At 52.1% G+C, this 54,217-nt stretch carries 68 protein-coding genes, 2 tRNA genes and 4 rRNA genes (2 of these 74 running past the window's edge); 27 read left to right on the forward strand and 47 right to left on the reverse strand.

Annotated elements, in window-relative coordinates; genetic code table 11:
• The 13 genes from msrP to ACMGGX_RS07660 form a co-directional block, all read left to right on the forward strand.
• Positions 1-462, forward strand: the 3' portion of a protein-coding gene (gene msrP / locus ACMGGX_RS07600; protein WP_029741739.1) for a protein-methionine-sulfoxide reductase catalytic subunit MsrP. 540 nt of this gene lie to the left of the window's left edge; 462 of the gene's 1,002 nt are visible here — the last part of the coding sequence; its start codon lies off the left edge, out of view; it ends in the stop codon at positions 460-462.
• Entirely contained in the window at positions 463-1,062 is a 600-nt protein-coding gene (msrQ, locus tag ACMGGX_RS07605) for a protein-methionine-sulfoxide reductase heme-binding subunit MsrQ (RefSeq protein ID WP_032659655.1), read from the forward strand.
• Positions 1,063-1,296: 234 nt separating this feature from the next.
• A complete protein-coding gene (aroQ, locus tag ACMGGX_RS07610) occupies positions 1,297-1,749 on the forward strand; it encodes a type II 3-dehydroquinate dehydratase (RefSeq protein ID WP_024906320.1) in 453 nt (150 codons plus the stop codon).
• 21 nt (positions 1,750-1,770) lie between these two features.
• Positions 1,771-2,232 (forward strand): acetyl-CoA carboxylase biotin carboxyl carrier protein, encoded by a 462-nt coding sequence (gene accB, locus ACMGGX_RS07615; RefSeq protein ID WP_010436174.1) that lies wholly within the window; start codon positions 1,771-1,773, stop codon positions 2,230-2,232.
• A gap of 10 nt (positions 2,233-2,242) precedes the next feature.
• Positions 2,243-3,592 (forward strand): acetyl-CoA carboxylase biotin carboxylase subunit, encoded by a 1,350-nt coding sequence (gene accC / locus ACMGGX_RS07620; protein WP_023333644.1) that lies wholly within the window; start codon positions 2,243-2,245, stop codon positions 3,590-3,592.
• Positions 3,593-3,700: 108 nt separating this feature from the next.
• Complete coding sequence (locus tag ACMGGX_RS07625; protein WP_006178860.1) at positions 3,701-3,943, forward strand: YhdT family protein; 243 nt, start codon at positions 3,701-3,703, stop codon at positions 3,941-3,943.
• Complete coding sequence (gene panF, locus ACMGGX_RS07630; RefSeq protein ID WP_193807202.1) at positions 3,933-5,384, forward strand: sodium/pantothenate symporter; 1,452 nt, start codon at positions 3,933-3,935, stop codon at positions 5,382-5,384. The genes ACMGGX_RS07625 and panF overlap by 11 nt, the downstream gene beginning before the upstream one ends.
• 11 nt (positions 5,385-5,395) lie before the next feature.
• Positions 5,396-6,277, forward strand: coding sequence for a 50S ribosomal protein L11 methyltransferase (gene prmA / locus ACMGGX_RS07635; protein ID WP_029741742.1), 882 nt, complete (start codon positions 5,396-5,398; stop codon positions 6,275-6,277).
• Positions 6,278-6,405: 128 nt separating this feature from the next.
• Complete coding sequence (locus ACMGGX_RS07640) at positions 6,406-7,146, forward strand: carbonic anhydrase family protein (protein WP_348561890.1); 741 nt, start codon at positions 6,406-6,408, stop codon at positions 7,144-7,146.
• 330 nt (positions 7,147-7,476) lie between these two features.
• Complete coding sequence (gene dusB, locus ACMGGX_RS07645; protein ID WP_023309409.1) at positions 7,477-8,442, forward strand: tRNA dihydrouridine synthase DusB; 966 nt, start codon at positions 7,477-7,479, stop codon at positions 8,440-8,442.
• 23 nt (positions 8,443-8,465) lie between these two features.
• The gene (gene fis, locus ACMGGX_RS07650) at positions 8,466-8,762 is read left to right on the forward strand and encodes a DNA-binding transcriptional regulator Fis (protein ID WP_000462905.1); all 297 of its coding nucleotides are present in this window, start codon (positions 8,466-8,468) and stop codon (positions 8,760-8,762) included.
• A 177-nt stretch (positions 8,763-8,939) separates the two neighbouring features.
• Positions 8,940-9,104: a DUF2556 family protein gene (locus ACMGGX_RS07655; protein WP_023309432.1), complete on the forward strand. Its 165-nt coding sequence runs from the start codon at positions 8,940-8,942 to the stop codon at positions 9,102-9,104.
• A gap of 139 nt (positions 9,105-9,243) precedes the next feature.
• On the forward strand, positions 9,244-11,325 hold the full coding sequence (locus ACMGGX_RS07660; RefSeq protein ID WP_420298242.1) for a putative bifunctional diguanylate cyclase/phosphodiesterase: 2,082 nt from the start codon (positions 9,244-9,246) through the stop codon (positions 11,323-11,325).
• Here the strand turns inward: ACMGGX_RS07660 and envR are convergent.
• Positions 11,241-11,960 carry an acrEF/envCD operon transcriptional regulator gene (gene envR / locus ACMGGX_RS07665; protein WP_420298243.1) on the reverse strand — a complete coding sequence of 240 codons (720 nt, stop codon included), beginning with the start codon at positions 11,958-11,960 and terminating at the stop codon, positions 11,241-11,243. The genes ACMGGX_RS07660 and envR overlap by 85 nt on opposite strands.
• 385 nt (positions 11,961-12,345) lie before the next feature.
• Between envR and ACMGGX_RS07670 the strand changes: the two genes are divergently transcribed.
• The 7 genes from ACMGGX_RS07670 (at position 12,346) to ACMGGX_RS07700 (ending at position 21,762) form a co-directional block, all read left to right on the forward strand.
• Positions 12,346-13,485, forward strand: coding sequence for an efflux RND transporter periplasmic adaptor subunit (locus ACMGGX_RS07670; protein ID WP_420298244.1), 1,140 nt, complete (start codon positions 12,346-12,348; stop codon positions 13,483-13,485).
• 11 nt (positions 13,486-13,496) lie between these two features.
• Positions 13,497-16,610: an efflux RND transporter permease subunit gene (locus tag ACMGGX_RS07675; protein WP_420298245.1), complete on the forward strand. Its 3,114-nt coding sequence runs from the start codon at positions 13,497-13,499 to the stop codon at positions 16,608-16,610.
• Positions 16,611-16,913: 303 nt separating this feature from the next.
• Positions 16,914-17,135 carry a lipoprotein gene (locus ACMGGX_RS07680; RefSeq protein WP_008502867.1) on the forward strand — a complete coding sequence of 74 codons (222 nt, stop codon included), beginning with the start codon at positions 16,914-16,916 and terminating at the stop codon, positions 17,133-17,135.
• 473 nt (positions 17,136-17,608) lie between these two features.
• Positions 17,609-18,634: an amino acid ABC transporter substrate-binding protein gene (locus tag ACMGGX_RS07685; RefSeq protein WP_023333654.1), complete on the forward strand. Its 1,026-nt coding sequence runs from the start codon at positions 17,609-17,611 to the stop codon at positions 18,632-18,634.
• 67 nt (positions 18,635-18,701) lie between these two features.
• Positions 18,702-19,883: an amino acid ABC transporter permease gene (locus ACMGGX_RS07690; RefSeq protein ID WP_023309438.1), complete on the forward strand. Its 1,182-nt coding sequence runs from the start codon at positions 18,702-18,704 to the stop codon at positions 19,881-19,883.
• 9 nt (positions 19,884-19,892) lie between these two features.
• Positions 19,893-20,996 (forward strand): amino acid ABC transporter permease, encoded by a 1,104-nt coding sequence (locus ACMGGX_RS07695; RefSeq protein ID WP_420298246.1) that lies wholly within the window; start codon positions 19,893-19,895, stop codon positions 20,994-20,996.
• A 7-nt stretch (positions 20,997-21,003) separates the two neighbouring features.
• The gene (locus ACMGGX_RS07700; protein WP_014171880.1) at positions 21,004-21,762 is read left to right on the forward strand and encodes an amino acid ABC transporter ATP-binding protein; all 759 of its coding nucleotides are present in this window, start codon (positions 21,004-21,006) and stop codon (positions 21,760-21,762) included.
• 106 nt (positions 21,763-21,868) lie between these two features.
• Here the strand turns inward: ACMGGX_RS07700 and rrf (ACMGGX_RS07705) are convergent.
• From rrf (ACMGGX_RS07705) to ACMGGX_RS07730, 6 genes are all read right to left on the reverse strand, one after another.
• A 5S ribosomal RNA gene (rrf, locus tag ACMGGX_RS07705) occupies positions 21,869-21,984 on the reverse strand.
• Between the two features lie 43 nt (positions 21,985-22,027).
• Positions 22,028-22,103 (reverse strand) — tRNA-Thr (locus ACMGGX_RS07710).
• Between the two features lie 14 nt (positions 22,104-22,117).
• Positions 22,118-22,233, reverse strand: a 5S ribosomal RNA gene (gene rrf, locus ACMGGX_RS07715).
• Positions 22,234-22,305: 72 nt separating this feature from the next.
• Positions 22,306-25,211, reverse strand: a 23S ribosomal RNA gene (locus ACMGGX_RS07720).
• A 193-nt stretch (positions 25,212-25,404) separates the two neighbouring features.
• A tRNA-Glu gene (locus ACMGGX_RS07725) sits at positions 25,405-25,480 on the reverse strand.
• An 84-nt stretch (positions 25,481-25,564) separates the two neighbouring features.
• Positions 25,565-27,106 (reverse strand): 16S ribosomal RNA (locus tag ACMGGX_RS07730).
• Together the 16S, 23S and 5S rRNA genes with 2 tRNA genes alongside form the textbook arrangement of a ribosomal RNA operon.
• 470 nt (positions 27,107-27,576) lie before the next feature.
• On the opposite strand from ACMGGX_RS07730, the gene ACMGGX_RS07735 reads away from it, so the two are divergent.
• A complete protein-coding gene (locus tag ACMGGX_RS07735) occupies positions 27,577-28,131 on the forward strand; it encodes a gamma carbonic anhydrase family protein (protein WP_181593956.1) in 555 nt (184 codons plus the stop codon).
• Here ACMGGX_RS07735 and ACMGGX_RS07740 read toward each other — a convergent pair.
• Genes ACMGGX_RS07740 through dprA form a run of 6 tightly spaced genes read right to left on the reverse strand, consistent with a single transcriptional unit; the run spans position 28,107 to position 31,890 of the window.
• Positions 28,107-28,355: a DUF1488 domain-containing protein gene (locus ACMGGX_RS07740; RefSeq protein ID WP_023345007.1), complete on the reverse strand. Its 249-nt coding sequence runs from the start codon at positions 28,353-28,355 to the stop codon at positions 28,107-28,109. The genes ACMGGX_RS07735 and ACMGGX_RS07740 overlap by 25 nt on opposite strands.
• Positions 28,352-29,170, reverse strand: a complete 819-nt coding sequence (gene aroE, locus ACMGGX_RS07745) for a shikimate dehydrogenase (protein ID WP_045909527.1) — start codon at positions 29,168-29,170, stop codon at positions 28,352-28,354. The genes ACMGGX_RS07740 and aroE overlap by 4 nt, the downstream gene beginning before the upstream one ends.
• 4 nt (positions 29,171-29,174) lie before the next feature.
• Complete coding sequence (gene tsaC / locus ACMGGX_RS07750; protein WP_033146781.1) at positions 29,175-29,747, reverse strand: L-threonylcarbamoyladenylate synthase type 1 TsaC; 573 nt, start codon at positions 29,745-29,747, stop codon at positions 29,175-29,177.
• On the reverse strand, positions 29,740-30,294 hold the full coding sequence (locus ACMGGX_RS07755) for a type I DNA topoisomerase (RefSeq protein ID WP_181593959.1): 555 nt from the start codon (positions 30,292-30,294) through the stop codon (positions 29,740-29,742). Before ACMGGX_RS07755 ends, tsaC begins: the two co-directional genes overlap by 8 nt.
• A gap of 26 nt (positions 30,295-30,320) precedes the next feature.
• Positions 30,321-30,794, reverse strand: a complete 474-nt coding sequence (smg, locus tag ACMGGX_RS07760; protein WP_420298247.1) for a DUF494 family protein Smg — start codon at positions 30,792-30,794, stop codon at positions 30,321-30,323.
• The gene (gene dprA / locus ACMGGX_RS07765; RefSeq protein ID WP_420298248.1) at positions 30,766-31,890 is read right to left on the reverse strand and encodes a DNA-protecting protein DprA; all 1,125 of its coding nucleotides are present in this window, start codon (positions 31,888-31,890) and stop codon (positions 30,766-30,768) included. The genes smg and dprA overlap by 29 nt, the downstream gene beginning before the upstream one ends.
• A 127-nt stretch (positions 31,891-32,017) precedes the next feature.
• Between dprA and def the strand changes: the two genes are divergently transcribed.
• The 5 genes from def to mscL all read left to right on the forward strand — a co-directional run bounded on the left by def (position 32,018) and on the right by mscL (position 36,795).
• A complete protein-coding gene (def, locus tag ACMGGX_RS07770) occupies positions 32,018-32,527 on the forward strand; it encodes a peptide deformylase (protein WP_006812188.1) in 510 nt (169 codons plus the stop codon).
• A gap of 25 nt (positions 32,528-32,552) precedes the next feature.
• Positions 32,553-33,500, forward strand: a complete 948-nt coding sequence (gene fmt, locus ACMGGX_RS07775) for a methionyl-tRNA formyltransferase (RefSeq protein ID WP_420298249.1) — start codon at positions 32,553-32,555, stop codon at positions 33,498-33,500.
• A gap of 52 nt (positions 33,501-33,552) precedes the next feature.
• The gene (rsmB, locus tag ACMGGX_RS07780) at positions 33,553-34,839 is read left to right on the forward strand and encodes a 16S rRNA (cytosine(967)-C(5))-methyltransferase RsmB (RefSeq protein ID WP_420298250.1); all 1,287 of its coding nucleotides are present in this window, start codon (positions 33,553-33,555) and stop codon (positions 34,837-34,839) included.
• Positions 34,840-34,861: 22 nt separating this feature from the next.
• Positions 34,862-36,238 carry a Trk system potassium transporter TrkA gene (gene trkA, locus ACMGGX_RS07785; protein WP_008503482.1) on the forward strand — a complete coding sequence of 459 codons (1,377 nt, stop codon included), beginning with the start codon at positions 34,862-34,864 and terminating at the stop codon, positions 36,236-36,238.
• Between the two features lie 146 nt (positions 36,239-36,384).
• Complete coding sequence (gene mscL / locus ACMGGX_RS07790) at positions 36,385-36,795, forward strand: large-conductance mechanosensitive channel protein MscL (RefSeq protein WP_023309449.1); 411 nt, start codon at positions 36,385-36,387, stop codon at positions 36,793-36,795.
• On the opposite strand, the gene ACMGGX_RS07795 is transcribed toward mscL, so the two are convergent.
• The 31 genes from ACMGGX_RS07795 to rpsJ all read right to left on the reverse strand — a co-directional run bounded on the left by ACMGGX_RS07795 (position 36,796) and on the right by rpsJ (position 51,626).
• Positions 36,796-37,011: an alternative ribosome-rescue factor A gene (locus ACMGGX_RS07795; RefSeq protein WP_023309450.1), complete on the reverse strand. Its 216-nt coding sequence runs from the start codon at positions 37,009-37,011 to the stop codon at positions 36,796-36,798.
• A gap of 57 nt (positions 37,012-37,068) precedes the next feature.
• Entirely contained in the window at positions 37,069-37,494 is a 426-nt protein-coding gene (gene zntR, locus ACMGGX_RS07800; protein WP_063441538.1) for a Zn(2+)-responsive transcriptional regulator, read from the reverse strand.
• Positions 37,495-37,496: 2 nt separating this feature from the next.
• Positions 37,497-37,865, reverse strand: coding sequence for a DUF1992 domain-containing protein (locus ACMGGX_RS07805; protein WP_348562374.1), 369 nt, complete (start codon positions 37,863-37,865; stop codon positions 37,497-37,499).
• 107 nt (positions 37,866-37,972) lie between these two features.
• Positions 37,973-38,356 (reverse strand): 50S ribosomal protein L17, encoded by a 384-nt coding sequence (gene rplQ / locus ACMGGX_RS07810; RefSeq protein ID WP_001216368.1) that lies wholly within the window; start codon positions 38,354-38,356, stop codon positions 37,973-37,975.
• 40 nt (positions 38,357-38,396) lie between these two features.
• Positions 38,397-39,386: a DNA-directed RNA polymerase subunit alpha gene (locus ACMGGX_RS07815; RefSeq protein ID WP_002919219.1), complete on the reverse strand. Its 990-nt coding sequence runs from the start codon at positions 39,384-39,386 to the stop codon at positions 38,397-38,399.
• A gap of 25 nt (positions 39,387-39,411) precedes the next feature.
• Positions 39,412-40,032, reverse strand: a complete 621-nt coding sequence (gene rpsD, locus ACMGGX_RS07820) for a 30S ribosomal protein S4 (RefSeq protein WP_004868345.1) — start codon at positions 40,030-40,032, stop codon at positions 39,412-39,414.
• Between the two features lie 33 nt (positions 40,033-40,065).
• Positions 40,066-40,455, reverse strand: a complete 390-nt coding sequence (gene rpsK, locus ACMGGX_RS07825; RefSeq protein ID WP_003863312.1) for a 30S ribosomal protein S11 — start codon at positions 40,453-40,455, stop codon at positions 40,066-40,068.
• Between the two features lie 16 nt (positions 40,456-40,471).
• Positions 40,472-40,828 carry a 30S ribosomal protein S13 gene (gene rpsM, locus ACMGGX_RS07830; protein WP_003863308.1) on the reverse strand — a complete coding sequence of 119 codons (357 nt, stop codon included), beginning with the start codon at positions 40,826-40,828 and terminating at the stop codon, positions 40,472-40,474.
• Between the two features lie 146 nt (positions 40,829-40,974).
• Positions 40,975-41,091, reverse strand: a complete 117-nt coding sequence (gene rpmJ, locus ACMGGX_RS07835) for a 50S ribosomal protein L36 (RefSeq protein ID WP_000868187.1) — start codon at positions 41,089-41,091, stop codon at positions 40,975-40,977.
• A gap of 31 nt (positions 41,092-41,122) precedes the next feature.
• Positions 41,123-42,454, reverse strand: coding sequence for a preprotein translocase subunit SecY (secY, locus tag ACMGGX_RS07840; protein ID WP_003863305.1), 1,332 nt, complete (start codon positions 42,452-42,454; stop codon positions 41,123-41,125).
• A 7-nt stretch (positions 42,455-42,461) separates the two neighbouring features.
• Positions 42,462-42,896 carry a 50S ribosomal protein L15 gene (rplO, locus tag ACMGGX_RS07845; RefSeq protein ID WP_003863304.1) on the reverse strand — a complete coding sequence of 145 codons (435 nt, stop codon included), beginning with the start codon at positions 42,894-42,896 and terminating at the stop codon, positions 42,462-42,464.
• 3 nt (positions 42,897-42,899) lie between these two features.
• Positions 42,900-43,079 carry a 50S ribosomal protein L30 gene (gene rpmD, locus ACMGGX_RS07850; RefSeq protein ID WP_003863301.1) on the reverse strand — a complete coding sequence of 60 codons (180 nt, stop codon included), beginning with the start codon at positions 43,077-43,079 and terminating at the stop codon, positions 42,900-42,902.
• Positions 43,080-43,085: 6 nt separating this feature from the next.
• A complete protein-coding gene (gene rpsE / locus ACMGGX_RS07855; RefSeq protein WP_003863299.1) occupies positions 43,086-43,586 on the reverse strand; it encodes a 30S ribosomal protein S5 in 501 nt (166 codons plus the stop codon).
• A 14-nt stretch (positions 43,587-43,600) separates the two neighbouring features.
• Positions 43,601-43,954 (reverse strand): 50S ribosomal protein L18, encoded by a 354-nt coding sequence (gene rplR / locus ACMGGX_RS07860; RefSeq protein WP_003863297.1) that lies wholly within the window; start codon positions 43,952-43,954, stop codon positions 43,601-43,603.
• A 9-nt stretch (positions 43,955-43,963) separates the two neighbouring features.
• Positions 43,964-44,497, reverse strand: coding sequence for a 50S ribosomal protein L6 (rplF, locus tag ACMGGX_RS07865; RefSeq protein ID WP_003863296.1), 534 nt, complete (start codon positions 44,495-44,497; stop codon positions 43,964-43,966).
• 12 nt (positions 44,498-44,509) lie between these two features.
• Positions 44,510-44,902 (reverse strand): 30S ribosomal protein S8, encoded by a 393-nt coding sequence (gene rpsH, locus ACMGGX_RS07870; RefSeq protein WP_006178918.1) that lies wholly within the window; start codon positions 44,900-44,902, stop codon positions 44,510-44,512.
• Between the two features lie 30 nt (positions 44,903-44,932).
• On the reverse strand, positions 44,933-45,238 hold the full coding sequence (gene rpsN, locus ACMGGX_RS07875) for a 30S ribosomal protein S14 (RefSeq protein WP_003863291.1): 306 nt from the start codon (positions 45,236-45,238) through the stop codon (positions 44,933-44,935).
• Positions 45,239-45,252: 14 nt separating this feature from the next.
• Complete coding sequence (gene rplE, locus ACMGGX_RS07880) at positions 45,253-45,792, reverse strand: 50S ribosomal protein L5 (protein WP_001096206.1); 540 nt, start codon at positions 45,790-45,792, stop codon at positions 45,253-45,255.
• Positions 45,793-45,806: 14 nt separating this feature from the next.
• Positions 45,807-46,121 (reverse strand): 50S ribosomal protein L24, encoded by a 315-nt coding sequence (rplX, locus tag ACMGGX_RS07885; RefSeq protein WP_003863287.1) that lies wholly within the window; start codon positions 46,119-46,121, stop codon positions 45,807-45,809.
• A 10-nt stretch (positions 46,122-46,131) separates the two neighbouring features.
• Complete coding sequence (gene rplN / locus ACMGGX_RS07890) at positions 46,132-46,503, reverse strand: 50S ribosomal protein L14 (protein WP_002919748.1); 372 nt, start codon at positions 46,501-46,503, stop codon at positions 46,132-46,134.
• Positions 46,504-46,669: 166 nt separating this feature from the next.
• Entirely contained in the window at positions 46,670-46,924 is a 255-nt protein-coding gene (rpsQ, locus tag ACMGGX_RS07895; RefSeq protein WP_008503489.1) for a 30S ribosomal protein S17, read from the reverse strand.
• A complete protein-coding gene (gene rpmC, locus ACMGGX_RS07900; protein WP_003863282.1) occupies positions 46,924-47,115 on the reverse strand; it encodes a 50S ribosomal protein L29 in 192 nt (63 codons plus the stop codon). Before rpmC ends, rpsQ begins: the two co-directional genes overlap by 1 nt.
• Positions 47,115-47,525: a 50S ribosomal protein L16 gene (rplP, locus tag ACMGGX_RS07905; protein WP_002919759.1), complete on the reverse strand. Its 411-nt coding sequence runs from the start codon at positions 47,523-47,525 to the stop codon at positions 47,115-47,117. Before rplP ends, rpmC begins: the two co-directional genes overlap by 1 nt.
• Positions 47,526-47,537: 12 nt before the next feature.
• Positions 47,538-48,239 (reverse strand): 30S ribosomal protein S3, encoded by a 702-nt coding sequence (gene rpsC, locus ACMGGX_RS07910; protein WP_000529945.1) that lies wholly within the window; start codon positions 48,237-48,239, stop codon positions 47,538-47,540.
• A 17-nt stretch (positions 48,240-48,256) separates the two neighbouring features.
• Positions 48,257-48,589 carry a 50S ribosomal protein L22 gene (gene rplV, locus ACMGGX_RS07915; RefSeq protein ID WP_002919773.1) on the reverse strand — a complete coding sequence of 111 codons (333 nt, stop codon included), beginning with the start codon at positions 48,587-48,589 and terminating at the stop codon, positions 48,257-48,259.
• A gap of 14 nt (positions 48,590-48,603) precedes the next feature.
• A complete protein-coding gene (rpsS, locus tag ACMGGX_RS07920; protein ID WP_001138117.1) occupies positions 48,604-48,882 on the reverse strand; it encodes a 30S ribosomal protein S19 in 279 nt (92 codons plus the stop codon).
• A gap of 16 nt (positions 48,883-48,898) precedes the next feature.
• On the reverse strand, positions 48,899-49,720 hold the full coding sequence (rplB, locus tag ACMGGX_RS07925; protein ID WP_000301859.1) for a 50S ribosomal protein L2: 822 nt from the start codon (positions 49,718-49,720) through the stop codon (positions 48,899-48,901).
• A 17-nt stretch (positions 49,721-49,737) separates the two neighbouring features.
• Positions 49,738-50,040 (reverse strand): 50S ribosomal protein L23, encoded by a 303-nt coding sequence (gene rplW / locus ACMGGX_RS07930; protein WP_000617546.1) that lies wholly within the window; start codon positions 50,038-50,040, stop codon positions 49,738-49,740.
• Positions 50,037-50,642 (reverse strand): 50S ribosomal protein L4, encoded by a 606-nt coding sequence (gene rplD / locus ACMGGX_RS07935; RefSeq protein ID WP_000424395.1) that lies wholly within the window; start codon positions 50,640-50,642, stop codon positions 50,037-50,039. Before rplD ends, rplW begins: the two co-directional genes overlap by 4 nt.
• A 10-nt stretch (positions 50,643-50,652) precedes the next feature.
• Positions 50,653-51,282, reverse strand: coding sequence for a 50S ribosomal protein L3 (gene rplC / locus ACMGGX_RS07940; protein ID WP_006178923.1), 630 nt, complete (start codon positions 51,280-51,282; stop codon positions 50,653-50,655).
• Between the two features lie 32 nt (positions 51,283-51,314).
• On the reverse strand, positions 51,315-51,626 hold the full coding sequence (gene rpsJ / locus ACMGGX_RS07945) for a 30S ribosomal protein S10 (RefSeq protein ID WP_001181005.1): 312 nt from the start codon (positions 51,624-51,626) through the stop codon (positions 51,315-51,317).
• A gap of 380 nt (positions 51,627-52,006) precedes the next feature.
• Between rpsJ and ACMGGX_RS07950 the strand changes: the two genes are divergently transcribed.
• Positions 52,007-52,480 (forward strand): prepilin peptidase, encoded by a 474-nt coding sequence (locus ACMGGX_RS07950; protein WP_064673113.1) that lies wholly within the window; start codon positions 52,007-52,009, stop codon positions 52,478-52,480.
• Here ACMGGX_RS07950 and bfr read toward each other — a convergent pair.
• From bfr to tuf, 3 genes are all read right to left on the reverse strand, one after another.
• Complete coding sequence (bfr, locus tag ACMGGX_RS07955) at positions 52,464-52,940, reverse strand: bacterioferritin (protein WP_008503492.1); 477 nt, start codon at positions 52,938-52,940, stop codon at positions 52,464-52,466. The genes ACMGGX_RS07950 and bfr overlap by 17 nt on opposite strands.
• A 72-nt stretch (positions 52,941-53,012) precedes the next feature.
• Positions 53,013-53,207, reverse strand: coding sequence for a bacterioferritin-associated ferredoxin (gene bfd, locus ACMGGX_RS07960; protein WP_008503493.1), 195 nt, complete (start codon positions 53,205-53,207; stop codon positions 53,013-53,015).
• 178 nt (positions 53,208-53,385) lie between these two features.
• Positions 53,386-54,217, reverse strand: partial view of an elongation factor Tu gene (gene tuf / locus ACMGGX_RS07965; RefSeq protein ID WP_014068448.1) — the 3' portion only. Its footprint extends 353 nt past the window's final position; only the last 832 of its 1,185 coding nucleotides appear in the window; its start codon lies beyond the right edge, outside the window; its stop codon occupies positions 53,386-53,388.

Consider the following 54,217-nt stretch of genomic DNA (forward strand, 5'->3'; position numbering starts at 1 on the left):
CGCTATGCGCCTGACGAGATGCCCGGGCAGAAAGATCGGTTTATCGGCGGCGGGCTTGAGTATCCGTATGTGGAAGGGTTACGTCTCGACGAAGCTATGCACCCCCTCACCCTGCTGACCGTTGGCGTTTATGGCAAAGCGCTTCCGCCGCAGAACGGCGCCCCCATCCGTTTAACCGTACCGTGGAAATATGGCTTCAAAGGGATTAAATCTATCGTCAGCATTAAGCTTACCCGCGAACGTCCGCCAACCACCTGGAATCTGGCGGCCCCGGACGAATACGGTTTCTTCGCCAACGTGAACCCGCACGTGGATCATCCGCGCTGGTCGCAGGCAACCGAGCGGTTTATCGGTTCGGGCGGTGCGCTGGACGTGAAGCGCCAGCCGACGCTGCTGTTTAACGGCTATGCGGATGAAGTGGCCTCGCTTTACCGTGGTCTCAACTTACGGGAGAATTTCTGAGTGCGTTTAACGGCAAAACAGATTACCTGGCTGAAAGTGCTGCTGCACCTGGCCGGGCTGCTTCCTTTTATATGGCTGTTCTGGGCCGCCAGCCAGGGGCTCTTTAGCGCAGACCCGGCAAAGGATATCCAGCATTTTACCGGTCGGATGGCTCTGAAATTTTTGCTGGCCACCTTGCTCGTCTCGCCGCTGGCGCGCTACGCTAAACAGCCCTTATTGATACGCACCCGTCGGCTGTTAGGGCTATGGTGTTTTGCCTGGGCGACGCTGCACCTCACCAGCTACGCCCTGCTGGAACTGGGAATTAACAATCTGGCGCTGCTTGGCCGCGAACTGGTGACACGTCCTTATCTGACGCTGGGTATTGTGAGCTGGGTGGTTTTACTGGCGTTAGCGCTGACATCCACGCAATATGCGCAGCGAAAACTGGGCAGGCGCTGGCAGCTTCTGCATAACTTCGTCTATCTTGTCGCGATCCTCGCTCCCATTCATTACCTGTGGTCGGTGAAGATCCTCTCGCCGCAGCCGATCCTTTATGCACTGGCGGCCGTGGCGCTTTTGGCATGGCGTTACAAGAAGTTCCGCCAGTGGTTGCGATAGTTCGCGAAACTGTGCGTTTTCCCGCAGATTACCCGTCAACCGCAAATCTTTTTCGGATAGCGGTTGATAATCTTCCCTGATAAGACCAGTATTTAGCTGCTAAATGCTACGAAATCGTTATAATGTGCGACCTTGGTTCGCCTGACAGCGGTTTTAAGCCTCTGAAAAGGTGACATTTGCGTTTCGAAGGTATATTTTGTTTTTTACCCGAAAATCGCAGGAGATAGCGGCATAATGACTGATAAATTCCATATCTTAGTTTTGAACGGACCGAACCTGAACATGCTCGGCACCCGTGAGCCAGAGAAGTACGGCACGCTAACATTGAGTGAAATTGTTAACCGTCTGGGAACGGAAGCAGCGTCACTGAATGTGGATTTGGATCATTTTCAGTCGAATGCGGAGTACGCAATCATCGACCGTATTCATCAGGCTAAAGACAATGTGGACTATATCCTGATCAATCCGGCCGCGTTTACGCACACCAGTGTTGCTATCCGCGACGCACTGCTCGCGGTGAGTATCCCGTTTATCGAGATCCACCTGAGTAATGTGCACGCCCGAGAGCCGTTCCGTCACCATTCGTATCTGTCGGATATCGCTGCTGGCGTTATCTGTGGACTGGGCGCAGACGGCTATTCATACGCTTTACAGACAGCGGTAAAACGCTTGTCACAATCACACTAAACAAGAGTACGGAACCCACTCATGGATATTCGTAAGATTAAAAAACTGATCGAGCTGGTTGAAGAATCAGGCATCTCCGAACTGGAAATTTCTGAAGGCGAAGAGTCTGTACGCATCAGCCGTGCAGCCCCAGCCGCTAGCTTCCCGGTAATGCAGCAGGCTTATGCTGCGCCAGTGCAGCAGCCTGCGCTCTCCGCAGCCGTTGCGCCAGCAGCTGAAGCCGCACCTGCCGCTGCAGCAGAAATCAGTGGTCACATCGTACGTTCCCCAATGGTTGGTACTTTCTACCGCACCCCGAGCCCGGACGCGAAGGCGTTCATCGAAGTGGGTCAGAAAGTCAACGTAGGCGATACCCTGTGCATCGTTGAAGCGATGAAAATGATGAACCAGATCGAAGCAGACAAATCAGGTACTGTGAAAGCGATTCTGGTCGAAAGTGGTCAGCCGGTTGAATTTGACGAGCCGCTGGTCGTCATCGAGTAACGAGGCGTACATGCTGGATAAAATTGTTATCGCCAACCGCGGCGAGATCGCACTGCGTATTCTTCGTGCCTGTAAAGAACTGGGCATCAAGACCGTCGCTGTGCACTCAAGCGCGGATCGCGATTTAAAACACGTATTGCTGGCGGATGAGACGGTCTGTATTGGCCCGGCTCCGTCCGTAAAAAGCTATCTGAACATCCCGGCTATCATCAGCGCCGCTGAAATCACCGGCGCGGTGGCAATTCATCCGGGTTACGGCTTCCTCTCTGAGAACGCCAACTTTGCTGAGCAGGTTGAACGCTCTGGCTTCATCTTCATCGGCCCGAAAGCCGACACCATCCGCCTGATGGGCGACAAAGTGTCTGCAATCACCGCGATGAAAAAAGCCGGTGTTCCAACCGTACCAGGCTCTGACGGCCCTCTGACCGACGACATGGATGCTAACCGTGCTCATGCTAAACGCATTGGCTATCCGGTTATCATCAAGGCGTCCGGCGGCGGCGGCGGTCGCGGTATGCGCGTTGTGCGCAGCGATGCTGAACTGGCGCAGTCCATCTCCATGACCAAAGCAGAAGCGAAAGCCGCTTTCAGCAATGACATGGTGTACATGGAAAAATACCTGGAAAACCCACGCCACATCGAAATTCAGGTGCTGGCTGACGGTCAGGGTAACGCGATCTATCTGGCAGAACGTGACTGCTCCATGCAGCGTCGTCACCAGAAAGTGGTCGAAGAAGCACCAGCACCGGGCATTACCCCAGAGCTGCGTCGCTACATCGGCGAGCGTTGCTCCAAAGCGTGTGTCGATATCGGCTATCGCGGTGCAGGTACCTTTGAGTTCCTGTTCGAGAACGGCGAGTTCTATTTCATCGAAATGAACACCCGTATTCAGGTTGAACACCCGGTTACCGAAATGATCACCGGCGTTGACCTGATCAAAGAACAGCTGCGTATCGCTGCAGGCCAGCCGCTGTCCATCAAGCAGGAAGAAGTTGTGGTGAAAGGCCATGCGGTAGAGTGCCGTATTAACGCCGAAGACCCGAACACCTTCCTGCCAAGCCCGGGTAAAATCACGCGTTTCCACGCGCCGGGTGGCTTTGGTGTGCGCTGGGAGTCTCATATCTACGCCGGTTACACCGTACCGCCGTACTATGACTCAATGATCGGCAAGCTTATCTGCTACGGCGAAAACCGTGACGTGGCGATTGCCCGCATGAAAAACGCCCTGCAGGAACTGATCATCGACGGTATCAAAACCAACGTTGATCTGCAGATGCGTATCATGAGCGACGAGCACTTCCAGAATGGTGGAACTAACATCCACTATCTGGAGAAAAAACTCGGTCTGAACGAGAAGTAATAGACCTGTGTTGCTAAAAGGCCGGATTATCCGGCCTTTTTTATTTCTGGGGCCTGGAAAGCCTCATCATGTACAATCCCCGCTTTCTTCATCCACAAGGGACAAAAAATGGACAAACGTTTTGTTCAGGCCCATAAAGAAGCGCGCTGGGCGCTGTGGCTGACCCTTCTCTATCTCGCAGCATGGTTAGTAACTGCTTACTTACCTGACTCCGCTATTGGCATCACCGGCCTGCCGCACTGGTTCGAAATGGCGTGTCTGCTGGTACCGCTGGTCTTCATCCTGCTGTGCTGGGCAATGGTGAAATTCATCTATCGCGATATTCCGCTGGAGGACGATGATGCAGCTTGAAGTCATTCTGCCGCTTATCGCTTACTTGTTAGTGGTGTTTGGTTTATCCGTTTACGCCATGCGTAAAAGAACGACGGGCACCTTCCTGAACGAGTATTTTCTGGGTAGCCGCTCGATGGGCGGCGTCGTGCTGGCCATGACGCTGACCGCGACCTACATCAGCGCCAGTTCGTTTATCGGCGGGCCCGGTGCAGCCTATAAATACGGGTTAGGCTGGGTGCTGCTGGCGATGATCCAGCTTCCTGCCGTCTGGCTCTCGCTGGGCATACTGGGTAAAAAATTTGCCATTCTGGCGCGCCGTTATAATGCCGTGACGCTCAACGATATGCTGTTTGCCCGCTATCAGAGCCGTTTACTGGTGTGGCTGGCCAGCTTAAGCCTGCTGGTGGCCTTTATTGGCGCAATGACGGTGCAGTTTATCGGCGGGGCGCGCCTGCTGGAAACGGCAGCGGGTATTCCCTACGAGACAGGCTTGATCATCTTCGGAGTCAGCATTGCGCTGTATACCGCGTTTGGCGGATTCCGCGCCAGCGTGCTGAACGATACGATGCAGGGATTGGTGATGCTTGTTGGCACCCTTGTTCTGCTGGTCGGCATTGTGCATGCCGCGGGCGGCCTGAGCCATGCGGTTGAAACGCTCGAGGCGATCGATCCAAAGCTGGTTTCGCCGCAGGGCGCGGATGATATCCTTTCGCCAACCTTTATGACCTCGTTCTGGGTGTTGGTGTGCTTTGGGGTGATTGGCCTGCCGCATACCGCCGTACGCTGTATCTCTTACAAAGACAGCAAAGCCGTGCACAGAGGTATCATTATCGGCACTATCGTTGTCGCAATCCTGATGTTTGGTATGCACCTGGCGGGCGCGTTAGGTCGGGCAGTTATTCCTGACCTTACCGTACCCGATCTGGTTATCCCAACCCTGATGGTTAAAGTACTGCCGCCATTTGCCGCCGGGATCTTCCTCGCCGCACCGATGGCCGCCATTATGTCGACCATCAACGCTCAGCTGCTGCAAAGTTCCGCTACGATCATTAAAGATCTCTACCTGAACCTGCGTCCTGAGCAGGCAGAGAATGAACGGCGCCTGAAGCGCATGTCGGCCGTTATTACTCTGGCGTTAGGGGCATTGCTGCTGTTAGCCGCGTGGCGCCCGCCGGAGATGATCATCTGGCTGAACCTGCTGGCATTTGGTGGGCTTGAAGCGGTATTCCTGTGGCCGCTGGTGTTAGGGCTCTACTGGGAGCGCGCGAATGCCGCCGGTGCGCTGAGCGCGATGATTGTCGGCGGCGTGCTTTACGCCGTCCTCGCAACGTTTAAGATTCAGTACCTGGGCTTCCATCCGATTGTGCCTTCGTTACTGCTAAGTTTACTGGCGTTTGTGGTGGGGAACCGTTTCGGTCAGCCCGTCCCACAACCCGCTATGATTTCTACTGATAAATAAAGAGTTTTGCCATGCCGTGGATCCAACTAAAACTGAATACAACCGGCGCGAATGCCGAGGAACTGAGCGATGCGCTGATGGAGGCCGGTTCGGTCTCTATCACCTTCCAGGACACGCATGACACGCCGGTCTTTGAGCCGCTGCCGGGCGAAACCCGCCTGTGGGGTGATACCGACGTTATTGGCCTGTTTGATGCCGAAACCGATATGAAAGAGGTTGTCGCGATTCTGGAGAATCATCCTCTGCTGGGCGCGGGTTTCGTGCATAAAATCGAACAGCTGGAAGACAAAGACTGGGAACGCGAGTGGATGGATAACTTCCACCCGATGCAGTTCGGCAAACGTCTGTGGATCTGCCCAAGCTGGCGCGACGTCCCGGACGAGAATGCGGTCAACGTGATGCTCGACCCGGGTCTGGCGTTTGGTACCGGCACTCACCCCACAACGTCTCTGTGCCTGCAGTGGCTGGATGGTCTGGATCTGGACGGTAAGACAGTGATCGACTTCGGCTGTGGATCCGGGATCCTCGCGATTGCAGCCCTGAAGCTGGGCGCGGCAAAAGCCATCGGAATCGATATCGATCCGCAGGCGATTCAGGCCAGCCGCGATAATGCCGAGCGTAACGGCGTCTCCGATCGCCTGGAGCTATATCTGCCGGATGCACAGCCAGAAGCCATGAAAGCCGATGTGGTGGTCGCAAACATTCTGGCGGGCCCGCTGCGTGAACTGGCTCCGTTAATCAGCGTGCTGCCCGTTGAGGGCGGTCTGCTGGGGCTTTCCGGTATCCTGGCGAGCCAGGCCGACAGCGTGTGTGAAGCCTACGCCGATCTCTTTGCCCTCGACCCGGTGGTGGAAAAAGAAGAGTGGTGCCGCATCACCGGCCGTAAAAAATAAGAATCTGGCGTGGTCATCTGACCACGCCTCTCCCCCTCTGATAATCCTCTCTACCCCGTTCATTCTTCGGTAAAATAACCACACAAATCATGCTGATTTGTATTACAAAAATTCACCGGAAGAATATGATGACACACGTTATAGGCAAGGCAGCGCTGCTGGCGCTGAGCATGATCTCGGCTTCAGCATTCGCATCACACTGGAGCTATGAAGGGGAAGGTTCACCGCAACACTGGGGCGAGATGGACGAGGCATACAAGACCTGTCAAAGCGGAATGAACCAGTCCCCTATTAATATTGATTCGACCGCTATCGCCCACCTCTCCCCGCTACAAACCCACTACGTTGATGGCCCTGTTACACTGACGAACAATGGCCATACCATTCAGGCAGGTGAACAGGCGAACACCCGCGATACTCTTACTCTCGATAAGCAAACCTGGACGTTACAGCAGTTCCATTTCCACGCGCCGAGCGAAAACACCGTACATGGCAAGAGATACGCGATGGAAATGCATCTGGTTCATAAAAATGCCAATGGGGAACTGACGGTGGTGGCGGTCATGTTTGATAAAGGAGCCGCAAACCCGGAACTAGAAAAACTGTGGCGCGTTATGCCTCAGCAGGCCGAGCAGAACGTCTCCATCAAACAGGATCTCAACCTGAACAAACTGCTGCCAAAAAATAAAACGTACTGGCGCTTTAGCGGTTCACTGACCACTCCACCGTGTTCAGAAGGCGTTACCTGGATTGTACTTAAACAGCCCCTGACGGTTTCTGCAGAACAACTTGCCAGATTCACCCAGACAATGCATCACGATAATAACCGTCCGGTACAGTCGCTGCATGGGCGCGTCGTGGTTGAATAACACGCATTTTTCGCATGACGATCATGTTCTAAAATGCGACGCAGATCGCAAAGAAGAAGGGAAATCTGTTGCTAAAAACAGCAGATTATCCCGCTTCAGCGACGCATTTATTCAGAAATGATGAGAAGTTACGGGAAATTGTAAGCGCCCATAAAATAACCATTATCATATAACTTAATGATTTAAATAATGAATAATTTTTAACGGGAAGATTGGGTGGCGATTCCTTGATCTACAACAGTGGATTGTTCAAAGTTTGGCCTTTCATCTCGTGCAAAAAATGCGTAATATACGCCGCCTTGCAGTCACAGTATGGTCATTTCTTAACTCATGCGCATCGGACACCACCAGCTTAGAAATCGCCTGATCGCAGCCCCAATGGCAGGTATTACAGACCGGCCGTTCAGGACGCTGTGCTATGAGATGGGAGCCGGTTTAACCGTATCCGAGATGATGTCGTCTAACCCGCAGGTTTGGGAAAGCGATAAATCCCGCCTTCGGATGGTGCACGTTGATGAACCAGGTATTCGCACCGTGCAAATTGCCGGAAGCGTGCCTGAAGAGATGGCAGATGCCGCGCGGATTAACGTGGAAAGTGGTGCCCAGATTATTGATATCAATATGGGGTGCCCGGCCAAAAAGGTGAATCGCAAGCTTGCAGGTTCAGCCCTTCTGCAATACCCCGACCAGGTGAAAGCTATCCTGACGGCGGTTGTCAGCGCGGTGGACGTTCCTGTTACGTTGAAGATTCGCACGGGTTGGTCGCCGGAACACCGTAACTGTGTAGAGATTGCCCAACTGGCCGAAGACTGTGGCATTCAGGCCCTGACCATCCATGGACGCACTCGCGCCTGTTTGTTCAACGGTGAAGCTGAATACGACAGCATTCGGGCAGTTAAGCAGAAAGTTTCCATTCCGATTATCGCGAATGGCGACATAACTGACCCGCTTAAAGCCAGGGCTGTACTCGACTATACGGGAGCTGATGCTCTGATGATAGGACGTGCAGCTCAGGGAAGACCCTGGATCTTCCGGGAAATCCAGCATTATCTGGACACTGGGGAGCTGCTTGCTCCGCTGCCTCTGGCAGAGGTTAAGCGCTTGCTTTGTTCGCATGTTCGGGAACTGCATGACCACTACGGTCAGGCAAAAGGGTACCGAATTGCGCGTAAACACGTCTCCTGGTATCTCCAGGAGCACGCTCCAGATGACCAGTTTCGGCGCACATTCAACGCCATAGAGGATGCCAGCGTACAGCTGGAGGCGTTGGAGGCATACTTCGAAAATCTTGCGTAATGAAATAAAGAGCTGACAGAACTATGTTCGAACAACGCGTAAATTCTGACGTACTGACCGTTTCTACCGTTAACTCTCAGGACCAGGTAACTCAAAAGCCCCTGCGTGACTCGGTTAAACAGGCACTGAAGAACTATTTTGCTCAACTGAATGGTCAGGATGTTAATGATCTGTATGAGCTGGTACTGGCTGAAGTTGAACAGCCACTGTTGGACATGGTGATGCAATACACCCGCGGTAACCAAACCCGCGCTGCGCTGATGATGGGTATCAACCGTGGTACTCTGCGTAAGAAACTGAAAAAATACGGCATGAACTGATACTAATCAGTTAAATGCTTGTTTAAAAAGGCGCTCTTCGGCATGGGGAAGCGCCTTTTTTATTACCTGCGCTTCTCCGTCAACGCATTGTAAACCTTCGCCTCTCCCGCTTTTCAACCACGGTTTTTCGTGTATATTTCCCCCACCTTACTGGCGATCTTCTCGCGGAATGACACAATGATTCGTAAATACTGGTGGCTGGTTGTCTTTGCAATCTCCGTTCTCATTTTCGATACACTCCTGATGCAGTGGATTGAACTGATGAGCACCGAAACCGATAAGTGTCGTAATATGAACTCCGTTAATCCGCTGAAACTCGTGAACTGCTCAGAGCTCGACTAACCGCCCGATTGCGCAAACCACCCCGTTATTACCCACTAAAAACGGGGATTTAAATCCCTTTGAGCCATTACCTGACGGTGATAATGTCTCGCCCTTCTCAACCGCTCTAGCGTAACCCCACACTCGAGTAGAACCGTCCATGCTGGTCAGCCAATACAACCCTATCCTTGTCGTCCTCTCCTTTGTTGTTGCCATTCTTGCTGCGTATACCGCGCTGAACATGGCTGCACGCGTCGCCGGGAGTGAAGGTGTCGTTGCCCGCGTCTGGCTGGCTGGCGGCGGTATTGCTATGGGGATTGGCGTGTGGGCCATGCATTTTATCGGCATGCTGGCGATGGACCTCTCCATGAGCATGAGCTACAACGCCACCCTGACGGTGTTATCCATGGTCATCGCCGTAGGTTCGTCGCTGTTTGCGCTATGGCTCGTGAGCTGCGAGCAACTACGCCTGCGCCGACTGCTGCCCGGCGCGCTGGTGATGGGAAGCGGTATTGTTGCTATGCATTACACCGGCATGGCGGCGCTGGAGGTGATGCCCGGGATTATCTGGGACAAGGTCTGGGTGGCCATTTCGGTCGTGATTGCGCTTGCCGCTTCGCTCGCGGCATTATGGCTGACCTTCCGCCTGCGTCGCGAAGCCGCTCAGGTTGTGCTGATGCGCATGGGTGCCGCCATCACGATGGGAATTGCCATTGCCGGCATGCACTATGCCGGGATGAAAGCGGCGCAGTTTCCGATGTCCACAATGGTTCACCATGAGGGTATCAACGGGAGCTGGCTGGCGGTGCTGGTCAGCGTCGTCGCGCTCTCAATTCTTGGGATCACCCTGCTGGTGTCGATGCTGGATGCCCGCCTTCAGGCACGCACCGCCCTTCTGGCCTCGTCGCTGGCAGAAGCTAACCGGGAGCTCGCTCAACTGGCGCTACACGATACCCTGACGCGTCTGCCCAACCGTATCCTGCTGGAAGACAGACTCGATCAGGCCATCAGCAAAGCCGATCGTGAAGGGAACCACTTTGCCCTAATGTTCATGGATCTTGACGGCTTTAAAGCCATCAATGATGCCTACGGCCATGATGTCGGTGACAGGCTGCTGGTCGCCGTTACGCAGCGTCTGCTGCTTCTCCTGAAAGGCCAGTTCACCCTTGCACGTATCGGCGGTGATGAATTTGTTCTGCTGGCAGAGGGAGAAGGTCCGGACGACGCGGCATCGCTGGCAAATTCGCTGGTGCGCGCGATCGATAGCCCGTTCAATCTCAGCCCCTATGAACTGGTAGTGACCCTCAGCATTGGTATCGCGCTCTACCCTCACGACGGCAAAACCGAGCGTGAGCTGATGTTTAACGCCGACGCGGCGATGTATCACACGAAGCATATGGGCCGTAACGGTTACCACTTTTTCCAGCCCTCCATGAACACCCTGGCGCAAACCCATCTCCAGTTAATGAACGATCTGTGGATGGCAATCGATCGCAATGAGCTGCGCCTGCTGTATCAGCCAAAATTTCACGCCCCGGCGGGCCCGGTCCTCGGATTCGAGGCGTTATTGCGCTGGCAGCATCCTAAGCAGGGGCTACTGACGCCGGACCTTTTTCTGCCGCTGGCGGAAAAAACGGGGCTAATCGTCCCCATTGGCAACTGGGTGATTCATGAAGCCTGTCGTCAGCTGCGGGAATGGCATCTCCAGGGGCATCAAAGCTGGTCAATGGCGGTAAACCTGTCGACACTGCAGTTTGAACAACCTTCGCTGGTTAAAACGGTTCTCGACTGCCTGGCACTTCACCAGGTGCCACCGGAAATGTTGATCCTCGAAGTGACGGAAACCACGGCGATGAGCAACCCGGATGAGAGCGTACGCGTGCTGACAGAGCTGACGGATGCGGGCGTGAAGGCCTCCATTGATGATTTTGGCACCGGATATTCGAGCCTGCTGTACCTCAAGCGATTACCGGCCTGCGAATTGAAAATCGACAGGGCGTTTGTGAAAGAGCTCAGCGGCGAAAGCGAGGATGCCACTATTGTCTCAGCAATTGTGGCTCTCGCTAAAACACTTAACCTGAAAGTCGTGGCTGAAGGTGTGGAAACCGAAGCGCAGCAAGCCTTTTTAACCGAGCTGGGCTGTAACACCCTTCAGGGTTATCTGTTAGGTAAACCCGTCAGCGCGCAGACCATAGAGGCACTTTGTGCCCGAGGGGAAATGTTACCTGGCGCTGAACAGTAAGCACCCTCATCTGGCGACACGCGAATAACCGGGAGTGTCGCCAGTATGCTATCGACCAGAGCGGGAGCCTGCTGATAAAGATTAAAACTGTCGTTATTCATTAACCAGTTTTTAATTATTCCGCTAAAAAAACCGTGGAATACAATCAAGGTGAGTTCAACATTCACCTGTGGCGAAATGATGTTTCGCGAAATACAGGTCTCCAGCGCGGCACGTAGCGTGTCATCGTTGAATCCGATACGCTTTCTGATTTCACGTTCAGAAATCATATCACTGCTAAATTCACACTTATGATACAGAATTTGTAAAAGCGCACATTGCCGGGGTTCATGGGCAATATACTGCAGCGCGGTAATAAATTGCTCACGAAGTTTTAACAATGGATCGTCACTATCGGAAAGGGAAAGCCTGTCGTTAATAATGTCGCGAAGCGGTAATTGGTGTTCCCAGATGGCATTAAATATTTCAGATTTACTGGTGAAGTGCCAGTAGATCGCGCCGCGCGTCACCTTAGCGGCATCGGCGATATCCGTCAGCGTCGTGCTGGCAACGCCACGCGTGGCAAACTGTCCGATAGCCGCCTCAATCAGCTGCTGCCGGGTTTGTTGAGCCTCTTCTTTCTTTTTACGCGCCATAGGCAACTACTCGTTACTCGCAAGGTTTAAAGGTCATATTGCGTTCATCAAATGTAAGTATTCACTAAAATCCGTTTTAATTTTGCACAAAAAAAGTCACCCCTCTTGATTTATAATTAATACAAATACATCCAATCAATTAAATTGGCGGAATGAATAATTATAAAATATTAAACTCATTTACCTGATTAACATGCCAGACTATATCCCAGAATGGAGCCGGTCTGATTCTGATTTTCTTCTACAAGCATTGTCATTCGCACTTATAAATTAAAAAACATTAAATACCCTCATTATTATACGCAGCTACATTTTATTTTTATCCCTCTGCCCCTGCTACCGATTCGCGGCATATATCGGTTAATGGGTATTTAAAGGAACAGTAATGACGAATCATTTCAGACGCTTGCCCTTATCCGGTTTCATTGTCTGCACGGTACTGCTCACTGGATGCGATGGTCAGGAAAATCAACAACAGCATCTGCAGGCGCCTCAGGTCAGCGTGCATATTGTGAAAAGCGCGCCTCTGGCCGTCACCACTGAACTCCCGGGCAGAACAGATGCATTTCGCGTTGCGGAGGTTCGTCCTCAGGTTAGCGGCATTATCCTTCGCCGTAACTTCGCGGAGGGTAGCGATGTAAAAGCGGGCGAGTCACTCTACCAGATCGATCCTGCGACCTATCAGGCAGCCTATGACAGCGCGAAAGGCGAACTGGCGAAGGCTCAGGCGGCGGCCAATATTGCACACCTGACGGTGAAACGTTATCTCCCGCTGGTAGGCACCCAGTATGTCAGTAAGCAGGAGTATGACCAGGCCGTGGCGACGGCTCAGCAGGCAGATGCCAGCGTGGTTGCCGCAAAAGCGGGCGTTGAAAGCGCACGTATCAACCTTGCCTACACCAAAGTGACCTCTCCGGTTGATGGTCGTATCGGGAAATCCAGCGTGACCGAAGGGGCGCTGGTGACGAACGGACAAGCCGCAGCGCTGGCAACGGTCCAGCAGCTCGATCCGATTTATGTCGATGTCACCCAGTCCAGCAATGATTTTATGCGCCTGAAACAGACGAGCCTGCAAAAAGGCGATACCGCCAGCAGCGTTGAACTGCTGATGGAGAACGGGCATCCCTATCCGCTGAAAGGCACATTGCAGTTCTCTGACGTCACGGTCGATGAAAGTACCGGCTCGATTACCCTGCGCGCCATTTTCCGGAACCCTCAGCATCTGTTGTTACCCGGCATGTTCGTTCGCGCCCGCATTGATGAAGGCACCCAGCCGGATGCGATTCTGGTGCCACAGCAGGGCGTAACCCGTACACCACGAGGCGATGCAACCGTCCTGGTGGTGAACGATAAAAACCAGGTTGAACCGCGAACCGTCGTGGCCCCTCAGGCAATTGGCGATCGCTGGCTGGTGACGGAAGGGCTGAAAAACGGTGATCGCGTGATTGTCAGCGGGCTACAGAAAGTCAGACCGGGGGTAACCGTCGTCGCCACGCCGGATACCACCACGACGCCAGCCGGTTAAGGGACGACGACATGGCTAATTTCTTTATTCAGAGACCGGTTTTCGCCTGGGTACTTGCCATCATTTTGATGATTGCAGGCGGGCTGGCCATTCTCAAACTTCCCGTCGCACAGTATCCGACCATTGCCCCTCCCGCCGTGGCGATATCCGCGACCTACCCGGGAGCTGACGCTCAAACGGTGCAGGATACCGTGACCCAGGTTATCGAACAGAACATGAACGGTATCGATAAGCTGATGTATATGTCCTCCACCAGCGATTCAGCGGGTAACGTCACCATCACCCTGACCTTCGAGTCAGGAACCGATCCGGACATCGCCCAGGTGCAGGTGCAGAACAAGCTGCAGCTCGCCATGCCGCTGCTGCCGCAAGAGGTACAGCAGCAAGGGATTGGCGTGGAGAAATCCAGCAGTAGCTTCCTGCTGGTCGCCGGCTTTGTTTCAGACAACAAAAATCTCACGCAGAATGACATCTCTGACTATGTCGCGTCGAACGTCAAAGATGCCATCAGCCGAACGTCTGGCGTCGGTGACGTTCAGCTGTTTGGCGCTCAGTATGCGATGCGCATCTGGCTCGACAGCAACGCGATGAACAAATATCAGCTAACGCCGCAGGATATTATCAACCAGCTGAAAACGCAGAACGACCAGATAGCGGCAGGCCAGCTGGGCGGAACGCCGTCCATTCCCGGGCAGCAGCTGAATGCCTCGATCATCGCGCAAACCCGCCTGAAATCACCGGATGAGTTTGGCCGCGTGACGCTCAGGGTGAATCAGGACGGCTCGATGGTTCATCTGAAGGACGTGGCTCGTATTGAGCTGGGTGGTGAAAACTACAACATGGTCACTAAAATCAACGGGCAGGCGGCAACCGGCCTGGGGATTAAGCTGGCAACCGGGGCAAATGCGCTGGACACTGCGGCAGCCATTAAGAGCAAGCTGGCGCAACTGCAGCAGTTCTTCCCGCAGGGGCTGAAAGTGGTCTATCCCTATGACACCACGCCTTTTGTGAAGATCTCCATTCACGAAGTGGTGAAGACCCTGTTTGAAGCAATCATCCTCGTCTTCCTGGTCATGTACCTGTTCCTGCAAAACCTGCGGGCGACGCTCATCCCGACTATCGCGGTGCCGGTCGTTCTGCTGGGTACCTTCGCGGTTCTGGCGGCATTCGGTTTCTCCATCAATACCCTGACGATGTTCGGCATGGTGCTGGCGATAGGTCTGCTGGTCGATGACGCTATCGTGGTCGTTGAGAACGTTGAACGCGTCATGGTCGAGGACAAACTGCCGCCGAAAGAGGCCACGCAGAAGTCGATGGAGCAGATCCAGGGTGCACTGGTCGGGATCGCCATGGTGCTCTCGGCGGTCTTTATTCCGATGGCCTTTTTTGGCGGCTCGACGGGGGCGATCTATCGCCAGTTCTCGCTGACTATCGTTTCCGCAATGGCGTTGTCCGTACTGGTTGCGCTAATCCTTACGCCCGCACTCTGCGCAACGTTGCTTAAGCCCGTATCCGGCGACCATCATGAGAAGAAAGGTGGCTTCTTCGGCTGGTTTAATGCGCTCTTCGATAAAAGCGTGGAGCACTACAGCAACAGCGTGAGCGGTATTTTGCGTAAGGCAGGGCGCTATCTGGTGGTGTACGTCATTATCGTCGGGGGGATGGCGGTGCTCTTCCTGCGCTTGCCTACCTCTTTCCTGCCCGAAGAGGATCAGGGGGTATTTATGACGATGGTTCAACTCCCGGCGGGTGCAACCCAGACGCGTACTCAGCAGGTCCTCGACCAGGTTCAGGACTACTATCTGAACAAAGAGAAAGCGAACGTTGAATCCGTCTTTACTGTAAACGGCTTTAGCTTTAGCGGCCAGGGTCAGAACGCCGGTATTGCCTTCGTCAGCCTGAAGCCCTGGGAGGAGCGCCCGGGGGCGGAAAACGGCGTTGAAGCCATTGTGGGTCGCGCGACGAAAGCATTCAGTCAAATTAAAGACGGCCTCGTGTTCCCGTTTAACCTGCCTGCAATTATCGAACTGGGTACCGCCACGGGCTTCGACTTTGAATTGATCGATCAGGCCAACCTGGGGCATACCCAACTGACGCAGGCGCGTAACCAACTGCTCAGCATGGTGAATGAGCACCCTGACCTGCTGGTTCGCGTCCGCCCTAACGGTCTTGAAGATACGCCTCAGTTCAAGCTGGATGTCGATCAGGAGAAAGCGCAGGCGCTGGGCGTCAGCCTTTCTGACGTGAACCAGACGATTTCGACGGCCTTAGGTGGCAGCTATGTGAACGACTTTATCGATCATGGGCGCGTGAAAAAGGTCTACGTCCAGGCCGAGGCAAAATTCCGTATGTTGCCAGGAGATATTAATAACCTTTACGTGCGCAGCGCGAATGGGGAAATGGTCCCGTTCTCCGCCTTCAGCAACGCTCACTGGGTCTATGGTTCACCTCGCCTGGAGCGCTATAACGGGATGCCTTCTATGGAGATCCTGGGTGAATCAGCCCCGGGTAAAAGCACCGGTGAGGCCATGGCTATGATGGAAAGCCTCGCGGCAAAACTGCCTTCCGGTATCGGCTATGACTGGACAGGGATGTCTTATCAGGAGCGCCTCTCGGGTAACCAGGCGCCAGCACTGTACGCCATTTCACTGATCGTGGTGTTCCTGTGCCTGGCTGCGCTGTATGAAAGCTGGTCCATTCCGTTCTCCGTCATGCTGGTTGTGCCGCTGGGGGTCATTGGGGCGCTTCTCGCAGCGTCGCTGCGCGGGTTAAACAACGACGTCTATTTCCAGGTCGGCCTGCTGACGACGATTGGTTTATCGGCGAAAAACGCCATTCTGATCGTCGAATTTGCTAAAGACCTGATGGATAAAGAAGGCAAAGGCATTATTGAAGCCACGCTGGAAGCTTCCAGGATGCGCCTTCGACCGATCCTGATGACGTCCCTGGCCTTTATTCTTGGCGTCATGCCGCTGGTGATCAGCACCGGGGCCGGGAGCGGCGCGCAAAACGCCGTTGGTACGGGCGTTATGGGGGGAATGCTTTCCGCAACCCTTCTGGCGATTTTCTTCGTTCCTGTTTTCTTTGTGGTTGTTCGGCGACGGTTTACGCACCATAAAGGTTAATTTTTCCCTGAAAAGGCACCTCTGGTGCCTTTTTATTTTTAACATAAACAACGAATTAGGTTTTACATAAAGGCAGTATTAAGAATATGATGATTTGCATTAAGTAAAAACAGTCTCTTGCAACTTCATAATTCCTCCATTAATTCCTCCTTAAACCGACTTTTCTCCACGATTTTTACAAACTACATAATTTGAGATTATTCCTCGTGTAACGGGGACTTACCCCGGTGGTAAAATAACCTCCAGTTCGTTAATAGCCCTCCTGGCTTTATAGCGGATGAGAAATAATACTGAGGTAACATCATGAAAAGATTCATTTCCGTTGCACTTCTCGCTGCGCTGCTTGCTGGTTGCGCGCACGACTCTCCATGTGTACCGGTTTACGACGACCAGGGCCGACTGGTTCATACCAATACCTGTATGAAAGGCACCACCCAGGATAACTGGGAGACTGCGGGTGCTATCGCCGGCGGTGCTGCCGCAGTAGCGGGTCTGACGCTGGGTATTGTTGCCCTGACCAAGTAAAATCTGTTGAGAAAGCGCGGCTCTGGCCGCGCTTTTGCTTTTAATGAGTGCAGTATTTTCAAATAAGTAAAAAAATAGCCCCGTATCTATTCGCGTAATTATTCCAAGCCTGAAGTCAGTCACAACTTTTTCGCATACTCATTCAAATTACTTATTCTATCGTGATGATTTTCACACATTAATATTATTGAATACCCTGCCAATATTCACGCTGAAAACTATCTCTTCTTTTTCCTGACCCGACTCGCAACTTTTGCTCCGATTTGTGGCACAGGTTGTAATTTCGCACCGTTTCGGGGCGCTCGTTTTATTTAAGCCTGTCTACACTCAGCATTAAGCGTTCACTCGTCTCTTATTTTGTCGAACGCAAAACTGGCATTACGTTTGCTTTATAAACGTTGGCCAAAGCCACAGACAGGTAAAGCGTTTAAAAACGCCTCTATAACGATAAATTTCGCCACACAGGATGCATTATGAAAAAGACGATGATAGCCAGCCTGGCCGCTGCAGGCATGTTGTTTGCCGTAGCCGGTCAAGCCCATGCGGGAACGACACTGGATGCCGTTAAAAAGAAAGGTTTTGTTCAATGTGGTATCAGTGACGGTTTGCCTGGCTTCTCTTATGCCGATGCGAACGGCAAATTTACCGGTATTGATGTGGATGTCTGCCGTGGCGTTGCAGCCGCCGTTTTTGGCGATGACAGCAAAGTGAAATACACCCCGCTGACGGCGAAAGAACGCTTTACGGCGCTGCAGTCCGGCGAGGTCGACATGCTCTCCCGTAACACCACCTGGACTTCCTCCCGCGATGCAGGCATGGGGATGTCATTTACGGGCGTGACCTATTATGACGGCATCGGCTTCCTGACCCACAATAAAGCCGGCCTGAAAAGCGCTAAGGAACTGGATGGCGCCACCGTTTGTATTCAGGCAGGCACCGATACCGAGCTGAACGTCGCGGATTATTTCAAAGCAAACAACATGAAATATACCCCGGTGACATTCGACCGCTCGGATGAATCGGCCAAAGCGCTGGAATCCGGCCGTTGCGACACGCTGGCCTCTGACCAGTCACAGCTGTATGCCTTACGCATTAAGCTGAGCAATCCGGCAGAGTGGATTGTCCTGCCTGAAGTGATCTCCAAAGAGCCTCTCGGCCCCGTCGTTCGTCGCGGCGATGAAGACTGGTTCTCCATCGTTCGCTGGACGCTGTTTGCCATGCTGAACGCAGAAGAGATGGGCATCAATTCCAAAAACGTTGATGAAAAAGCCGCTAAGCCATCCAACCCGGATATGGCACACCTGCTCGGTAAAGAAGGTGATTTCGGCAAGGATCTGAAGCTGGATAACAAGTGGGCTTACAACATCATCAAACAGGTGGGCAACTACTCTGAGATCTTTGAACGCAACGTGGGATCGGAAAGCCCGCTGAAGATCAAACGCGGCCAGAACAATCTCTGGAACAACGGCGGTATTCAGTACGCACCACCAGTACGTTAAGTCATAGCTGTAACGGGCACTGCTCCGGCAGTGCCCACTCCAGAGTCATGGTTACTGAGGTTTCTTTATGTCCCATCGCCGCTCAGCCGTAAAAGGATCGCTATCCTTTTCTCATCCCGCGGTCCGCGCCTGGCTATTCCAGATTATTGCTATTGTTGCGGTTGTTCTCATCGCCGTGTATCTGATCCATAACACCATCACCAACCTGAATAACCGCGGCATTACCTCCGGTTTCGCGTTTTTAGACCGCAGCGCGGGGTTTGGCATTGTTCAGCACCTTATTGATTACCAGGAAGGTGACACGTACGGACGCGTATTCGTGGTCGGTTTACTGAATACGCTGTTGGTATCGGCGCTTTGTATCGTCTTCGCGTCGATACTGGGCTTCTTTATTGGCCTGGCGCGTCTTTCTGAAAACTGGCTCCTGCGGAAACTGTCGACTGTTTATATTGAGACGTTCCGCAATATCCCCCCGCTGCTGCAGATCTTCTTCTGGTATTTCGCCGTACTGCGTAACCTTCCCGGTCCCCGCCAGGCCGTCGACGCGTTTGAGCTGTTTTTCCTGAGTAACCGTGGTTTGTCCATCCCTTCTCCTCAGCCGGGTGAAGGGCTGTACGCTTTTATCGGCGCGATTGTGATAGCGCTTGCGCTCTCTGCGGGGGTATTCCGTTTTAACCGCAAACATCAGATCAAAACCGGTCAGCTTCGTAGAACCTGGCCCACTGCAGCTGTCCTGATCGTTAGCCTGCCGCTAATTGCACACTGGCTGTTTGGGGCCGCTTTGCACTGGGATATTCCACATCTGCGTGGCTTTAACTTTCAGGGCGGGATGGTATTAATTCCCGAGCTGGCGGCCCTGACGCTGGCGCTGTCGATTTATACGTCCGCGTTTATCGCAGAGATTATCCGTGCAGGGATCCAGGCCGTTCCTTATGGGCAGCACGAGGCGGCGCGCTCGCTGGGATTACCCCATACCGTGACGCTTCGCCAGGTCATCATTCCGCAGGCTTTACGGGTCATCATTCCCCCCCTGACCAGCCAGTATCTCAATATTGTCAAAAACTCGTCGCTGGCCGCTGCGATTGGTTATCCGGATATGGTGTCACTCTTCGCCGGAACCGTGCTTAACCAGACCGGACAAGCCATTGAAACCATCGCCATCACGATGTCTGTCTATCTGATCATCAGCCTGGTGATTTCACTGCTGATGAACCTTTATAACCGCCGTATAGCACTGGTCGAGCGCTAAGGATCTATGATGACAAAAGCGATACTGTCGCACTCCTCGCGCCCTGCCAACTCGACAGGTGGACGTTTCATTCTCTGGGCGCGTAAGAATCTGTTCTCCAGCTGGAGCAACAGCATGCTGACGATTGTCTGCCTGTGGCTCATGTGGGAATTGATTCCTCCCCTGCTGAACTGGGCGTTTTTACAGGCCAACTGGGTCGGTTCAACCCGAGCAGACTGCACAAAAGCCGGCGCCTGCTGGGTGTTTATTCATGAGCGCTTCGGCCAGTTCATGTATGGATTGTATCCGCACGAACAGCGCTGGCGGATTAATCTGGCGCTGGTTATTGGCCTGTTTTCTGTCGCAGCCATGTTCTGGAAAAAGCTGCCTCATCGTGGACGCTATATTGCCGGCTGGGCAGTGGTTTATCCGATTATTGTCTGGGTACTGTTGTATGGCGGTTTCCTGGGACTGGAACGCGTTGAAACACGCCAGTGGGGCGGGCTGACGCTGACGCTGATTATCGCTTCAGTGGGGATAGCCGGTGCTTTACCGTGGGGGATTTTACTGGCCCTGGGACGGCGTTCAAAAATGCCGATCGTCCGCGTGCTCTCCGTTATCTTCATTGAGTTCTGGCGCGGCGTACCGCTTATCACCGTGTTGTTTATGTCGTCGGTCATGCTGCCGCTGTTTATGGCAGAGGGAACAACCATCGACAAGCTGATCCGTGCCCTGGTGGGGGTGATTCTCTTCCAGTCCGCCTATGTCGCTGAAGTTGTGCGAGGTGGTTTGCAGGCGTTGCCTAAAGGCCAGTACGAAGCGGCGGAATCACTGGCTCTCGGTTACTGGAAAACGCAGGGACTGGTCATTCTTCCACAAGCACTCAAGCTGGTCATCCCGGGTCTGGTCAATACGATCATTGCCCTCTTCAAGGATACCAGCCTGGTGATCATCATCGGATTGTTCGATCTCTTTAGCAGCGTGCAACAGGCAACCGTTGACCCTGTCTGGCTGGGTATGTCCACCGAAGGATATGTCTTTGCTGCCCTGATCTACTGGATCTTTTGTTTTAGCATGTCGCGCTACAGCCAGCATCTGGAAAAGCGCTTTAACACCGGGCGTACACCGCACTGAGGAAATTATGAGCCAAATAACTATGACACCCGCCGACGCGATGATTACGCTGGAAAATGTGAATAAATGGTACGGACAATTTCATGTTCTGAAGGACATTAATCTTAAGGTCAAGCAGGGAGAGCGCATCGTCCTTTGCGGCCCTTCGGGCTCCGGAAAATCCACAACCATTCGCTGTATTAACCATCTTGAAGAACATCAGCAAGGACGCATTGTGGTTGATGGTATCGAGCTGAATGAAGATATCCGCAATATCGAACGCGTACGTCAGGAAGTGGGAATGGTATTTCAGCACTTTAATCTGTTTCCGCACCTGACCGTTCTGCAGAACTGTACGCTTGCGCCGATTTGGGTACGAAAGATGCCGAAAAAGGAAGCGGAGGCGTTGGCAATGCACTACCTGGAGCGTGTACGTATCGCAGAGCATGCCAATAAATTCCCTGGCCAGATATCGGGTGGCCAACAGCAGCGTGTCGCTATCGCTCGTTCGCTGTGTATGAAACCGAAAATTATGCTGTTTGATGAACCTACATCTGCCCTCGATCCGGAAATGGTGAAAGAGGTTCTGGACACCATGATTGGGCTGGCTCAATCCGGCATGACCATGTTGTGTGTGACGCATGAGATGGGGTTTGCGCGAACCGTGGCCGACCGTGTGATCTTTATGGACCGCGGGGAGATTGTTGAGCAGGCACCGCCGGATGAGTTCTTTGCGCATCCGAAGTCAGAACGCACGCGAGCATTCCTGTCGCAGGTGATTCATTAGTCGTTTGCTCTGCCGGGTGGCGGCTTCGCCTTACCCGGCCTACCGTTTTTTTGGCGCATAAACGCAAAAAGGCCATCCTTTCGGATGGCCTTTTCACTTATTTGATGTCTGGCAGTTCCCTACTCTCACATGGGGAGACCCCACACTACCATCGGCGCTACGGCGTTTCACTTCTGAGTTCGGCATGGGGTCAGGTGGGACCACCGCGCTAAAGCCGCCAGACAAATTCTTTTACTTCTTGCCGAACTTTAACCTAAGTATAAAGTGGTGCTGATACCCAGAGTCGAACTGGGGACCTCACCCTTACCAAGGGTGCGCTCTACCAACTGAGCCATATCAGCACGCTAAATTTGATGCCTGGCAGTTCCCTACTCTCACATGGGGAGACCCCACACTACCATCGGCGCTACGGCGTTTCACTTCTGAGTTCGGCATGGGGTCAGGTGGGACCACCGCGCTAAAGCCGCCAGGCAAATTCTGTTAATCTGTATCAGGCTGAAATTTGATTGTGTCGTCTCTTCGCCGAAACAGCTTCGGCGTTGTAAGGTTAAGCCTCACGGTTCATTAGTATCGGTTAGCTCAACGCATCGCTGCGCTTACACACCCGACCTATCAACGTCGTAGTCTTCAACGTTCCTTCAGGACTCTCAGGGAGTCAGGGAGAACTCATCTCGGGGCAAGTTTCGTGCTTAGATGCTTTCAGCACTTATCTTTTCCGCATTTAGCTACCGGGCAGTGCCATTGGCATGACAACCCGAACACCAGTGATGCGTCCACTCCGGTCCTCTCGTACTAGGAGCAGCCCCCCTCAATTCTCCAGCGCCCACGGCAGATAGGGACCGAACTGTCTCACGACGTTCTAAACCCAGCTCGCGTACCACTTTAAATGGCGAACAGCCATACCCTTGGGACCTACTTCAGCCCCAGGATGTGATGAGCCGACATCGAGGTGCCAAACACCGCCGTCGATATGAACTCTTGGGCGGTATCAGCCTGTTATCCCCGGAGTACCTTTTATCCGTTGAGCGATGGCCCTTCCATTCAGAACCACCGGATCACTATGACCTGCTTTCGCACCTGCTCGAGCCGTCACTCTCGCAGTCAAGCTAGCTTATGCCATTGCACTAACCTCCTGATGTCCGACCAGGATTAGCTAACCTTCGTGCTCCTCCGTTACTCTTTGGGAGGAGACCGCCCCAGTCAAACTACCCACCAGACACTGTCCGCAACCCGGATTACGGGTCTACGTTAGAACACCAGCCATTAAAGGGTGGTATTTCAAGGATGGCTCCACGCAGACTGGCGTCCACGCTTCAAAGCCTCCCACCTATCCTACACATCAAGGACCAGTGTTCAGTGTCAAGCTATAGTAAAGGTTCACGGGGTCTTTCCGTCTTGCCGCGGGTACACTGCATCTTCACAGCGAGTTCAATTTCACTGAGTCTCGGGTGGAGACAGCCTGGCCATCATTACGCCATTCGTGCAGGTCGGAACTTACCCGACAAGGAATTTCGCTACCTTAGGACCGTTATAGTTACGGCCGCCGTTTACCGGGGCTTCGATCAAGAGCTTCGCGTTGCCGCTAACCCCATCAATTAACCTTCCGGCACCGGGCAGGCGTCACACCGTATACGTCCACTTTCGTGTTTGCACAGTGCTGTGTTTTTAATAAACAGTTGCAGCCAGCTGGTATCTTCGACTGATTTCAGCTCCACCCGCAGGGGCTTCACCTACATATCAGCGTGCCTTCTCCCGAAGTTACGGCACCATTTTGCCTAGTTCCTTCACCCGAGTTCTCTCAAGCGCCTTGGTATTCTCTACCTGACCACCTGTGTCGGTTTGGGGTACGATTTCGTGTTACCTGATGCTTAGAGGCTTTTCCTGGAAGCAGGGCATTTGTTACTTCAGCACCGTAGTGCCTCGTCATCACACCTCAGCGTTAATAAACGACCGGATTTACCTAATCGTTCCGCCTACATGCTTAAACCGGGACAACCGTCGCCCGGCTAACATAGCCTTCTCCGTCCCCCCTTCGCAGTAACACCAAGTACAGGAATATTAACCTGTTTCCCATCGACTACGCCTTTCGGCCTCGCCTTAGGGGTCGACTCACCCTGCCCCGATTAACGTTGGACAGGAACCCTTGGTCTTCCGGCGAGCGGGCTTTTCACCCGCTTTATCGTTACTTATGTCAGCATTCGCACTTCTGATACCTCCAGCATGCCTCACAGCACACCTTCAACGGCTTACAGAACGCTCCCCTACCCAACAACGCATAAGCGTCGCTGCCGCAGCTTCGGTGCATGGTTTAGCCCCGTTACATCTTCCGCGCAGGCCGACTCGACCAGTGAGCTATTACGCTTTCTTTAAATGATGGCTGCTTCTAAGCCAACATCCTGGCTGTCTGTGCCTTCCCACATCGTTTCCCACTTAACCATGACTTTGGGACCTTAGCTGGCGGTCTGGGTTGTTTCCCTCTTCACGACGGACGTTAGCACCCGCCGTGTGTCTCCCGTGATAACATTCTTCGGTATTCGTAGTTTGCATCGGGTTGGTAAGCCGGGATGGCCCCCTAGCCGAAACAGTGCTCTACCCCCGAAGATGAGTTCACGAGGCGCTACCTAAATAGCTTTCGGGGAGAACCAGCTATCTCCCGGTTTGATTGGCCTTTCACCCCCAGCCACAAGTCATCCGCTAATTTTTCAACATTAGTCGGTTCGGTCCTCCAGTTAGTGTTACCCAACCTTCAACCTGCCCATGGCTAGATCACCGGGTTTCGGGTCTATACCCTGCAACTTAACGCCCAGTTAAGACTCGGTTTCCCTTCGGCTCCCCTATACGGTTAACCTTGCTACAGAATATAAGTCGCTGACCCATTATACAAAAGGTACGCAGTCACACCACGAAGGTGCTCCCACTGCTTGTACGTACACGGTTTCAGGTTCTTTTTCACTCCCCTCGCCGGGGTTCTTTTCGCCTTTCCCTCACGGTACTGGTTCACTATCGGTCAGTCAGGAGTATTTAGCCTTGGAGGATGGTCCCCCCATATTCAGACAGGATACCACGTGTCCCGCCCTACTCTTCGAGTTCACAGCCTGTGTGCTTTCGTGTACGGGACTGTCACCCTGTACCGTGCGACTTTCCAGACGCTTCCACTAACACACAAGCTGATTCAGACTCTGGGCTGCTCCCCGTTCGCTCGCCGCTACTGGGGGAATCTCGGTTGATTTCTTTTCCTCGGGGTACTTAGATGTTTCAGTTCCCCCGGTTCGCCTCGTTAACCTATGTATTCAGTTAACGATAGTGTGACGAATCACACTGGGTTTCCCCATTCGGACATCGCCGGGTCAAAGGTTCATATCACCTCGCCGGCGCTTTTCGCAGATTAGCACGTCCTTCATCGCCTCTGACTGCCAGGGCATCCACCGTGTACGCTTAGTCGCTTAACCTCACAACCCGAAGATGTTTCTTTCGATTCATCATCGACTTGCGAAAATTTGAGAGACTCGAACACACCAATTAAGATGTGTCGTTTCAATTTTCAGCTTGATCCAGATTTTTAAAGAGCAAATATCTCAAACGTCACCCGAAGATGAGTTTTGAGATATGACGGCAGGTGACTTTCACTCACGAACCAGCAAGTGGCGTCCCCTAGGGGATTCGAACCCCTGTTACCGCCGTGAAAGGGCGGTGTCCTGGGCCTCTAGACGAAGGGGACGTGAAGTCTCAATCGCAAGACGCCTTGCTATTTACTTTTCATCAGACAATCTGTGTGAGCACTGCAAAGGCAGGTTCTTTAAGGTAAGGAGGTGATCCAACCGCAGGTTCCCCTACGGTTACCTTGTTACGACTTCACCCCAGTCATGAATCACAAAGTGGTAAGCGCCCTCCCGAAGGTTAAGCTACCTACTTCTTTTGCAACCCACTCCCATGGTGTGACGGGCGGTGTGTACAAGGCCCGGGAACGTATTCACCGTAGCATTCTGATCTACGATTACTAGCGATTCCGACTTCATGGAGTCGAGTTGCAGACTCCAATCCGGACTACGACGCACTTTATGAGGTCCGCTTGCTCTCGCGAGGTCGCTTCTCTTTGTATGCGCCATTGTAGCACGTGTGTAGCCCTACTCGTAAGGGCCATGATGACTTGACGTCATCCCCACCTTCCTCCAGTTTATCACTGGCAGTCTCCTTTGAGTTCCCGGCCGGACCGCTGGCAACAAAGGATAAGGGTTGCGCTCGTTGCGGGACTTAACCCAACATTTCACAACACGAGCTGACGACAGCCATGCAGCACCTGTCTCAGAGTTCCCGAAGGCACCAATCCATCTCTGGAAAGTTCTCTGGATGTCAAGAGTAGGTAAGGTTCTTCGCGTTGCATCGAATTAAACCACATGCTCCACCGCTTGTGCGGGCCCCCGTCAATTCATTTGAGTTTTAACCTTGCGGCCGTACTCCCCAGGCGGTCGACTTAACGCGTTAGCTCCGGAAGCCACGCCTCAAGGGCACAACCTCCAAGTCGACATCGTTTACGGCGTGGACTACCAGGGTATCTAATCCTGTTTGCTCCCCACGCTTTCGCACCTGAGCGTCAGTCTTTGTCCAGGGGGCCGCCTTCGCCACCGGTATTCCTCCAGATCTCTACGCATTTCACCGCTACACCTGGAATTCTACCCCCCTCTACAAGACTCTAGCCTGCCAGTTTCGAATGCAGTTCCCAGGTTGAGCCCGGGGATTTCACATCCGACTTGACAGACCGCCTGCGTGCGCTTTACGCCCAGTAATTCCGATTAACGCTTGCACCCTCCGTATTACCGCGGCTGCTGGCACGGAGTTAGCCGGTGCTTCTTCTGCGGGTAACGTCAATTGCTGTGGTTATTAACCACAACACCTTCCTCCCCGCTGAAAGTACTTTACAACCCGAAGGCCTTCTTCATACACGCGGCATGGCTGCATCAGGCTTGCGCCCATTGTGCAATATTCCCCACTGCTGCCTCCCGTAGGAGTCTGGACCGTGTCTCAGTTCCAGTGTGGCTGGTCATCCTCTCAGACCAGCTAGGGATCGTCGCCTAGGTGAGCCGTTACCCCACCTACTAGCTAATCCCATCTGGGCACATCTGATGGCAAGAGGCCCGAAGGTCCCCCTCTTTGGTCTTGCGACGTTATGCGGTATTAGCTACCGTTTCCAGTAGTTATCCCCCTCCATCAGGCAGTTTCCCAGACATTACTCACCCGTCCGCCGCTCGTCACCCGGAGAGCAAGCTCTCCTGTGCTACCGCTCGACTTGCATGTGTTAGGCCTGCCGCCAGCGTTCAATCTGAGCCATGATCAAACTCTTCAATTTAAGTTTGATGCTCGTGAATTAAACTTCGTAATGAATTACGTATGTTCACTCAGAGACTTGGTATTCATTTTTCGTCTTGCGACGTTAAGAATCCATGTCACTTTGAGTGCCCACACAGATTGTCTGATAAATTGTTAAAGAGCAGTGCAACGCGGCTTTCGCTCACCGTTGCGAGGTGGCGTATATTACGCTTTCCTCTTTCAGAGTCAACCCGTTATTTCAGGATTTTTTCTCTTCAACCGACCGGGTTGTCTGTGAAGTGATTCACATCCGCCGTGTCGATGGAGGCGCATTATAGGGATCCCATTTTTTAGCACAAGTATTTTTTAGATCTTTTTTTCCGACTGCTGATTTTCCGCGCTTTTCGCTGAAATCCCGCCCGATCTGCTTAAATATTGACGTATTTTGCCTTGCCTCGATCCATTAATACGATCAAAGTCTTCTTATAGCGCTCATTCTTAGAGGTAGATATGCCAGCAGTAATACGCCCTTATAAAGATCTGTTCCCCCAAAAAGGCGATCGCGTGATGATCGATGCCAGCAGCGTGGTCGTTGGTGATGTGCGAATGGCCGATGATGTCAGCATCTGGCCGCTCGTCGCCATCAGGGGAGATGTTAACTATGTGTCGATTGGTGCACGTACCAACATTCAGGACGGTAGCGTTCTGCATGTCACGCACAAATCCTCCTATAACCCCGAGGGTAATCCCCTCATCATTGGAGAGGATGTTACCGTCGGCCATAAAGTGATGCTCCACGGCTGCACGATCGGAAATCGCGTCCTTGTTGGCATGGGGTCGATTTTGCTGGATGGCGTCATAGTAGAAGATGACGTAATGATTGGTGCCGGTAGCCTGGTCCCGCAGAACAAACGGCTGGAGAGCGGTTATCTCTATCTGGGAAGTCCGGTAAAACAGATCCGCCCCCTTAAGGAGGCAGAGATCGAAGGATTAAAATACTCGGCGAACAACTACGTAAAATGGAAGAATGACTATTTGGATCAGGATAACCAAACCCAGCCCTGATCGTCTTCCTGCTGTTCGCGGATTAAATCGCTGGCTTCCTCTTCCAGATCCCAGCGATTTTCGCAAAATACCGCTAGCGGGTCTGTGCCGCCAAAACGATGCAACAGCGTTTCTCCATGGATGGCACAGGTAAGTTGCATGCCCTGTACCAGCACCGGAAAACAGACCGCTTGTTTATGCTCATCCCAGCTCTCTCTGTCCGGGAAATGAATAGCCTGATTCACGCCGAAAGCTCCTGCTTTAGCTTTTCAATGACCGGCTCGACCGCAGGCAACACTCCGTGCCAGAGCAGCACCGCATGCGCAGCCTGCCCCACCAGCATTCCCAGCCCATCGGCTAACTGTTTCGCGCCGTGTTGTTCACACCAGTTCAGGAAAGGCGTCTTCCCTTTCTGATAGAACATGTCATAGAAGTACATATGCGCACTGACCAGCGAAGCGGGAATTGCCGGGATCTCGCCATTGATGCCGCTGGATGTGGCATTAATGACAAGATCGAACTCACGTTCGGCAAGATCGTCAAGCGCTACCGCGCTCACGCTGCCGGTATGCGCAAACAACGCCGCCAGCGCTTCTGCCCGGGAAAAGGTTCTGTTCGTGATGGTCACCGAACAGTCTAGTGAAAGCAGAGGCAACAAAACGCCCCGCGATGCGCCACCCGCGCCAATCAGCAGGATCCGGAAACCGGGCTTGATAAAGGAGAGTCTTTCCAGATCGCTGAGTAAACCAATCCCGTCGGTGTTGTCCCCCAGAAGGCGTCCATCCTCAAGCCGTTTTAGGGTATTGACTGCACCAGCAAGTGAAGCGCGTTCGGTCAGCTCATCCGCACGTTCGAAGGCTTCTTCTTTAAACGGGACCGTCACATTCGCGCCTTTGCCCCCCGCGGCGAAAAAGGCCTCAAGCGTAGGGATAAAGGCATCCACTGGCGCCAGTACGCGACCATAGGGGTGATCTATCTGTAGCTGCTCCGCGAACTGCTGATGGATCAACGGTGACTTGCTGTGTGCAATGGGATTACCAAAAACAGCATAGGTTTCCATGAGATTACCCCTGGCGAAAACGTTCGCCGGTCAAAGCGTCGCGAATTTCAGACGGATTCAGGCGCCCTCCCGTTTCACCGACAGCAACAGGGAAGTCGTTCCCGAACTGCGCCAGTACTTCTTCGGTTGTCCGGCAAGGTGGCAATCCGGTCAGGTTGGCGCTGGTTGAGACCAGCGGTTTACCAAATGCCAGACACAGCTCAACCACCAGCGGATGGTCAGTTACGCGAACGGCGAGGGAATCAAAACGTCCGGTTAACCAGCGAGGCGTTGTCGGCTGCGCCGGGAAAACGAAGGTCACCGGGCCAGGCCACGCGGAGAAGATAGTCTCGCGCTGCGCCGGCGTCAGCATGGAGTCATCGATATAGGGTTTAAGCTGCTCGTAATTCGCAGCGATCAAAATCAGCCCTTTCTCGACGGGTCTTTGTTTTAAGGCAAGCAGTCGGCTCACGGCCGTCTCGCTGTCAGGATCGCAACCGACTCCAAAAACAGCTTCAGTTGGATAGGCGATGACTTCTTCTTTTTTCAGTACGTCCACAGCATGCGCAATGGAGCCTGATGGCAGGTTATTATTCACTATTTTGATCCGCCGTAACCGGCTTTCCACATTGTTTACTGGCGCAGAAGCGTTTCATGCCTTGCGCGGTTTTCTTCTCTATAAGTAGCGGATAATTGCAATGAGGGCAGGTTCCCGCTACCGGTTTAAAATTGATAACGAACTGGCATTCAGGGTAGCGATCGCACGAATGGAAAGTCTTACCATAACGGGAGCGGCGCTGTACCAACTGACCGCGCTGACACTGAGGGCACGCAATTGCCGTTTCATCAGGCTTATCGATTTGTTCCGTATGCTCACATTCCGGGTAGCGGCTACATCCAATAAACATGCCGAAACGCCCCTGCCGCAGGGCTAATTCACCACCGCAGAGTGGGCAATACTGACCCGCCAGAATTTTAACGATATGTCCATCCGCCTGGCTTTTCAGGGGACGGACATAATCACATTCCGGATAGTTTGAACAACCGAGAAACGGGCCGTGTTTCCCGGACCGAATAACAAGTTCAGCCCCGCACTGCGGGCAGGGCTCGTTTTTATGCACCGTGAATAGTGCTGATTTGGCCATAACAACTCTTGGTGCTGCACATTGAATTAGTGCAGCATACCTTCATTCACTTCAAAGAGTAATTCTTCCATTTGCTGATAGGCGTTTTCACAGCCCGGGATATTAAACAGAACCATTAGGATCACCCACTTGAGATCTTCCAGTTCAAATTCTGCTGTATCCAGCGCCATGACGCGCTCTATCACCATTTCTCTCGTTTCGAGGTTCAGCACCTGAATCTGCTCAAGGAATAAGATGAACCCCCGGCAGCTGGCGTCCAGCCTTTCACACTCTTCCGCTGTATAAATGCGTACTGACAATGGGTCAGAAGCAAGCTGCATCGGTTCGGCGAGGTCTTCCTGATAATCAGCCAGTTTTTCCAGCCATATCAACGCATTATAGATATCTTCCCGCTCAAACCCCGCATCGGTAAGATCCTGTGTCAATTTGTCCTGATCCACTCGCATTTCTGCTTCGTTATGGATGTAAGTCTCAAACAAATACATCAGTACGTCGAACATGGCATGCCCTCCTTAATCGGACATAGCCGCCGGGTACAGCTGCGATCCACCCTGCTAACTCCAGTTCGAGTAGCTGTGCTACCGTTACTGGCACAGGTTGGCCGGCACGTTCAGCGACAACGTCAACAGGTGTTACCTCATCTCCTACGTTAGCCAGGAGCTTGGGAAATGGCAATGCCACCTTTCCCTGATCTGATGAATATTGTCGCTTTTCGGGATCTTCCTGCAGCCATTGCAACCCATATTGCAAATTTTCAAGAATATCTCCTACTTCCGTTACCGGCGTTGCACCTTGCTTAATCAGCCAGTGGGGCCCCTCGCATCCGGGATTACCTATCGGACCGGGCAAGGCGAAGACTTCTCTCCCCTGTTCGAGCGCGCATCGCGCCGTGACCAGCGAACCGCTTCGGCGCGCCGCTTCAACTACCAGCACGCCTTTGCTAAGCCCGCTGATAATTCGATTACGACGCGGAAAGTTTGCCGGCCTGGGCTGTGCGGAAAGCGGAAACTCAGAAACTATCGCGCCGTCAGATTCGATAAGCCGCATCGCCAGTGCCTGATGCCGGCGTGGATAAATGCTAAAAAGACCGTTCCCCAGCACCGCTACGCTTCGTCCCTTAACTGACAGCGCCGCGCTGTGGGCTACGCCGTCAATACCGCAGGCCAGCCCGCTGGTGATCGTGAAACCGCTTTGTGACAGTTGTTCGCACAGGATTTTCCCCCATCGCTCGCCGTACCATGACGGCGCACGACTGCCTACCACCGCCAACTGAACGGTATTAAGCGCCTCAGGGTTACCTTTTATGAATAACGCCCCAGGATAATCAGGAATCGTGCGGAGCAAAGGGGGATAAAGGGGATGGTTGGCCGTTAATAAATGATGTCCCGGCTGCTCAAGCCACATAAGGCTACGTTCCAGCTCTCTCTCATCGAGTGCAAAGAAGCGTTCAACCTGCTTTGCTGTCAGCCCGGCATTTCTGGCCACGAGCACGTTGAGGTGTTCCTGCTTCTGCAGTCGCTCAGCCGCATCCAGCATTACATCACCACACAGCGACCCAGTGTGTACTAGCCGTAGCCATATCTCGGTAGACGTCATCCTTTCCCCTGCCATAAGCGGCCTCCGCAATCATTGCGATTGGTCACTGATGCTGTCAATCGATGGGGGATTTGTCTAGAATAGAGAGAGTATTCTTATCAACTCCTGAACACGACTCTGGAAATTTATGGCAGTTTTGCAAGTGTTACATATTCCGGACGAGCGCCTTCGCATCGTCGCTGAACCGGTCAAAGAAGTGAATGCAGAAATCCAGCGTATCGTTGATGATATGTTCGATACCATGTACGCCGAAGAAGGCATTGGCCTGGCGGCGACGCAGGTGGACATTCATAAGCGTATTATCGTGATTGATGTTTCCGAAAATCGCGATGAGCGTCTGGTGCTGATCAACCCTGAGCTGCTCGAAAAGAGTGGCGAAACCGGTATTGAGGAAGGCTGTCTGTCCATTCCTGAACAGCGCGCTTTAGTACCGCGTGCCGAAAAGGTGAAAATTCGCGCTCTGGATCGTGACGGTAACCCGTTCGAACTGGAAGCAGACGACCTGCTGGCAATTTGTATTCAGCATGAGATGGATCACCTGGTCGGTAAACTGTTTATCGATTATCTCTCGCCGCTGAAGCAGCAGCGTATTCGTCAAAAAGTAGAGAAACTGGATCGTTTGCGTTCTCGCGCATAACGTCCCCCCGGATACAAGGATCATCGTGTCTAAAACACTACGTATTATCTTCGCGGGAACCCCTGATTTTGCAGCGCGTCATCTTGACGCGCTGTTATCGTCTGGTCACCAGGTTGTTGGCGTCTTTACCCAGCCGGACCGTCCTGCTGGTCGCGGCAAAAAACTGATGCCGAGCCCTGTAAAGGTGCTGGCAGAAGAGCATGGGCTACCCGTTTTTCAGCCCGCATCGTTGCGCCCACAGGAAAATCAGCAGCTGGTTGCTGACCTGAATGCCGACGTAATGGTGGTGGTAGCTTACGGTTTAATTCTGCCAAAAGCTGTGCTTGATATGCCCCGCCTGGGTTGCATCAACGTGCATGGGTCTCTGCTCCCGCGCTGGCGTGGTGCTGCACCTATCCAACGCTCGCTGTGGGCAGGTGATGCCGAAACGGGCGTTACCATCATGAAGATGGACGTAGGTTTAGACACCGGCGATATGCTGTATAAACTGGCCTGCCCCATAACGTCAGACGATACCAGCGTTACGCTGTATGACAAACTGGCAGACCTTGGCCCACAAGGGCTTATCGAGACGCTCCAGCAGCTTGCTGACAATACGGCGAATCCGGAAGTTCAGGATGACGCGCTGGTGACTTATGCCGAAAAACTGAGCAAAGAAGAAGCGCGGATCGACTGGTCCCTTTCAGCCGCGCAGCTTGAACGCTGCATTCGCGCTTTTAATCCGTGGCCAATGAGCTGGTTGGAGATTGATGAGCAGCCGGTGAAAGTCTGGAAAGCCTCCGTCATTAGCGGTACTACCACGGCTGAACCCGGCACGATTGTTGACGCCAACAAGAACGGAATTCAGGTGGCGACTGGGCAAGGGATCCTCAATCTTGAATCGCTACAACCGGCCGGTAAGAAGGCCATGAGCGCTCAGGATCTGTTAAATTCCCGCCGCGAATGGTTTATTCCGGGCAATCGTCTTGCCTGAGAAAATCTATCCTTAAGGCCCGGTGTTTCCGGGCATTTTTATTTTTACGGTTATGAAAAAACAAAATCTACGCAGTATGGCGGCTCAGGCCGTTGAGCAGGTTATCGAGCAGGGCCAGTCACTAAGTAACGTCCTGCCTCCCCTGCAACAAAAAGTCTCTGATAAAGACAAAGCCCTGCTTCAGGAGCTCTGCTTTGGCGTTCTGCGCACGCTTTCTCAGCTTGAGTGGTTGATTAACAAGCTGATGTCACGCCCAATGACAGGCAAGCAGCGCACCGTACACTATTTGATTATGATGGGTTTTTATCAGCTTCTTCATACCCGCATCCCACCTCATGCCGCGCTGGCTGAGACGGTGGAAGGCGCCGTTGCGATTAAACGCCCTCAGCTGAAAGGCCTGATCAACGGCGTACTGCGTCAGTTCCAGAGACAGCAGGAAGAGCTTCTGGCTGAATTTGCCCAAAGCGAAGCACGTTTCCTGCACCCGGACTGGCTGTTGAAGCGCCTGAAAAAAGCCTATCCACAGCAGTGGCAGGAGATTGCCGATGCCAACAATCAGCGTCCGCCAATGTGGTTACGCGTGAATCGTAATCACCACAGCCGTGACGCATGGCTGAGCTTGCTCGAAGAAGCTGGAATGAGTGGATTCCCGCATGAAGCCTATCCGGATGCCGTACGCTTAGCCTCACCGGCACCGGTACATGCATTACCCGGTTTTGATGAGGGCTGGGTTACCGTACAGGATGCCTCGGCTCAGGGTTGCATGACCTGGCTTGAACCCAAAAATGGTGAGCAGATCCTCGATCTTTGCGCCGCGCCTGGGGGCAAAACGACGCATATTCTTGAAGTGGCTCCGCAGGCCAGCGTGCTGGCAGTGGATGTCGATGAACAGCGTCTCTCACGCGTCTACGACAACCTCAATCGTTTGGGTATGAAGGCTCAGGTTAAGCAGGGCGATGGACGCAAACCCGCAGAATGGTGTGGTGAAACACAATTCGATCGCATTTTGCTGGACGCCCCCTGCTCTGCAACCGGTGTTATTCGTCGTCATCCGGACATCAAGTGGCTACGCCGCGATCGTGATATTCAGGAACTTGCCCAACTGCAATCCGACATTCTCGACGCCATTTGGCCGCATCTTAAATCTGGCGGAACGCTGGTCTATGCGACCTGCTCCGTACTTCCTGAAGAAAACAGCCAGCAAATTGCGGCCTTCCTTAAACGAACGCCGGACGCCGCGCTGCGCGATACGGGAACGCCTGAATCCCCGGGTCTGCAGAACCTGCCGGGTGCTGAAGAGGGCGATGGCTTCTTTTACGCTAAGCTAATCAAAGAGTGATGTTGAGAACAGGTCACGAGATATGAAAATTATCATTCTGGGTGCAGGACAGGTGGGCGGAACGCTGGCGGAAAACCTGGTTGGCGAAAACAACGACATCACAATTGTTGATACCAACGGCGATCGTCTGCGTGTCTTACAGGACAAGTTTGACCTGCGCGTGGTGCAGGGTCATGGTTCGCACCCACGTGTTCTTCGTGAGGCGGGTGCCGACGATGCCGACATGCTGGTTGCGGTAACCAGTTCTGACGAAACCAATATGGTGGCCTGTCAGGTGGCATACTCACTTTTCAACACGCCAAACCGAATTGCGCGTATTCGCTCTCCGGACTATGTTCGCGATGCTGAAAAACTGTTTAATTCCGAAGCGGTTCCCATTGACCACCTCATCGCGCCAGAACAGCTGGTTATCGACAATATCTATCGCCTGATTGAATATCCGGGCGCTCTGCAGGTGGTGAACTTTGCCGAGGGCAAAGTGAGCCTGGCAGTGGTTAAGGCCTATTATGGCGGACCATTGATCGGCAATGCGCTTTCCACCATGCGCGAGCACATGCCGCATATCGATACGCGCGTTGCAGCAATTTTCCGTCACGACAGGCCAATTCGCCCGCAAGGCTCCACGATTGTCGAAGCCGGTGATGAGGTCTTCTTTATTGCGGCCTCACAGCATATTCGTGCGGTGATGAGTGAACTTCAGCGTCTCGAAAAACCCTATAAACGCATTATGCTGGTCGGCGGCGGCAATATCGGTGCCGGTCTGGCACATCGGCTGGAAAAAGATTACAGCGTGAAGTTGATCGAGCGCGATCAACAGCGTGCTGCTGAACTGGCGGAAAAACTGCAAAATACGATTGTATTTTATGGTGATGCGTCTGATCAGGAGTTGCTGGCTGAAGAGCATATTGATCAAGTTGATCTCTTTATTGCCGTCACCAACGACGACGAGGCGAATATAATGTCCGCCATGCTCGCGAAGCGCATGGGGGCTAAAAAAGTAATGGTGCTTATCCAGCGTAAGGCGTATGTCGATCTGGTTCAGGGCAGCGTTATTGATATTGCCATTTCCCCTCAGCAGGCGACAATTTCCGCGCTCCTGAGCCATGTTCGTAAAGCGGATATTGTCGGTGTGTCATCGCTCCGCCGTGGCGTAGCGGAAGCCATTGAAGCCGTTGCTCATGGAGATGAAACGACGTCACGCGTCGTCGGCCGTTCGATCGACGAAATTAAACTGCCGCCAGGCACGATTATCGGCGCCGTTGTGCGCGGGAATGATGTCATGATTGCCAATGATAATTTACGAATTGAGCAAGGCGATCACGTTATTATGTTCCTTACCGATAAAAAGTTTATTACCGACGTCGAACGTTTATTCCAGCCAAGTCCATTCTTCCTTTAAAGAATTGGGTGCTCGAGAAAGAGCACCCTTACTTTATCCTTTTCATTTCTGTGCCTTTTATTTTTCATAATGTTTAATTATCCCGAATGGCAATTGGCTAATGATTTGTTAAACTTAAACTCGTCAGCTGGCACAAGGAGAGAACAATGAGTTTTATTAAAGAATTTCGCGAATTTGCGATGCGCGGGAACGTGGTGGATTTGGCAGTGGGTGTCATTATTGGTGCGGCATTCGGCAAGATTGTTTCATCATTAGTGGCTGACATTATCATGCCACCTTTAGGGTTGTTAATCGGCGGCATTGATTTCAAACAGTTCGCTTTCACGCTGCGTGAAGCGCAGGGTGATGTTCCGGCAGTAGTAATGCACTACGGCGTATTTATTCAGAACGTATTTGATTTTGTGATTGTCGCGTTTGCCATATTTATGGCCATCAAGCTGATCAACAGGCTCAACCGTAAAAAAGAAGAGCCGGCTGCAGCACCTGCGCCAACGAAAGAAGAAGTGCTGTTAAGTGAGATCCGCGATCTGTTAAAAGAGCAGAATAACCGCGTCTAATCAATAGATAAAAGCAGGAAGGCCGGTGGTAAATAAGCGATTCGCTTGCTTGCCACTGGCCTCCCAGTTACCCCGTTTTTCATGTTTGTCTTTGCGCAGATAACTTCCTTTCCCTTTTTTATTCTTCTCAACGCGCTGCCTGAATAACGGGTCGTGAAGTAACGCCTCAATGGCATTGTCCTTAATTTGTCCTTTCGTGTGCTGATAGCGGCTCATAATGTCTCCAGAGCAAGGTTTATGACGACGGGAGTCTAGACCCGGTTGAACTAAAAATCAACAGCGCTGCGTTTCTCCACTCGCTCCCTGTTCAAGGGCTTCGAGGATTGAACAATAAATGCTGCTGTGTGCCGTACCGCAGCAGGCATCATTCAGCCTTTGCAGAGAGCGCTGCATGGTTTGCAGTTCCTGTATACGCGCTTCAACTTCATCCAGCCGGGCCTGCACGATGCTTTTAGATTCCTGGCAGGTGTGATGTTCCGGATCGATGCGGATCGATAATAACTCGCGGATCGAATCCAGAGTGAAACCGAGCTGACGCGCATAACGAATAAACCGCAGGCGCTGCAGATCGTTATCGGTATAAAGGCGAAAACCTCCTTCAGTACGTACTTCATGATCGATCATCTGCTGCTTTTCGTAATACCGGATGGTATCCGGCGTAACGTTCGCAAGCTTCGCAAGTTCACCTATGCGGTACATAACTACTCCTCGCTTATTTTCTGCATCAATCTTTCACCGTATTCACCGTGAAGAAAATTAGTGTTCATCCCAGCCTGGCGTAGCTTGAGTTCAAGCAGGGCGAGACGGCGGCTAAGTTCAGAATGTCGTGGATCGTCATGGCGAATCTCTTTGAGAAGATCGGCCAGTTCAACAGCCTCTCTGCGCTGTTCGAGCTCCGGGGGAAGACAGCCTGCATTTTTCAGTAAACGGTATCCAGAGCGTAATTCCGGTGCAATGTGCGAATCATCGTCAAGTACAAGAGGTTCGCCGCTTCCCGGAAGATCGTCGAATTCACCTTTTTTTTGGGCATCGCGAATATGGCGTTCTGCCCACTGATCGAGCAACCACATTACCAGCTCCAGGGATTGAACAGAATTGATACAGACATTTTAGAGAAGTGGTGGTATCGCGGATATAAAAAAACCCGCCGGAGCGGGTTTTTTTACGTTACTGCAGATTACTCTGCAGCAGCTTCTGCTTTCTCTGAACGATCAACCAGCTCGATGTAAGCCATCGGCGCGTTGTCGCCTGCACGGAAACCACACTTCAGAATGCGAGTGTAACCACCGGCACGGCTCGCGAAACGCGGGCCCAGTTCGTTAAACAGTTTTGCCACGATCTCGTTATCACGAGTACGGGCGAATGCCAGACGACGATTAGCAACGCTGTCAGTCTTGGCAAGAGTAATCAGCGGCTCAACTACGCGACGCAGCTCTTTCGCTTTAGGCAGGGTCGTCTTGATGATCTCATGACGAACCAGTGAACCTGCCATGTTGCGGAACATAGCCTGGCGATGGCTGCTGTTGCGGTTCAGTTGACGACCACTCTTACGATGGCGCATGACCTTATCCTTCTCAGTAAAACCTTAACCTGTGATCCGGTTACTCGTCAGCAATGCTTGCCGGTGGCCAGTTTTCCAGGCGCATGCCCAGAGACAGACCACGTGAAGCCAGCACGTCTTTAATCTCAGTAAGAGATTTTTTACCAAGGTTCGGCGTTTTCAGCAACTCAACCTCGGTACGCTGTACCAGATCACCGATATAGTGGATAGCTTCTGCTTTGAGGCAGTTAGCAGAGCGGACAGTCAACTCGAGATCGTCAACAGGGCGCAGCAGGATCGGATCGAATTCTGGTTTCTCTTCTTTCACTTCCGGCTGACGTACATCACGTAAGTCAACGAAAGCTTCCAGTTGTTCTGCCAGGATGGTTGCCGCACGACGAATCGCCTCTTCAGGATCGATTGTTCCGTTGGTTTCCATTTCGATGACCAGCTTGTCCAGGTCGGTACGCTGTTCTACACGCGCTGCTTCAACATTGTAGGCAATACGCTCTACAGGGCTATAGCATGCGTCGACCAGCAGACGGCCGATTGGGCGCTCATCTTCTTCCGAATGAATTCGGGCAGAAGCCGGCACATAACCACGACCGCGCTGAACTTTGATACGCATGCTAATAGCTGCGTTCTCATCGGTCAGGTGGCAGATCACGTGCTGCGGCTTGACGATTTCAACATCACCGTCATGGGTGATGTCGGCTGCAGTCACAGGGCCAATGCCAGATTTATTCAGAGTAAGAATAACTTCATCTTTACCCTGAACTCTCACCGCCAGCCCTTTCAGGTTGAGCAGGATTTCAAGGATATCTTCCTGAACGCCTTCTTTGGTGCTGTACTCATGAAGTACACCATCAATCTCAACCTCGGTCACCGCGCAACCCGGCATCGATGAGAGCAGAATACGGCGCAGTGCGTTACCCAGAGTATGGCCAAAGCCACGCTCTAAAGGCTCAAGGGTCACCTTGGCGTGCGTCGAACTCACTTGCTCGATATCTACCAGGCGCGGTTTTAGAAACTCTGTCACAGAACCCTGCATTGTGTCCTCTCTTTGGTACTAAGCTTTACTTGGAGTAAAGCTCGACGATCAGGTGTTCGTTAATGTCCGCAGACAGATCAGAACGTTCTGGCTGACGCTTGAACGTACCTTCCATCTTGCCAGCATCAACTTCCAGCCAGGTTGGCTTTTCACGCTGCTCAGCCAGCTCCAGAGCGGCCTTCACGCGAGATTGCTTTTTCGCTTTCTCACGAATGCTAACAACGTCATTCGCTTTAACCTGATAAGAAGCGATGTTAACAACACGACCGTTTACCATGATTGCTTTGTGGCTAACCAGCTGACGTGATTCAGCACGAGTAGCGCCGAAGCCCATACGGTATACAACGTTGTCCAGACGACCTTCCAGCAGAGCCAGCAGGTTTTCACCTGTGTTGCCTTTCAGACGTGCTGCTTCTTTATAGTAGTTACGGAACTGACGCTCCAGCACACCGTACATACGGCGAACTTTTTGCTTTTCACGCAACTGCACACCATAGTCAGACAGACGCGGTTTACGCGCACCGTGCTGGCCAGGAGCTTGTTCAATTTTACACTTGGTATCGATCGCGCGAACGCCAGACTTAAGGAATAAGTCGGTGCCCTCACGACGGCTCAGCTTGAGCTTAGGACCCAAATATCTTGCCATTTTCTATCTCCAACTAACCTAAAAAACGGAGCGTTATACGCGACGTTTTTTCGGCGGACGACAACCGTTATGAGGGATCGGAGTCACATCAGTAATATTCGTGATGCGGAAACCAGCGGCGTTCAGAGCGCGAACAGTAGATTCACGACCCGGACCCGGACCTTTAACCATAACTTCCAGATTCTTGATGCCGTATTCTTTTACGGCTTCTGCGCAACGCTCTGCTGCAACCTGAGCTGCGAACGGAGTGGATTTGCGAGAACCACGGAAACCGGAACCACCGGCTGTTGCCCAACCCAATGCGTTACCCTGACGATCAGTAATAGTAACGATGGTGTTGTTGAAAGAAGCATGGATATGAGCCACGCCGTCAGAGACTTGTTTTCTTACACGTTTACGTGCACGAACTGGTGCCTTTGCCATTATTCAATCACCCCGATTATTTCTTGATCGGTTTGCGCGGACCCTTACGGGTACGTGCGTTGGTCTTAGTACGCTGACCGCGCACTGGCAGACCACGACGATGACGCAAACCGCGATAGCAACCAAGATCCATCAGGCGCTTGATGCTCATGCTGATTTCACGGCGCAGATCACCTTCAACGACAAATTTGGCAACTTCGTCACGCAGCGTGTCGATTTGTTCTTCAGACAGCTCACTGATCTTAACATCTTCAGCGATACCCGCTGCAGCCAGAATGGCTTTAGAACGGGTCTTGCCGACGCCGTAGATCGAAGTTAATGCGATCACAGCATGTTTCTGATCAGGAATGTTAATGCCTGCTATACGGGCCACTATGCACTCCTACTATTTAATATGTACGCACCATGCTGAAAAGCCCGTTTTCAGGATACTCAAATGGAAACGTACAGACATACAAAAGATTGGCTGGCTAATCTAGCCAGCTCAACCCAACTTTGCAAGAAAAATATGCGAAATAATCAGCCTTGGCGCTGTTTATGCTTCGGCTCGGCACTGCAAATCACACGGATGACACCATCACGCTTAACGATTTTGCAGTTACGGCATAATTTCTTGACGGAAGCACGAACTTTCATTTTTACTCTCCGTAACTTCTCAGGCGACCATTTAGCGGCCGTAGCCTTTCAGGTTCGCCTTCTTCAATGCAGACTCGTACTGACTGGACATCATCAGAGTTTGCACTTGAGCCATAAAGTCCATAATCACGACAACAACGATAAGCAGTGAGGTCCCACCGAAGTAGAACGGTACTTTCATTGCATCACGCATGAACTCCGGGATCAGGCAGATAAAAGTAATATAAAGCGCACCAACCAAAGTCAGGCGAGTCATTACTTTATCGATATACTTCGCCGTTTGCTCTCCCGGACGAATTCCTGGTACAAATGCACCGGACTTCTTCAGGTTATCTGCTGTTTCACGCGGGTTGAAGACCAACGCCGTGTAGAAGAAACAGAAGAAGATGATCGCAGACGCATAGAGTAACACATAAAGTGGTTGCCCAGGCTGCAAATACAGCGAAATTGTTGTCAGCCAGTTCCAACCAGTACCGCCCCCGAACCATGACGCGATGGTCGCCGGGAACAGAATAATACTGGAAGCGAAGATAGCCGGGATAACCCCCGCCATGTTCACTTTCAGCGGTAAATGTGTGCTCTGTGCAGCATAGACACGACGACCCTGCTGACGTTTAGCGTAGTTCACCACAATGCGGCGTTGACCACGTTCAACGAAGACAACAAAGAACGTCACTGCAAATACTAATACTGCAACCAACAGCAACAGGAGGAAGTGCAGGTCGCCTTGACGCGCTTGCTCGATAGTATGGGCGATGGCTGGCGGGAGGCCCGCAACAATACCGGCGAAGATAATGATAGAGATACCGTTACCGATACCACGCTCAGTAATCTGTTCGCCGAGCCACATCAGGAACATAGTCCCTGTGACCAGACTTACAACAGCGGTGAAGTAGAATGCAAAGCCCGGGTTTAACACCAGGCCCTGCATACCAGGCATATTCGGCAGACCGGTAGCAATACCGATCGACTGGAATATTGCCAGCACCAAAGTACCGTAACGGGTGTACTGACTAATCTTACGACGTCCAGACTCCCCTTCTTTCTTCAACTCTGCCAGGGCCGGATGAACGACCGTCAGCAGCTGGATAATAATAGATGCCGAAATGTACGGCATAATACCCAATGCAAAGATAGAAGCACGGCTGAGAGCACCACCAGAGAACATGTTGAACATTTCAATGATGGTGCCTCGCTGTTGCTCAAGCAGTTTGGCAAGTACAGCGGCATCGATACCAGGGATCGGAATAAAAGAGCCAATACGGAACACAATCAGCGCGCCGATAACAAACAGCAGTCTGCGTTTCAGCTCGCCAAATCCACCTTTGGCACTTTGAAAATCTAATCCCGGTTGCTTAGCCATCTGCTACTTATTCCTCAATTTTACCGCCAGCAGCTTCGATAGCAGCACGAGCACCTTTAGTAACACGCAGGCCACGAACAGTTACCGGAGTAGAAACTTCACCAGCCAGGATCACTTTCGCGAACTCGATCTGGATACCGATAATGTTTGCTGCTTTCAGCGTGTTCAGGTCTACAACGCCGCCTTCAACTTTCGCCAGGTCAGACAGACGGATTTCCGCTGTGATCGCTGCTTTGCGAGAGGTGAAGCCGAACTTCGGCAGACGACGGTACAGTGGCATCTGGCCACCCTCGAAACCGCGACGCACGCCACCGCCAGAACGAGAGTTCTGACCTTTGTGACCACGACCACCGGTTTTGCCGAGGCCAGAACCGATACCACGACCCAGGCGTTTACCCGCCTTTTTAGAGCCTTCGGCCGGAGACAGAGTATTTAAACGCATCTCTTACTCCTCAACTTTAACCATGAAGTAAACCGCGTTGACCATACCACGAACAGCAGGAGTATCCTCGCGCTCAACGGTATGACCAATACGACGCAGACCCAGGCCAAGCAGCGTTGCCTTGTGTTTCGGCAGACGACCGATTGCACTGCGGGTTTGAGTGATTTTAATAGTCTTTGCCATGGTCAATTACCCCAGAATTTCTTCAACGGATTTACCACGCTTGGCAGCGACCATTTCTGGAGAATTCATATTTTCCAGGCCATCAATAGTTGCACGAACCACGTTGATCGGGTTAGTGGAACCATATGCTTTGGCCAGAACGTTATGAACCCCAGCAACTTCCAGAACGGCGCGCATTGCACCACCGGCGATGATACCGGTACCTTCTGAAGCTGGCTGCATGAATACACGAGAACCCGTGTGAACACCTTTAACTGGGTGCTGCAGGGTGCCGTTGTTCAGCGCGACGTTAATCATATTGCGACGGGCTTTTTCCATCGCTTTCTGGATCGCTGCTGGAACTTCACGCGCTTTACCGTAACCAAAACCAACGCGACCGTTACCATCGCCTACTACAGTCAGAGCTGTGAAGGAGAAAATACGACCACCTTTAACGGTTTTAGATACGCGGTTTACCGCGATCAGCTTTTCCTGCAGTTCGCCAGCCTGTTTTTCGATGTGAGCCATCTTACACCTCTACCTTAGAACTGAAGGCCAGCTTCACGGGCAGCATCTGCCAGTGCCTGGACACGACCATGATATTGGAACCCGGAACGGTCAAAGGAAACATTGCTGATGCCTTTTTCCAGAGCGCGTTCAGCAACAGCTTTACCTACAGCTGCAGCGGCGTCTTTGTTACCGGTGTACTTCAATTGTTCTGAGATAGCTTTTTCTACAGTAGAAGCAGCTACCAGAACTTCAGAACCGTTCGGTGCAATTACCTGTGCGTAAATATGACGCGGGGTACGATGTACCACCAGGCGAGTTGCACCCAGCTCTTTGAGCTTGCGGCGTGCGCGGGTCGCACGACGGATACGAGCAGATTTCTTATCCATAGTGTTACCTTACTTCTTCTTAGCCTCTTTGGTACGCACGACTTCGTCGGCGTAACGAACACCCTTGCCTTTGTAAGGCTCAGGACGACGGTAGGCGCGCAGATCTGCTGCAACCTGACCGATCAGCTGTTTATCAGCGCCTTTCAGCACGATTTCAGTTTGAGTCGGACATTCTGCAGTGATACCGGCCGGCAGCGGATGCTCAACAGGGTGTGAGAAGCCCAGAGACAGGCCTACTGCATTCCCTTTGATAGCTGCACGATAACCTACACCAACCAGCTGAAGCTTTTTAGTGAAGCCTTCGGTAACACCAACAACCATTGAGTTCAGCAGGGCACGCGCGGTACCAGCCTGAGCCCATCCATCCACGAAACCATCACGTGGACCGAAGGTCAGAGCGTTATCTGCATGTTTAACTTCAACAGCTTTGTTGAGGGTACGAGTCAGCTCGCCGTTTTTACCTTTGATCGTAATAACCTGACCGTCGATTTTTACATCAACGCCGGCAGGAATAACGACCGGTGCTTTAGCAACACGAGACATTCTTTCCTCCGATTAGGCTACGTAGCAGATAATTTCGCCACCAAGACCAGCCTGGCGCGCTGCACGATCAGTCATAACACCTTTAGAGGTAGAAACAACTGCGATACCAAGACCAGCCATAACTTTTGGCAGCTCATCTTTTTTCTTATAGATGCGCAGACCTGGGCGGCTGACACGCTGAATGCTTTCTACAACAGCTTTACCCTGGAAATACTTAAGAGTAAGTTCCAGTTCCGGCTTGGTGTCGCCTTCAACTTTAAAATCTTCGATAAAACCTTCTTCCTTCAGCACGTTGGCAATTGCCACTTTCAGCTTGGCGGAAGGCATGGTGACCGCAACTTTGTTCGCGGCCTGACCGTTACGGATACGGGTCAGCATATCCGCGATCGGATCTTGCATGCTCATCTGTCTTTACTCCCGTGATTCAATTGGTAATTACCAGCTAGCCTTTTTCAAGCCTGGCACTTCACCGCGCATGGCGGCTTCACGCAGTTTGATACGGCTCAACCCAAACTTGCCCACATAACCATGTGGACGACCTGTTTGACGACAGCGGTTACGCTGACGAGACGGGCTGGAATCACGCGGCAGAGACTGCAGCTTGAGAACCGCATTCCAACGATCTTCGTCGGAAGCGTTCACATCAGAAATGATCGCTTTCAGTTCAGCGCGTTTAGCGAAGAATTTATCAGCTAAAGCTACGCGCTTTACTTCGCGTGCTTTCATTGATTGCTTAGCCATTCAGTAACCCTACCTTACTTGCGGAACGGGAAGTCAAAGGCAGCCAGCAGAGCACGGCCTTCTTCGTCAGATTTCGCAGTAGTGGTAATGGTAATATCCAAACCACGCACGCGGTCGACTTTATCGTAGTCGATTTCTGGGAAGATGATCTGCTCACGGACACCCATGCTGTAGTTACCACGACCGTCGAAAGACTTAGCGGACAAGCCACGGAAGTCACGGATACGTGGAACAGCAATAGTGATCAGGCGCTCAAAGAACTCCCACATGCGTTCGCCACGCAGAGTTACTTTACAGCCGATCGGATAGCCCTGACGGATTTTGAAGCCTGCAACAGATTTGCGTGCTTTGGTGATCAGCGGTTTTTGACCGGAGATTGCTGTCAGGTCAGCTGCTGCGTTATCCAGCAGTTTCTTGTCAGCGATCGCTTCACCAACACCCATGTTCAGGGTGATCTTCTCGACCCGAGGGACTTGCATGACAGAATTGTAGTTAAACTCAGTCATGAGTTTGTTAACTACTTCGTCTTTGTAGTAATCATGCAGTTTCGCCATCGTACTACTCCAAATTACTTGATAGTTTCGCTGTTAGACTTGAAGAAACGGACTTTTTTGCCGTCTTCGAATCTAAAGCCTACACGGTCAGCCTTGCCGGTAGCCGCATTGAAGATTGCAACGTTAGAAACCTGAATAGCAGCTTCTTTTTCAACGATGCCACCTGGTTGGTTCAGGGCCGGAACCGGCTTCTGATGTTTCTTAACCAGGTTGATACCTTCAACGACAAGTTTGCCGGAAGACAGAACATTTTTTACTTTACCGCGTTTACCTTTATCTTTACCGGTTAACACGATAACTTCGTCATCACGACGGATTTTCGCTGCCATGATTCGCTCCTTAGAGTACTTCTGGTGCCAGAGAGATAATTTTCATGAACTTCTCAGTACGAAGTTCACGAGTTACCGGCCCAAAGATACGCGTGCCGATAGGCTGCTCGCTGTTATTGTTTAAAATAACGCATGCATTACCATCGAAGCGAATGACAGAACCGTCAGGGCGACGAACACCCTTCTTGGTGCGCACCACTACCGCCTTCAGCACATCACCTTTTTTGACCTTACCACGTGGAATTGCTTCCTTGATGGTGATCTTGATGATGTCGCCTACGCCTGCGTAGCGACGGTGCGAGCCACCCAGAACCTTGATACACATTACGCGACGTGCACCGGAGTTGTCGGCGACGTTCAGCATAGTCTGTTCTTGGATCATTTTAGTGCTCCGCTAATGTCAACTACTACCTGAGACTCTAAAATCAGAGCCGTTAAAAAGCCCCATATCGAGGGCGCGGCATTATAACACCGCTTCTGCAATATGGGTAGAAAAAATAAACGGCTCATCGCTGAGCCGTTTATTCGTATTGAGAAGGCGTACTGTATTACAGAACCGCTTTCTCTACAACGCGAACCAGCGTCCAGGACTTAGTCTTGGACAGTGGACGGCATTCACGGATTTCAACCTTGTCGCCGATACCACATTCGTTGTTCTCGTCATGTACGTGCAGTTTGGTCGTACGCTTGATGAATTTACCGTAGATCGGGTGTTTCACAATACGTTCGATAGCTACAACAATGGATTTCTCCATTTTGTCGCTAACAACACGACCTTGCAGAGTACGGATTTTATCGGTCATTACGCACCCGCCTTCTGAGTCAGTAAAGTCTTAACGCGTGCAACATTGCGACGCACTTGCTTCAGCAGGTGAGTCTGTTGCAGCTGGCCACTTGCAGCCTGCATACGCAGGTTGAACTGCTCACGCAGCAGGTTCAGCAGCTCAGCGTTCAGCTCTTCAACGCTTTTTTCACGCAGCTCTTTTGCTTTCATTACATCACCGTCTTAGTTACAAAGGTGGTTTTGATAGGCAGTTTCGCTGCTGCCAGGCCGAAGGCTTCACGGGCCAGCTCTTCCGGAACACCGTCCATTTCATAAAGGACTTTGCCCGGTTGGATCAAGGCAACCCAGTACTCCACGTTACCTTTACCTTTACCCATACGAACTTCCAGTGGCTTCTCGGTGATCGGTTTGTCCGGGAATACACGGATCCAGATCTTACCTTGACGCTTAACTGCACGGGTCATTGCACGACGTGCTGCTTCGATCTGACGTGCAGTCAGACGACCACGGCCAACAGCTTTCAGACCGAAAGTGCCGAAGCTAACATCCGTACCCTGCGCCAGACCACGGTTGCGGCCTTTGTGCACTTTACGGAATTTTGTACGCTTTGGTTGTAACATCAGCGACGCTCCTTATTTACGGCCTTTACGCTGCTGCTTTTTAGGTTGAGCAGCCGGTTTTTCCGGTTGTTCAACAGCAGCCATACCACCCAGGATCTCACCTTTGAAGATCCATACCTTAACGCCGATTACACCGTAAGTGGTGTGCGCTTCAGAGGTGTTGTAGTCGATGTCAGCACGCAGAGTGTGCAGCGGTACGCGACCTTCGCGGTACCATTCGGTACGTGCGATTTCCGCGCCGCCCAGACGGCCGCTAACTTCAACTTTGATACCTTTAGCGCCCAGACGCATTGCGTTCTGTACAGCACGCTTCATAGCACGACGGAACATAACACGACGTTCCAGCTGTGAAGTGATGCTGTCAGCAACCAATTTAGCGTCCAGTTCAGGCTTACGAACTTCAGCGATATTGATCTGTGCAGGAACGCCAGCGATATCCGCTACGACCTTGCGCAGTTTTTCTACGTCTTCGCCTTTCTTACCGATAACGATGCCAGGACGAGCAGTGTGAATAGTCACACGGATGCTCTTCGCTGGACGCTCGATAACGATACGAGATACAGACGCTTTAGCCAGTTCCTTAGTCAGGTACTGACGTACTTTAAAATCGCTGTCCAGGTTGTCAGCGAATTCTTTGGTGTTCGCAAACCAGGTAGAGTTCCATGGTTTTACAATACCCAGGCGAATACCATTAGGATGTACTTTCTGACCCATTGCTAGTCTCCAGAGTCTCAGCGATCGGACACAACCACAGTAATGTGGCTGGTGCGCTTCAGGATGCGATCTGCACGACCTTTCGCACGCGGCATAATGCGCTTCATGCTTGGGCCTTCATCTACGAAAATTTTCGCGACTTTCAGATCGTCGATGTCAGCGCCATCGTTGTGTTCAGCGTTAGCAATGGCAGATTCCAGTACTTTCTTGACCAATACCGCAGCTTTCTTGTTGGTATAGGTCAGGATGTCCAGGGCCTGCGACACTTTCTTACCGCGAATCAGGTCAGCAACAAGGCGAACCTTCTGAGCAGAAGAACGAGCATGGCGATGTTGAGCTAAAGTTTCCATCTCTTCCTCCTACCTTATTTCTTCTTCGCTTTTTTATCAGCAGCGTGGCCGCGATAAGTACGAGTCGGTGCGAATTCACCCAGTTTGTGACCAACCATTTCGTCGGTAACAAAGACTGGAACGTGCTGACGACCATTATGGACAGCGATGGTCAAACCGATCATGTTAGGAAAGATCGTTGAACGACGGGACCAAGTGCGCAGGGGCTTCTTGTCTCCGCTTTCCACCGCTTTCTCTACCTTCTTCAGCAAGTGCAGGTCAATAAAAGGACCTTTCTTGAGAGAACGTGGCATGGCTTATCCTCTAAAATTATTTGCTACGGCGACGTACGATAAATTTATCAGTACGCTTGTTGCTGCGGGTCTTCTTACCTTTGGTCTGAACGCCCCACGGAGTTACCGGGTGCTTACCAAAGTTACGACCTTCACCACCACCATGTGGGTGGTCGACTGGGTTCATCGCAGTACCGCGAACGGTAGGACGAACACCACGCCAGCGTGCAGCACCTGCTTTACCCAGAACGCGCAGCATATGCTCAGCATTGCCAACTTCGCCCAGAGTAGCGCGGCAGTCTGCTTCGACTTTACGCATTTCACCAGAACGCAGACGCAGGGTGACATAAGCACCATCACGAGCAACGATCTGAACGTAAGTACCAGCGGAACGTGCCAGCTGACCGCCTTTACCTGGTTTCATTTCTACGTTATGAACGGTAGAACCAACCGGGATATTGCGCATCGGCAGGGTGTTGCCTGCTTTGATTGCAGCATCAACGCCAGACTGAATCTGGTCGCCAGCTTTCAGGCCTTTAGGGGCCAGGATGTAACGGCGTTCGCCGTCTTTGTACAGAACCAGCGCGATGTTCGCGGAACGGTTCGGATCGTACTCAAGACGTTCAACAACTGCTGGGATACCGTCTTTGTTGCGTTTGAAGTCAACAATACGATAAGCCTGCTTGTGGCCACCACCGATGTGACGAGTGGTGATACGGCCATTGTTGTTACGACCACCGGATTTGCTGTTTTTTTCCAGCAACGGAGCAAAAGGTTTGCCCTTGTGCAGCTCAGGGTTAACCACTTTAACTACGTGGCGACGACCCGGAGATGTCGGTTTACATTTAACAACTGCCATTGTATTACTCCTCCGACTTACTCAGCGCCGCCAACGAAGTCCAGATTCTGGCCTTCTTTCAGGGTGACGTAAGCTTTTTTCCAGTCGCTACGACGACCGATACGCTGTCCGTGACGTTTAACTTTCCCTTTAACTACCAGGGTGTTAACGACTTCGACTTCGACTTCAAACAGTTTCTGCACAGCAGCTTTGATCTCTGCTTTGGTCGCGTCTTTAGCAACTTTGAGAACGATGGTGTTTGTTTTTTCCATCGCAGTAGACGCTTTTTCAGAAACGTGCGGTGCGCGAAGCACCTTCAGCAGACGTTCTTCACGAATCATGCCAGCATCTCCTCAACTTGCTTAACAGCATCAGCAGTCATTACGACTTTGTCGAAGGCGATCAGGCTAACCGGGTCGATACCAGTCGCATCGCGTACGTCAACCTTGTGCAGGTTACGTGCGGCCAGGAACAGGTTCTCGTCCAGCTCACCGGTGATGATCAGCACATCTTCCAGAGCCATGTCTTTCAGTTTCTGTGCCAGCAGCTTAGTTTTAGGCGCTTCAACAGAGAACTTCTCGACAACGATCAGACGATCCTGACGTACCAGTTCGGACAGGATGCTTTTCAGCGCGCCGCGGTACATCTTTTTGTTAACTTTTTGACTGTGGTCCTGTGGACGCGCAGCGAAGGTCACGCCACCTGAACGCCAGATCGGGCTCTTGATAGAACCTGAACGCGCACGGCCGGTACCTTTCTGGCGCCATGGCTTTTTGCCAGAACCAGTTACTTCAGCACGAGTCTTCTGAGCACGAGTACCCTGACGAGCACCAGCTGCATAAGCAACAACAACCTGGTGAACCAGCGCTTCGTTGAAATCACGACCGAAGGTAGTTTCGGAAACAGTCAGCGCGCTCTGCGCGTCTTTCAATACTAATTCCATTGCTATCCCCTTACGCCTTCACAGCTGGTTTAACGATCAGGTCGCTACCGGTTGCACCCGGAACTGCACCTTTAACCAGCAGCAGGTTGCGCTCAGCGTCAACACGTACTACGTCCAGGCTCTGAACGGTCACACGTTCGTTACCCAGCTGACCTGCCATTTTCTTGCCTTTGAACACTTTGCCCGGAGTCTGGTTCTGACCGATAGAACCCGGAACGCGGTGAGACAAGGAGTTACCGTGGGTAGCGTCTTGGGTACGGAAGTTCCAGCGCTTAACGGTACCAGCAAAACCTTTACCTTTAGAGGTACCGGTTACGTCAACTTTTTTAACGTCAGCAAACAGCTCAACGCTAATGTCCTGACCTACGGTGAACTCTTCGCCTTCAGCAAGACGGAATTCCCACAGACCACGGCCAGCTTCTACGCCAGCTTTAGCGAAGTGACCCGCTTCTGGTTTGGTTACACGGTTAGCTTTTTTAGCACCAGTGGTCACCTGAACAGCGCGGTAGCCATCGTTAGCCAGATCTTTAACCTGGGTAACGCGGTTTGCTTCAACTTCGATTACGGTTACTGGGATTGAAACGCCATCTTCAGTGAAGATGCGGGTCATGCCCACTTTTTTACCGACTAAACCAATCATTGTATCAACCTCTCAATCGCTCGATGACCTGATTAACCCAGGCTGATCTGCACGTCTACACCGGCAGCCAGATCCAGACGCATCAGAGCATCAACGGTTTTCTCAGTTGGCTCAACGATGTCAACCAGACGCTTGTGAGTGCGGATTTCGTACTGATCGCGCGCGTCTTTGTTAACGTGCGGAGAGATCAGAACGGTGAAGCGCTCTTTGCGGGTCGGCAGCGGGATCGGACCACGGACTTGCGCACCAGTGCGCTTAGCAGTCTCGACGATTTCCGCGGTTGATTGATCGATCAGACGATGATCAAACGCTTTAAGGCGGATACGGATTCTTTGGTTCTGCATGAGACCAGAGCTCCAATTATTTTATAAACGAAAATGATTACTCCTCAAACCCATTACGATTGATGGGAGAGTGTAACCGTTCTTACGTAGCTCCCCAATTGGGAGCATTGTTGAGTAACAAAATGAGCTACTCTGGTTCTGATTGAACCCGCCGTCAATTACGACAAGCCCGCGCATTATACGTAAATCTGGACAAGACGCAAGTGCCGTTTAGAAATTAAGCGCCAGAGGCGCAATATGCGTAAGGGCACGCAACTTTTTACGCAATGTATCCCTTCTCAAGGCTTTGTCTCGAGCCCCTACGCAAGTGTCGTTTTTATAGATTGCCGACCAGGCTGATTATAGCGAGGATGCGCTCAAACCCCTTTGAGGCCTTTGCCATGTTAACCACCCTCCCCTTTTTGCTGGTCTATTTTTCGCTGACTGCCTTTCTCGTCCGTGCAGATATTCGCTACGGACTGCTTCCTGATAAATTTCTCTGCCCGCTGCTATGGGCGGGCCTGCTCTTTCAGCTCTGTGTCCAACCTGATTTTCTGCCAAGTGCAGTGGTGGGAGCGATGGCTGGATATGTCGGCTTTGCCGTTATTTACTGGGGATATCGGTTTATCTGCCGGCGTGAAGGGATGGGATACGGTGATGTAAAATACCTGGCGGCGCTTGGTGCATGGCATGGCTGGTGCATGCTGCCTACGCTGGCGTTACTCGCTGCGCTTATGGCGCTACTTAGCATTCTTGTGTTTTCGTTACTCACGGGCGATAAGGGAGCATTAAAAAACCCACTGCCTTTTGGGCCATTTCTGGCAGCAGCGGGTTTATGCGTAGGCTGGAAGACGGTGGTTACTCTTCCACTTTAATCTGCGATTGAAGGTAGTTCTGCAGACCAATTTTAGCAATCAGATCCAGCTCCGTTTCCAGCCAGTCAATATGGCCTTCTTCATCGGCCAGGATCTGGATCATCATATCGCGACTGACGTAGTCATGTACGCTGTCGGCATAGGCAATGGCTTCACGGAGATCTTTGGCGCCTTCAAGTTCCAGCCTGAGGTCGGAACGCAGCATCTCTTCGACATCTTCTCCGATGCCCAGCTTTCCGAGATCCTGCAGGTTTGGAATACCTTCAAGGAATAAAATACGCTCGATATATTTATCAGCGTGCTTCATTTCATCGATCGATTCATGGTACTCAACGTCGTTCAGACGTTTAAGCCCCCAGTTTTTGAACATTCTCGCGTGAAGAAAGTACTGGTTAATTGCGACAAGCTCATTTCCCAATAATTTATTGAGATAACTTATGATTTTAACATCACCTTTCATTATATAGTCCCTCCGCTTCCACTCATTGAAGCGTAGATCGGGCTACAGGGATGTCAAAAAAAAGATGGGCGCTTACGCGATCTCTTTGTATTCCGGGATCTGCATCAATTCGTCCTGCATGATCTCTCGCGCAGCACGTACACATTTACCGCATTGATTTCCCACCGGAACAAATTTGCGTAGCTGCTGAAATGACTGAGGCTGAAACTGACGAACGGCCTGACGTATTTTCTTGTCGCTTACACCATTACATAAACAAACGTACATAGAGACTCCCGTTCAAATTATGCGCAAAGTGTAAGTGAGAATGGTTATGATTACAATAGCACAAACGCCACAATACGGGGCGGGAGCAGGCTAAAAATGCGTAATTTTGTGACAGTACCTGAGCGGCAGAAAACAAAAAAGGACGCCGAAGCGTCCTTTTTTATTCGGGGATAATTAATTAGCCCAGAACTTTAGCAACAACGCCCGCGCCAACGGTACGGCCGCCTTCACGGATTGCGAAACGCAGACCGTCGTCCATCGCGATTGGGTGGATCAGAGTCACAACCATCTTGATGTTGTCGCCTGGCATTACCATCTCAACGCCTTCTGGCAGTTCGATGGTACCGGTCACGTCAGTTGTACGGAAGTAGAACTGTGGACGGTAGCCTTTGAAGAACGGAGTATGACGGCCGCCTTCGTCTTTGGACAGGATGTACACTTCAGATTCGAACTTGGTGTGTGGCTTGATTGAGCCTGGCTTCGCCAGAACCTGACCACGTTCGATTTCTTCACGTTTGATACCACGGAGCAGAACACCAACGTTCTCACCAGCACGGCCTTCGTCCAGCAGTTTGCGGAACATTTCAACGCCAGTACAGGTAGACTTCGCAGTCTCTTTGATACCAACGATTTCAACTTCTTCGCCAACTTTGATGATACCGCGCTCTACACGACCGGTAACAACGGTACCACGACCGGAGATGGAGAATACGTCTTCGATTGGCAGCAGGAATGGCTTGTCAATCGCACGCTCTGGTTCTGGGATGTAAGAATCCAGGAAGCCAGCCAGTTCGATGATTTTCGCTTCCCACTCTGCTTCGCCTTCCAGCGCTTTCAGAGCAGAACCACGAACGATTGGAGTATCGTCGCCCGGGAAATCGTACTGAGACAGCAGTTCACGAACTTCCATCTCTACCAGTTCCAGCAGCTCTTCGTCATCAACCATGTCGCATTTGTTCAGGAACACGATGATGAAAGGAACGCCTACCTGACGACCCAGCAGGATGTGC

This window comes from Enterobacter sp. BNK-29 (genome assembly GCF_048684785.1).
GTDB classification, from domain to species: Bacteria; Pseudomonadota; Gammaproteobacteria; order Enterobacterales; family Enterobacteriaceae; genus Enterobacter; species Enterobacter cloacae_M.

Coding starts and splice junctions, on each gene's coding strand:
- aroQ (WP_024906320.1), top strand. CDS start 1,297: ATGACTGATAAATTCCATATCTTAGTTTTGAACGGACCGAACCTGAAC.
- accB (WP_010436174.1), top strand. CDS start 1,771: ATGGATATTCGTAAGATTAAAAAACTGATCGAGCTGGTTGAAGAATCA.
- accC (WP_023333644.1), top strand. CDS start 2,243: ATGCTGGATAAAATTGTTATCGCCAACCGCGGCGAGATCGCACTGCGT.
- ACMGGX_RS07625 (WP_006178860.1), top strand. CDS start 3,701: ATGGACAAACGTTTTGTTCAGGCCCATAAAGAAGCGCGCTGGGCGCTG.
- panF (WP_193807202.1), top strand. CDS start 3,933: ATGCAGCTTGAAGTCATTCTGCCGCTTATCGCTTACTTGTTAGTGGTG.
- prmA (WP_029741742.1), top strand. CDS start 5,396: ATGCCGTGGATCCAACTAAAACTGAATACAACCGGCGCGAATGCCGAG.
- ACMGGX_RS07640 (WP_348561890.1), top strand. CDS start 6,406: ATGACACACGTTATAGGCAAGGCAGCGCTGCTGGCGCTGAGCATGATC.
- dusB (WP_023309409.1), top strand. CDS start 7,477: ATGCGCATCGGACACCACCAGCTTAGAAATCGCCTGATCGCAGCCCCA.
- fis (WP_000462905.1), top strand. CDS start 8,466: ATGTTCGAACAACGCGTAAATTCTGACGTACTGACCGTTTCTACCGTT.
- ACMGGX_RS07655 (WP_023309432.1), top strand. CDS start 8,940: ATGATTCGTAAATACTGGTGGCTGGTTGTCTTTGCAATCTCCGTTCTC.
- ACMGGX_RS07660 (WP_420298242.1), top strand. CDS start 9,244: ATGCTGGTCAGCCAATACAACCCTATCCTTGTCGTCCTCTCCTTTGTT.
- envR (WP_420298243.1), bottom strand. CDS start 11,960: ATGGCGCGTAAAAAGAAAGAAGAGGCTCAACAAACCCGGCAGCAGCTG.
- ACMGGX_RS07670 (WP_420298244.1), top strand. CDS start 12,346: ATGACGAATCATTTCAGACGCTTGCCCTTATCCGGTTTCATTGTCTGC.
- ACMGGX_RS07675 (WP_420298245.1), top strand. CDS start 13,497: ATGGCTAATTTCTTTATTCAGAGACCGGTTTTCGCCTGGGTACTTGCC.
- ACMGGX_RS07680 (WP_008502867.1), top strand. CDS start 16,914: ATGAAAAGATTCATTTCCGTTGCACTTCTCGCTGCGCTGCTTGCTGGT.
- ACMGGX_RS07685 (WP_023333654.1), top strand. CDS start 17,609: ATGAAAAAGACGATGATAGCCAGCCTGGCCGCTGCAGGCATGTTGTTT.
- ACMGGX_RS07690 (WP_023309438.1), top strand. CDS start 18,702: ATGTCCCATCGCCGCTCAGCCGTAAAAGGATCGCTATCCTTTTCTCAT.
- ACMGGX_RS07695 (WP_420298246.1), top strand. CDS start 19,893: ATGACAAAAGCGATACTGTCGCACTCCTCGCGCCCTGCCAACTCGACA.
- ACMGGX_RS07700 (WP_014171880.1), top strand. CDS start 21,004: ATGAGCCAAATAACTATGACACCCGCCGACGCGATGATTACGCTGGAA.
- ACMGGX_RS07735 (WP_181593956.1), top strand. CDS start 27,577: ATGCCAGCAGTAATACGCCCTTATAAAGATCTGTTCCCCCAAAAAGGC.
- aroE (WP_045909527.1), bottom strand. CDS start 29,170: ATGGAAACCTATGCTGTTTTTGGTAATCCCATTGCACACAGCAAGTCA.
- ACMGGX_RS07755 (WP_181593959.1), bottom strand. CDS start 30,294: ATGGCCAAATCAGCACTATTCACGGTGCATAAAAACGAGCCCTGCCCG.
- smg (WP_420298247.1), bottom strand. CDS start 30,794: ATGTTCGACGTACTGATGTATTTGTTTGAGACTTACATCCATAACGAA.
- dprA (WP_420298248.1), bottom strand. CDS start 31,890: ATGACGTCTACCGAGATATGGCTACGGCTAGTACACACTGGGTCGCTG.
- def (WP_006812188.1), top strand. CDS start 32,018: ATGGCAGTTTTGCAAGTGTTACATATTCCGGACGAGCGCCTTCGCATC.
- rsmB (WP_420298250.1), top strand. CDS start 33,553: ATGAAAAAACAAAATCTACGCAGTATGGCGGCTCAGGCCGTTGAGCAG.
- trkA (WP_008503482.1), top strand. CDS start 34,862: ATGAAAATTATCATTCTGGGTGCAGGACAGGTGGGCGGAACGCTGGCG.
- mscL (WP_023309449.1), top strand. CDS start 36,385: ATGAGTTTTATTAAAGAATTTCGCGAATTTGCGATGCGCGGGAACGTG.
- ACMGGX_RS07795 (WP_023309450.1), bottom strand. CDS start 37,011: ATGAGCCGCTATCAGCACACGAAAGGACAAATTAAGGACAATGCCATT.
- zntR (WP_063441538.1), bottom strand. CDS start 37,494: ATGTACCGCATAGGTGAACTTGCGAAGCTTGCGAACGTTACGCCGGAT.
- ACMGGX_RS07805 (WP_348562374.1), bottom strand. CDS start 37,865: ATGTGGTTGCTCGATCAGTGGGCAGAACGCCATATTCGCGATGCCCAA.
- rplQ (WP_001216368.1), bottom strand. CDS start 38,356: ATGCGCCATCGTAAGAGTGGTCGTCAACTGAACCGCAACAGCAGCCAT.
- ACMGGX_RS07815 (WP_002919219.1), bottom strand. CDS start 39,386: ATGCAGGGTTCTGTGACAGAGTTTCTAAAACCGCGCCTGGTAGATATC.
- rpsD (WP_004868345.1), bottom strand. CDS start 40,032: ATGGCAAGATATTTGGGTCCTAAGCTCAAGCTGAGCCGTCGTGAGGGC.
- rpsK (WP_003863312.1), bottom strand. CDS start 40,455: ATGGCAAAGGCACCAGTTCGTGCACGTAAACGTGTAAGAAAACAAGTC.
- rpmJ (WP_000868187.1), bottom strand. CDS start 41,091: ATGAAAGTTCGTGCTTCCGTCAAGAAATTATGCCGTAACTGCAAAATC.
- secY (WP_003863305.1), bottom strand. CDS start 42,454: ATGGCTAAGCAACCGGGATTAGATTTTCAAAGTGCCAAAGGTGGATTT.
- rplO (WP_003863304.1), bottom strand. CDS start 42,896: ATGCGTTTAAATACTCTGTCTCCGGCCGAAGGCTCTAAAAAGGCGGGT.
- rpmD (WP_003863301.1), bottom strand. CDS start 43,079: ATGGCAAAGACTATTAAAATCACTCAAACCCGCAGTGCAATCGGTCGT.
- rpsE (WP_003863299.1), bottom strand. CDS start 43,586: ATGGCTCACATCGAAAAACAGGCTGGCGAACTGCAGGAAAAGCTGATC.
- rplR (WP_003863297.1), bottom strand. CDS start 43,954: ATGGATAAGAAATCTGCTCGTATCCGTCGTGCGACCCGCGCACGCCGC.
- rplF (WP_003863296.1), bottom strand. CDS start 44,497: ATGTCTCGTGTTGCTAAAGCACCGGTCGTTATTCCTGCCGGCGTTGAT.
- rpsH (WP_006178918.1), bottom strand. CDS start 44,902: ATGAGCATGCAAGATCCGATCGCGGATATGCTGACCCGTATCCGTAAC.
- rpsN (WP_003863291.1), bottom strand. CDS start 45,238: ATGGCTAAGCAATCAATGAAAGCACGCGAAGTAAAGCGCGTAGCTTTA.
- rplE (WP_001096206.1), bottom strand. CDS start 45,792: ATGGCGAAACTGCATGATTACTACAAAGACGAAGTAGTTAACAAACTC.
- rplX (WP_003863287.1), bottom strand. CDS start 46,121: ATGGCAGCGAAAATCCGTCGTGATGACGAAGTTATCGTGTTAACCGGT.
- rplN (WP_002919748.1), bottom strand. CDS start 46,503: ATGATCCAAGAACAGACTATGCTGAACGTCGCCGACAACTCCGGTGCA.
- rpsQ (WP_008503489.1), bottom strand. CDS start 46,924: ATGACCGATAAAATCCGTACTCTGCAAGGTCGTGTTGTTAGCGACAAA.
- rpmC (WP_003863282.1), bottom strand. CDS start 47,115: ATGAAAGCAAAAGAGCTGCGTGAAAAAAGCGTTGAAGAGCTGAACGCT.
- rplP (WP_002919759.1), bottom strand. CDS start 47,525: ATGTTACAACCAAAGCGTACAAAATTCCGTAAAGTGCACAAAGGCCGC.
- rpsC (WP_000529945.1), bottom strand. CDS start 48,239: ATGGGTCAGAAAGTACATCCTAATGGTATTCGCCTGGGTATTGTAAAA.
- rplV (WP_002919773.1), bottom strand. CDS start 48,589: ATGGAAACTTTAGCTCAACATCGCCATGCTCGTTCTTCTGCTCAGAAG.
- rpsS (WP_001138117.1), bottom strand. CDS start 48,882: ATGCCACGTTCTCTCAAGAAAGGTCCTTTTATTGACCTGCACTTGCTG.
- rplB (WP_000301859.1), bottom strand. CDS start 49,720: ATGGCAGTTGTTAAATGTAAACCGACATCTCCGGGTCGTCGCCACGTA.
- rplW (WP_000617546.1), bottom strand. CDS start 50,040: ATGATTCGTGAAGAACGTCTGCTGAAGGTGCTTCGCGCACCGCACGTT.
- rplD (WP_000424395.1), bottom strand. CDS start 50,642: ATGGAATTAGTATTGAAAGACGCGCAGAGCGCGCTGACTGTTTCCGAA.
- rplC (WP_006178923.1), bottom strand. CDS start 51,282: ATGATTGGTTTAGTCGGTAAAAAAGTGGGCATGACCCGCATCTTCACT.
- rpsJ (WP_001181005.1), bottom strand. CDS start 51,626: ATGCAGAACCAAAGAATCCGTATCCGCCTTAAAGCGTTTGATCATCGT.
- ACMGGX_RS07950 (WP_064673113.1), top strand. CDS start 52,007: ATGTTAACCACCCTCCCCTTTTTGCTGGTCTATTTTTCGCTGACTGCC.
- bfr (WP_008503492.1), bottom strand. CDS start 52,940: ATGAAAGGTGATGTTAAAATCATAAGTTATCTCAATAAATTATTGGGA.
- bfd (WP_008503493.1), bottom strand. CDS start 53,207: ATGTACGTTTGTTTATGTAATGGTGTAAGCGACAAGAAAATACGTCAG.